Consider the following 57671-nt stretch of genomic DNA (forward strand, 5'->3'; position numbering starts at 1 on the left):
TGCTCAGAAATACTGAGCGGCCTGAATCCATACGCTCGGCGCTCGGGTCGGCGAATCGCTTGCTTTGCCGAGCGGCAATGCGGCCGTCAGCGAGACCTGCCGGTTCGTGCCGAGCCAGGTCGCGCCGACACCCGCCGCCTGCATGTGTTGTGTATTCCGCTCGCTCGTCCACGGACGCCGGTTGATCTGCACACCGCCCGCATCGACGAACATGCTGACCTGCCATCCCGGCGCGGCGAGATAACGCAGTTCCGCGCTGGCCTGCCAGCCCTGATCGCCGCTGCCTGCGCCAAGCGCATACGCGCGTACGCCGTACGGGCCGCCAAGGCTGAATTTCTCGGACGAGTCGAGATTGCGCGACGCAAGCTGTGCGCTGATCTGCGCATACAGCTGAAACCGGCCGCCCAATGCCTGAATCCGCTGCGCGTTCAGGTTGAGTTTCTTGAAGGTGCCGATCGTCTTCGTTATCGGATTCGATTCGAACGCGTCGCTGCTGCGCAACCGTCCCACACCGAACATCACCGAGAAGCCGTTGCGGCCGCCCCCCATCCAGCCGTCCTGGCTGTTGCCGCTGAGCCCGAAGGTCCACATGCCGACGTTCTTGTCGTTGCGGAGCGAGAAAGTGCCGTATTCGTCGCTCAGGTTCTTGTTTTCGTATTGAACCTGCGCGGTGAGATTGAGATCGCGCGCGCGCACGATCGGCTGCGCGACGTACACGGTCTGCACGCTGGCGCGCCCACTCGTGTCGAGATCGGAAAAACTTCCGGCGAGCCGGTAACGCAGCGACGAATACGCGACGCCGACTCGCGTCGACGCAGGCCCGACCGGCACCTGATAGGCGGCGCGGTAATAGCGTTGCCGTTCGTTGCTGACGAGCCCGCGCAGGCTCAGGCGATCGCCGAGCCGCAGCGGCGCATTGACGTCGACGCTGCCGCCGACGCGGTAGCGCCCTGTCGACTCGTCGCCGAAGTTGTCGAATTCGAGCGCCCCCGACGCCGGCGCCCCGCGTTCGGTCTCGACAACGAGATCGGTGGTGCCGGGCGCTTCGCCGGGCCGCAGCGTGCCGCGCGCGCCGACGCCCGCCAGATCGTCGAGCAACAGCAGGCTGCGCTCGAGACTGGAGCCGTGGACGACGTCGCCCGAACGCAGCGCGGCGAGCGGCTGCCGCAGCGCGGTGTCAAACACGCGGGAATGGTTCTGGAGCTCGATGCGGCCGTAGCGCCCTTCGGAGACTTCGACGCGCACGACACCGTCTTCGATGTCCTGCTTGGGCAGAAAGGCGCGCGCCAGCACGTAGCCGCGCTCGCGATAGTAGGCGGTGATCCGCTCGGCCGCGCGCTGCAGGTCGGCGAACCCCAGCGTGTCGCCGGCCACATCGGCAACGAGCGCCTGCAGCGTTTCGCTGTCGAACACGGTGTTGCCGCCGATCTCGAACGCGCGCACGAGGATGCGCGGCCCGGTATCGGGTTGCGACTGCACGGCGCTGTCGGACGGGACGATCTCGAGATCGGGCGTGGCCTCCGGCGGCAGGTTCGGACGTGACGTTTCGACGTCGCGCATCGACGTCCCGGCGTTCGGCACCTGTGCGTGTGCCTGCCCTGACAGGCTCGCGGCGCCCGCCCCCCACAACAGCGACAGGCACAGCGCAAGGCCGCCCCCTCTGACTGCGCGTCGAACGCCGCCGGCATCGACGGCGACGACCGGCGAGTCCGCCGTGCGAGGATCGGCGACGAGGAAACTGCCGATGTCGCCACGGTAACGGACGACGATTCTTGCTTGAGCTTGATCTACCCACATACGCCACTGCATCCGAAGTCGAACCGCCGGACATGCTCCGGCGATCAATTGGTTGGGCGGATGCTACAGACAGACATTCCGGATGTATGTAGATCAGGTACGAAATTTACGCGGCAACTCTCGTTCAAATGGCGTTGCGTACTAAGTCACACCGATAAAAAAAATAGTAATCCTATAGATCTGTCCTGTTCGATATTGATATCGTCCGTAGATGGCTCGCACATTTCCGACGGAAGTCGGCTACTCACCGCCCGTCGACGCGGCACGCGATCCGACGGTGTCGACCGTCAGTTTCACGCGCGCCGATGCGCGACGGCGACCACCGCGATCGCCGCAAACCCCGCCGCGCCTGCCAGCAGCGCCGCGGCCGCGACCCACAGTGCAGGCGTGAACGAGCCATAACGCGCGACCAGCGGCGCCGCCACGAGCGGCCCCGCGATCTGCCCGACGCCGTATGACGCGGTCGCATACCCCATCAGCCCCGCCGCGCGCTCGCCGTGGAGACGCCGAGCCTCGCGCATCGCGAACAGCGTGATGGCGGTGAACGGCAGGCCGAGCAGCACGCTGCCGAGCGAGAAGCCCGCCGCATTGGGCCAGACGATCCCGGCCGCGATGCCGAGCGCCTGCGTCGCGCAACCGCCCGCAAGCAGCAGCCGGTTGTCGCAGTGCCCGGGCAGCCGCGCGGCCGACAGCGCGCCGACGATCAGCGCCGCGCCGAACATCGGCCAGAACAGGTCGGGCCACGGCGAACCGGCAGGCAACGCAGCGCGTGCAATCACGGGCAGGAACGTCGCCGTGATGATGTAGCCGAAGCCCGGCATCCCGTACAGCACGACGAGCCACGCGGCGTCCGCGCGATGGCCGCACGCAGCGGCCGGCGCATGCGGCGCGGTGCCGGCCGACGGCGCGCCCGCCGTCGGCGTCACGACGAACGTGCGCCAGATCACGACCGACAGCACGGCCGACAGCGCCGCGAAGCCCAGCCAGCCAGGCGCCGCGCGATGGCCGGCGAGCGCGCTGCCGATCAGCCCCGTCAGCACGATGCCGACGCCGGGCCCCGTATAGATCACCCCGCTCCATTCCGGCGCATGAAGTTCCGCAAGCCGACGCAACCCCCATTGCGACACGAACACGAACGTCCACGCACTGACGACGCCGGCGGCGAAGCGCACCGCGAGCCACAGGGGCAGCAGATGGCCGACGCCCATCGCTGCGGTGAGCAGCACGGTCGCCGCGAGTCCGAAGCGGACCATCCGAGCGGGCGCGATGCGCAGCGCGGCGCAACTGACCGCACCGGCGAAGTAGCCCGCGTAGTTCGCCGACGCGAGCCAGCTGCCGGCCCTCAGGCCGATCGAGCCGTCGGCGAGCATCAGCGGCAGCAGCGGCGTGAACGCGAAGCGGCCGACGCCGAGCGCGACCGCGAGCCCGATCATGCAGGCGAGCGCGGCCGCACGGGCGCGACGGTCTGTCTCGTATGAAGGAAGCGCGTGGGCAGCGGACGGCGAATCGGAACGGGACATGGCGGCAGCGCGTGCCGGCGCGCGACGCGCGGGCCGGAACGGAACGGAATCGGGATGCCTTTATCGTAGCTTGACCAACCGTTCTCTAAAAATGAATAATTGAGAATCCATTCATCGCTCGGAGAGAATCATGGATCTGGCGGCGCTGGCGATTTTCCGGGCCGTCGTGCGCGAGAACGGCGTGACGCGCGCGGCGGCGAAGCTCAATCGCGTGCAGTCGAACGTCACGACGCGCATCAAGCAGCTCGAGGAGGAACTCGGCGCCGCGCTGTTCGTGCGCGACGGCCGCCGGCTCGTGCTGACGCCGGCCGGGCACACGTTGCTGCCGTATGCGGAGCGCCTGCTCGCGCTCGCCGACGAGGCGCGCGACGCGGTGCGCGAGGACACGCCGCGCGGGCGGCTGCGGCTCGGCACGATGGAGAGCACGGCCGCGAGCCGCCTGCCGACCGTGCTCGCCCGCTACCACCATGCATGGCCCGACGTGTCGCTCGAACTCGTGACGGGCACGACGGGCTGGCTGATCGAGAAAGTGCGCGAATTCGAGATCGACGCCGCGTTGTTCGCCCGCCCGCCCGCGCCGGACGTGTTGCCCGATACGTTCGAGTCGGTGCCCGTGTTTCGCGAGGACCTGCTGCTGCTGACGCCGCGCGGCCATCCGCCGGTACGCACGCCGCGCGACGTGATCCTGCCGACGCTGATCGCGTTCGAGCGCGGCTGCACGTACCGCAAGTACGTCGAGCAATGGTATGCGGCACACGGGATGAAGCCGGCGCGCGTGCTCGAACTCGGCTCGTACCATGCGATCGTCGCGTGCGTCGCGGCCGGTGCGGGCGTCGCGGTCGCGCCGCGCTCGGTGCTCGATCTGCAGCCCGAGACCGACCACATCACCGCGCATGCGATTCCCGAATTCGAAGGGATCGACACGCTGCTCGCCTGGCGGCAGGGTTATGCGTCGGCGGCGCTCGGCGCGTTGCGCGATGCGCTTGGCGAGGCGGCCCGACAGCCAGACGAGGCGAAGAAGCCGCGCGTGGCACAGCCGGCCTGACGCGATCCGCCAGCGGATGCGCGCATCGTTCGTTTGCATGGCGGCGAATCAGCCACCCGTACCCGGCGTAAACGCAAAACGACCCGACCGGCAAATGCCGATCGGGTCGCTTCATGCGATTCCGTCAAAAGAACCGCGCGGTGCCGGACAGCGTGCCGCCCTCACGGGCGCCGCGCCGGCCGAGCCGCTCAAAGCCGCTCTTCGACCCAGCCCTTGACGCCCGCGAGCGCCGCCGGCAGGTTCGCCGGCTCGGTGCCGCCGGCCTGCGCCATGTCCGGACGGCCGCCGCCCTTGCCGCCGACCTGCTGCGCGACAAAGTTCACGAGCTCGCCGGCCTTGACCTTCTTGCTCGCATCGGCCGTGACGCCCGCGATCAGGCTGACCTTGCCGCCTTCGACCGCAGCCAGCACGATCGCCGCGCTCTTCAGCTTGTCCTTCAGCTTGTCGACGGTTTCGCGCAGCGTCTTCGCGTCCGCGCCCTCGAGCGTCGCGGCCAGCACATGCACGCCGCCGATTTCGACGGCCTGCTGTGCGAGCTCGTCGCCCTGGCTCGACGCGAGCTTCGACTTCAGCGCGCCCAGTTCCTTCTCGAGCGACTTCACCTGGTCCTGTACCTGCGCGATGCGCTGCGTCAGTTCCGACGGCTGCGCCTTCAGCGCCGCGGCCGCTTCGTTCACGCGCGCGTCGAGGTCCTGCACGTAGCGCAACGCGTTGTCGCCGGTGATCGCCTCGACACGGCGGATGCCTGCCGCGACGCCGCCTTCCACCACGATCTTGAAGAAGCCGATGTCGCCCGTGCGGCTCACGTGTGTGCCGCCGCAAAGCTCGCGCGAGAAGCCGAGGTCGAGCACGCGCACTTCATCGCCGTACTTCTCGCCGAAGAGGGCCATCGCGCCGCCCTTCACTGCTTCATCGTACGGCATCACGCGCACGATGCCCGGCGCGTTCGCGAGGATCTCGTCGTTGACGATCTTCTCGACGCGGCGGATCTCGTCATCGGTCAGCGGCGCGTTGTGCGCGAAGTCGAAACGGGTCTTGTCCGCGTCGACGAGCGAACCCTTCTGCTGCACGTGCGCGCCGAGCACCTCGCGCAGCGCCTTGTGCATCAGGTGGGTCGCCGAGTGGTTGCGCTGGGTGCGCGCGCGGCGGTGCGCATCGATCTCGGCGCGCAGCACGTCGCCCACCTTCAGCGTGCCCTGTTCGAGCGTGCCGTGGTGACCGATCACGTCGGCCTGCACCTTCAGCGTGTCGCCGACCGCGAAGCGCGTGGACGCGTTCGCGAGCACGCCCTGATCGCCGACCTGGCCGCCCGATTCCGCATAGAACGGCGTGTGGTCGAGCACGATCACCGCATCCTGGCCGGTCTTCACTTCGTCGACGGACGAACCGTCGACGTACAGCGCGACGACCTTCGCGTCGTCGAACGCGATTTCCTCGTAGCCGTGGAAGGTCGTCTTCGCGCCCGTGTACTCGAGGCCCTGCGCGGCCTTGAACTTGCCGGCCGCGCGCGCCTGCTCGCGCTGGCGCGCCATCGCGTCGTCGAACGCCGGCTCGTCGACCGTCATGCCGCGCTCGCGGCACACGTCGGCCGTGAGGTCGAGCGGGAAGCCGTAGGTGTCGTGCAGCTTGAACGCGAGCTCGCCGTCGAGCACCTTGCCGCCCTTCGCGTCGACATCGGCGAGCGCAGCCTCGAGGATCGACATCCCGTGCTCGATCGTCTCGAAGAAACGCTCTTCTTCCTGGCGCAGCACGTCGGTCACGCGCTGTTCCGCTTCCTTCAGTTCCGGATACGCGACACCCATCTCCGCGACGAGGTCGGCCACCAGCTTGTGGAAGAACGAGCCCTTGCGGCCGAGCTTGTAGCCGTGGCGGATCGCGCGGCGCACGATCCGGCGCAGCACGTAGCCGCGGCCTTCGTTGCCGGGGATCACGCCGTCGACGATCAGGAACGAGCACGCGCGGATGTGGTCGGCGATCACCTTCAGCGAGTTGTTGCCGAGGTCGCTGATTTCGGTCACGCGCGCGGCGGCCTTGATCAGGTTCTGGAACAGGTCGATCTCGTAGTTGCTGTGCACGTGCTGCAGCACCGCGGCGAGGCGTTCGAGGCCCATGCCGGTATCGACGCACGGCTTCGGCAGGTGCGTCATGTTGCCCTGCGCGTCGCGGTTGAACTGCATGAACACGAGGTTCCAGATCTCGATGTAGCGGTCGCCGTCTTCTTCAGCGGATCCCGGCGGGCCGCCCCACACGTCCGGGCCGTGATCGTAGAAGATTTCCGTGCACGGGCCGCACGGGCCGGTGTCGCCCATCGTCCAGAAGTTGTCCGACGCGTAGCGCGCGCCCTTGTTGTCGCCGATGCGGATGATGCGCTCGACCGCCACGCCGACTTCCTTCGCCCAGATGTCGTACGCCTCGTCGTCTTCCTGGTAGACGGTGACCCACAGCTTTTCCTTCGGCAGCTGGTAGACCGTGGTCAGCAGCTCCCACGCGAACTTGATCGCGTCGTGCTTGAAGTAGTCGCCGAACGAGAAGTTGCCGAGCATCTCGAAGAACGTGTGGTGGCGCGCCGTGTAGCCGACGTTCTCGAGGTCGTTGTGCTTGCCGCCCGCGCGCACGCTGCGCTGCGCGGTCGTCGCGCGCGAATACGGGCGCTGGTCCGTGCCGAGAAAGACGTCCTTGAACTGGACCATGCCCGAATTCGTGAACATCAGCGTGGGGTCGTTACCGGGCACGAGGCTCGACGAGCGGACGATCGTATGGCCCTTCGATTCGAAGAATTTGAGGAATTTCTCTCGGATTTCGGCAGCTTTCATGGCGTGCGGGGATGTCTGGCAAAGACGGCTTCAAACGCCGGCAGCCCTGGCGGGCATACGGCGGCAATTGTCGGAAACGATCGATTATACGGGATAGACCGGCGGCCGCGGCCGGCACGGCCGGTCGGGCCCGGCACGCACCCGGCGGACGCGTTCCTTGCACCGCCGGTCGGCGGGGGACAGAACCTGTTCGCGCGCATAACGGGCCTGTGCTGGCCGCCAGAATGAATCTTTTGGTTGCGCGAACAGGCCCTTGGCTCGGCCGTTCGGCCGGCCCGGCTGGGCCACTCGCGCGAGCGATTCGCCTTAAGATGCACGCAATGCCATTTCGCCTTGCCCGGCAAGGCGAGCCATAAAAGGAGACGAATCGACGATGGGTGCCCTCAGCCATATCCGCGTGCTGGACCTGACCCGCGTGCTCGCGGGCCCGTGGTGCGCGCAGACGCTTGCCGATTTCGGCGCCGACGTGATCAAGGTCGAGCGCCCGGGCGCCGGCGACGACACGCGCCACTGGGGGCCGCCGTACCTGAAGGATGCGAGCGGCGCGGACACCGCCGAGGCCGCCTACTATCTCGCGGCGAACCGCAACAAGCGCTCGGTCACCGTCGACATCGCCACACCCGAGGGCCAGCGGATCGTCCGAGAGCTCGCCGCGCAGAGCGACGTCGTGCTCGAGAACTACAAGGTCGGCCAGCTGAAGAAATACGGGCTCGACTATGAATCGCTGCGCGCGATGAAGCCCGACCTCGTCTACTGCTCGGTGACCGGCTTCGGCCAGACCGGCCCGTACGCGCACCGCGCGGGCTACGACTTCATCATCCAGGGCATCGGCGGCTTCATGAGCATCACCGGTGAGCGCGACGGCCAGCCGGGCGGCGGCCCGCAGAAAGCCGGCGTCGCGATCGCCGATCTCGCGACGGGCCTCTACTCGACGATCGCCGTGCTCGCCGCGCTCGCGCATCGCGAACGCACCGGCGAGGGCCAGTACATCGACATGGCGCTGCTCGACGTGCAGGTCGCGCTGCTCGCGAACATGAACACCAACTTCCTCGCGAGCGGCCAGCCGCCGGTGCGCTGGGGCAACGCGCATCCGAACATCGTCCCGTACCAGACGTTCCAGACGAGCGACGGCTGGATCATCGTCGCGGTCGGCAACGACGGGCAGTTCCGCAAGTTCGTCGAGGCCGGCGGCCGTCCCGAGCTCGCCGACGACGAACGCTTCGCGACGAATCCCGCGCGCGTGCGCCACCGCGAGACGCTGGTGCCGCTCCTCGCCGAGATGGTGAAAACGCGCGGCAAGGATGCGTGGATCGACGCGCTGGAAGCGGCCGGCGTGCCGTGCGGGCCGATCAACGAGCTGGACGAGGTGTTCGACAACGAGCAGGTGGTCGCGCGCGGCATGAAGGTAGAGCTGCCGCATCCGTGCGGCGCGGACGTGAAGCTCGTGCGCAATCCGATCCGGATGAGCGCGACGCCGCCCGAAGCCCGCACGGCACCGCCGCTGCTCGGCGCGCAGACCGACGACGTGCTGCGCGAGCTGCTCGGCTACGACGATGCGCAGATTGCGGCGCTGAAGGCGAAGCAGGCGATCTGACGAGCGGGCAGACTTTCCACCGCCCTTTCCACGCTACGCGCGTTCGCCCGCCATCGCGTCGAGCCACGCGCGCGCGTCGGGCCAGTCGCCGAGCCCGCTGTCCGCGTTGATATGGCCGCGCGGGCCGATGTCGTGGAATTCGCTGCCCCACGCATTCGCGCATGCGCGCGCGAACGCCGGCGTGCCGTACGGATCGTCGTGGCTCGCGACGACGCGGGTCGGAAACGGCAGCCGCTCGCGCGGCACCGGCCCGAAGCCGTGCGCGTCGGCCGGAAACGCGGGCCCGTCCGGATCGGGCAGCGCGACGAGCAGCGCGCCGCGGATCTTCGCGAGCGCGGCCGGACGCGCATAGCGCGTCGCCCACCAGGCGGTCGTCAGCGTGCCGAGGCTATGCGCGGCGATCAGCACCGGCCCGGAAGCGGCCTCGACCGCGCGGTCGAGCGCGAGGCACCAGCCGTTGCGGTATGCACGCTCCCAGTCGGGCATCGCGATGCGTACGAAGCGCGCGTCGCCGCGTTCCCAGCGGCTCTGCCAGTGCAGCGGGCCGGAATTGCCGTAGCCCGGCAGCACGAATACGAAGGGTCGGGTCATGCGGAGGTCCGTCGACGGTCGAGACGTTGTTGTGATGGGTCGACGGAGTGTCGCACATCCGGTCCTCCCTGACATTGCCTGTCGAAACTCAAACCATCGGAAGGATGTGCGAAGGCGGCGGAGTCCGCCGCCGTCGTTCAGCGCACGTTCGCGCCGACGATGCCGCCCGCCGCGGCGCCGGCAACCGTGCCGATCGGGCCGCCGGTGATCAGGTAGCCGAGCGCGCCGCCTGCGGCCGCGCCGATACCGGCATTGCGCTGCGTATGCGTCATCGCGCATGCGCCGAGCTGCGACAGGGCCGCGACGATTACCGCGGTGCGAATGAGAAAGGTGGTCGTCTTCGTCATGATTGTTGAGATCCTCCCGCCGCACGGATCGCGCACGACGGCATTGAAACGAGTGCCCCATCATAGAAAACATCGAACGACCCGGGCAATCCGATTTACGTCGTGTTACAGCAGACACAATGTCGAGATATTGCGTGCGGCGCACCGCGAGCGCGGCCTCTGCTCGCGAGCCGCGCGGGCCGGACCCCGCTCAGGTAGAATTGCAGGATTAAACCGGTGCCGCACGCGCCGACCCAACCTGACTCCATCCGCATGAGCACCGAACGCAACGACGCCCCCGCGGCTTCCAATTTCATCCGCAACATCATCGACGACGACAACCGCACCGGCAAATGGAGCGGCCGCGTCGAAACGCGCTTCCCGCCCGAGCCGAACGGCTACCTGCACATCGGTCACGCGAAGAGCATCTGCCTGAACTTCAGCGTCGCGCGCGACTACGGCGGCGTGTGCCACCTGCGCTTCGACGACACGAACCCGGAAAAGGAAAGCATCGAGTACGTCGACTCGATCGTCGACGCGGTGCGCTGGCTCGGCTTCGACTGGCGCAAGGACGCGGTCGACCATCAATACTTCGCGAGCGACTACTACGACAAGCTCTACGAATTCGCCGAACTGCTGATCAAGCGCGGCAAGGCGTACGTCGACAGCCAGAGCGCCGAGGAAATGCGCGCGAGCCGCGGCTCGCTGACCGAAGGCGGCAAGCCGTCACCGTATCGCGACCGCACGCCGGAAGAGAACCTCGACCTGTTCCGCCGGATGAAGGCCGGCGAGTTCAAGGAAGGCGAGCACGTGCTGCGCGCGAAGATCGACATGGCTTCGCCGAACATGAACATGCGCGACCCGGTGATCTACCGGATCCGTTTCGCGCACCACTACCGCACCGGCGACGCGTGGTGCGTGTATCCGATGTACGACTACACGCACTGCATCTCGGATGCGCTAGAAGGCATCACGCATTCGCTGTGCACGCTCGAGTTCGAGGATCACCGGCCGCTGTACGACTGGGTGCTGAACGAACTGGCCGACGCGGGCGAGTTCACGCGCCCGCTGCCGCAACAGATCGAATTCTCGCGGCTGAACCTCACGTACGCGATCACCAGCAAGCGCAAGCTGCTGCAGCTCGTCACCGAAGGCCACGTCGACGGCTGGGACGACCCGCGGATGCCGACGATCGTCGGCGTGCGCCGTCGCGGCTTCACGCCGGAAAGCATCCAGCTGTTCTGCGAGCGGATCGGCGTGACGAAGGTCGATTCGTGGATCGACATGAGCGTGTTCGAAGGCGCGCTGCGCGACGACCTCGACGACAAGGCGGCGCGCACGGTCGGCGTGCTCGACCCGCTGAAGCTCGTGATCGACAACTACCCGGAAGACCTGGAAGAAGCATGCACGGCACCCGTGCACCCGCACCATCCGGAGCGCGGCGTGCGCACGTTCCCGATCTCGCGCGAGCTGTGGATCGAGCGCGAGGACTTCGTCGAGAACCCGCCGAAGGGCTATTTCCGCCTGTTCCCGGGCAACAAGGTGCGCCTGCGCTACGGCTACGTGATCGAGTGCACGGGCTTCGACAAGGATGCGGACGGCAACGTGACGGCCGTCCACTGCAACTACTTCCCGGACAGCAAGTCGGGCACCGAAGGCGCGAACAACTACAAGGTGAAGGGCAACATCCACTGGGTCAGCGCGAAGCACGCGCAAGCGGCTGAAGTGCGGATCTACGATCGCCTGTTCAAGGAGCCGCATCCGGACGCGGGCGGCGCGAACTTCCTCGACGCGCTGAACCCCGATTCGAAGAAGATCGTCCACGCGTACGTCGAGCCGGGCGCCGGCGACGTCGCACCGGAAACCCGCCTCCAGTTCGAACGGCACGGCTACTTCGTCGCGGACCGCGTCGATTCGAAGCCGGGCAAGCCCGTGTTCAACCGGATCGTCGGGCTGCGCGACAGCTGGGGCAAACCGGCCTGACCGTGCGTCCGGCCCGCGCTGCGCGGCATCGAGCCGCGCGCGCGACGCGCAATAAAAAAACCGGCTTTCGAGCCGGTTTTTTTATTGCCTGGTCAATGCCTGCCGGCCGCGTCGATCACGCGCGCGGCAAGCGCCGATGCAGGTCTGCGAGCAGCAGCGTCGTGCGGAACAGCCGTGCGAGACTGCGGCTCGCGTACGCGTCGACGTCACCGGGCGCGGTCCAGCGGTACGCATCCATCTCGGGGATCAGCGAACCGTCCCTGCGGCTCGGAAACAGCGACGTGCACACGCAGCGCGCGGGGTCCACTTCGTCGTCGGCGACACGCACCGCGAACAGGTGCAGATCCTTGTCGTGCCGGTATGCGAAGCGGCCGAGATCGACGAGCCGCGCGGGCGCGAGCGTGACGCCGGTTTCCTCGAGCAGTTCGCGCAGCGCCGCCTGCTGGGGCGATTCGCCCGGCTCGCCCTGCCCCTTCGGGATATCCCAGTGCGTCGTGTCCGTCGCATGCGCGAGGAACACGCGTCCGGCCCCGTCCAGGATCACGACGCCGCACGATACCGTGCGCGGCGCGCTGCGCGGTCTCATCGGCGCCCGGCCTCCGGCGTTCAGCGCTTCTGCAGTTGCCACTTGCCCGCGGCGGTCTTGCAGTAGACGGGCTTGAGCGTCATCGTCTGGCCCTTCGCCGCGATCTCGGCCGTGATCTCGCGGCAGGTCTTGCCGTCCTGCTCCGACGTCGAGGGCGTGAGCTTCGCGTCGAGCTGCGTGCGGCCGCCGCTGTTCTGCCACGTCGTGGTCTCGCCGTCCTTGCCTTCGTCGCGCACTTGCGCGGCGGCCTTCGACAGCGACGCAGTGTCGGCCTTGCTGAAATAGCTGATCGGCGTGTCGTTCAGGAAGCTCAGGTTGTTCTGCGCGTGCGCGGGCAGCGCGGCGGCAACGCACGCTGCGCCGGCCAGCGCACGTGCGATGAAGGAAAGGGATGCACGCATCGACATGTTGTTCTCCTTGGCTGATCGATCGAATGGCGCGGCGCGAACCGTATTGCACCGATAGTCGCGCCGCGCCCGTCAGCGAGCGAGCATAGCATGCGTGCGCCGCCCGCTGCCCCGATCAGCGGGCCGCTTGCGTCGACGTGGGCTGATATCCGTCAGTCAGCGTGTTCAGGAACGCGATCACGTCCTTGATCTCCGCTTCGTTCAGCGCCGGCGCATCCCCCGGCTTGCGGTCGAACGGCGGTTCGTTGTTGATGTTGGTCCAGTAGCGCTTCGGCAGGTCGTCGAATTTCTGCACCTTGCCATGCACGACCGGATAGAACTTCTCCGGATGGATGTCGCGTTCGACATAGAACCGCATCACGTCCTCGAGCGAGTGGTACACGCCGTTGTGGAAGAACGTCTTGCGCGTCGCGACGTTGCGCAGCGACGGCGTGCGGAACAGCCCGCAGAATTCGTCGCGCCCCTTGAGGTCGGTGCGCTCGGGGCCGCACGCGCCGAGATCGTGGAAGCGCGGGTCGCGGTTGACGGGCAGCGCGCGGTTGCGCGGCACGCCGATCGCGATCAGCCCGAAGTCGCTGAACTGCGGCGGACCGCCTTCGAGCGTGCGCTGGCTCAGGTGGCAGCTCGCGCAGTTGCCCTTCGCTTCGTCGTTGAACAGCTTCAGCCCGCGCAGTTCGGCCGGCGTGAGCTGCGCCTTGCCGGCCAGATACGCGTCGTACTTGCTCGTGTACGGATCGAACAGCGCCGGCTGCTGCTGGAACGCGTCGAGCGCGCGCAGCACCGCGTCGAAGGTCGCCTGGTCGTTCGCGAGCACCTTCTCGCCGAACGCGATGCGGAACGCGTCCGCATACGGCGCGGCGCGGACCGCTTTCGCGACCAGCGCCGGCGAGCTGCTCATCTCGAACGGCGACGTGAGCGGAATGCGCGCCTGCGCGTCGCGCGTGTCGACGCGGCCGTCCCATGTCAGCCCGCCCGTCGGACCTGCATCGACGCTTTCGTCGCCCTCGTCCGGCGAATCGTGGAAGTGCTCGCTGAACGCCGGGATGCCGCGCAGGTACTTCAGCGACGGCACCGCGCGGAACCCCGGGCGATGCATGTCGTTGCCGCCGAGCTGCACCGACAGCGCGTTCGGCGGCCCGAACGCATGCTCGGGGCTGTGGCACGACGCGCACGCGAGCTTGCCGGACCCCGACAGCGACGGATCGAAGAACAGCTGCTTGCCGAGCGCCGTCATCTGCTTCACGCCCTCGAACACCTGCGCGCGCGTCTGCGGCTGGCCGGGCGGCGCAACCGCCGGCGCGGCCTGGGCAGCCTGGGCGGCCGGCACGATCTGCGCAGGCGCGCCGGGCCGCGCGTCATCGCAGCCGGCAAGCGCCGCGAGGCCGGCGGCCAGCGCCAGCGTCGTCGCGGCATGGATCAACGATCGCGCGAACGCGAAGGAGGTCGGTTTGCAGTGCATCGTCGTTCTTCTTGTAGCGGTGGGAAATCGGCCGGAGCTTATGTCAATTCCATTACGGTTGCGTGACGATAGACCGACAGTCAATTGAAAGGGCGCCTACATTTCGCTGTCAAATCGTTTCCAGATAATGCGCGCAGCCTGTCGGCGCACCTCGCTCGCAGTCCGAACCTTTCGCGCCGGCACCTCCACCAACTGGTTCCCACACGCGACAACGAAGAGAGAGAACAACGCATGAAGAAGCACGCCTGGATTCGCTATACGCCGATCGCCCTCGCGGCCGCGCTCAGCCTGACTGCCTGCGGCGGCGACGACGTCACGCAACAGGGCCTGTCGGCCGTCAAGAACGTCGTCGTGATCTATGCGGAAAACCGCAGTTTCGACAACCTGTACGGCAATTTCCCGGGCGCGAACGGCCTGCAGAACATGACGGCGGCGAACTCGGTCCAGAAGGATCGCGACGGCTCGACGATGGCGACGCTGCCGAAGGTCTGGGGCGGCCTCACCGCAACCGGCATCACGCCGGCCGTGACCGAAGCGATGACGGCAAACCTGCCGAACACGCCGTTCGCGATCGACGATCCGAAAGGCTTCAACCAGTCGATGAGCATCGCGACGCGCGACATCGTGCACCGCTTCTACCAGGACCAGATGCAGATCAACGGCGGCAAGAACGACATGTACGCCGCGTGGACCGATGCGGGCGGCCTGACGATGGGCCACTACACGCCGGATCCGTCGAAGCTGCCGCTGTGGAAGATCGCGCAGCAGTACGTGCTCGCCGACAACTTCTTCATGGGCGCGTTCGGCGGCTCGTTCCTGAACCACCAGTACCTGATCTGCGCATGCGCGCCGTTCTACGCGAACGCCAACACGAGCCCGGCTGCAGGCAAGATCGCAGTCCTGAACGCCGACGGCAAGTCGCTGGCGGTCGCCGCGAACTCGCCGGCATCCGCGCTGAGCGGCCCGCCGAAGTTCGTCAACGACGGCGCGCTCACGCCGGACTTCTACGCGGTCAATACGATGCAGCCGCCGTACCAGCCGAGCGGCAACAAGGCCGCCACGGGCGGCAACGCGCTGCTCGCCGACCCGGCCAACGCATCGACGATGCCGCCGCAGACGGCGACCAACATCGGCGACCTGCTGACCAATGCGAACGTATCGTGGGCGTGGTACGGCGGCGCGTGGGGCCAGGCGCTGCAGGCCAGCCAGAGCGGCACGTCGAACGTGATCTACGGCGCCGACCTGTCGACGCCGAACTTCCAGCCGCACCACCAGCCGTTCAACTACTTCGCGAACCAGGCGCCGGGCTCCGCGAGCCGCGCGCAGCACCTGCTCGACGGCGGCGCGAACGGCGCCGCGTTCATCCAGGCGATCGACGCCGGCACGCTGCCGGCGGTGACGTTCTACAAGCCGCAGGGCAACCTGAACGAGCACCCGGGCTACACGGACGTCACGTCGGGCGACCAGCACATCGCCGACATCATCGCGCACCTGCAGGCGAGCCCGCAGTGGAAGAACATGGTCGTGGTCGTCACGTACGACGAGAACGGCGGCTTCTGGGATCACGCCGCGCCGCCGACCGGCGACCGCTGGGGTCCGGGCACGCGCATCCCGGCGCTGATCGTGTCGCCGTTCGCGAAGAAGGGCTTCGTCGACCACACGCAGTACGACACGGGCTCGATCCTGCGCTTCATCACGCGCCGCTACTCGCTGCCGCGCCTCGCCGGCCTCCAGCAGCGCGACGACGCGCTGAAGGCGAACGGCGCGCAGCCGATGGGCGACCTGACCAACGCGCTCCAGCTGTCGCCGAACCTGTAACGGGACGGACGGCCGGCGCAACGCCGGCCGGGCCGGTCCTGCCGGTCTCATGCGACCAGGGCGGCCTCGGCCGCCCTTTTTCATTTCGCGCCACTTTCGTGCGATCCGTGGCACACCGCCTGCATGTGCCGCCCGCGCCGCCTGCGCAAACTGCGCGGATGGCGGCCGAACCACGCGTCGCGCCGGACGCCCCTACCCTCGCAGGCCCATCAGCTTCGCGAGCACCGGCCAGCGGTCGAGCGACTCGACATACGCGCGGCGCGCCTGCTCGTCGACGTAGCGCTCGGGATCGAGCGCCGGCAGATGACGTGCGAGGCCGATCACGTCGTTCGGCTGCGACAGGCGCGCGTCGTCGCCGCCGGGAAGGTTCACTTTTGGTCGATCCATACGCCGTCCGGAGTCTTGACCGCATAGCCCGCGGCCGTCTGCATCGTCACGGTGCCCTCGTTCTCGCCGACCATCCGCGTGCGCGGCAGGTCCGCCGCGTACTGCGCGAGCGTCACGCCCGGCTTGAACGGGCTGTTCGACACGAGGTTCGAGATCAGCTGCGACAGCGCGAGGAAGCTCGACGGCTGGTCGATCACCGTTGTCGTGCCGTGGTTGCCCTGGAAGCCGACGAGCCGCACGCCGACCGGCACGTGCACGATGCGCGGCGTCGGGATCTCGCGCAGCCCGGCCACCTGGTTCTTGTCGCCGCGCAGCGCCGCGCCGTGCTCCGGCACGAACACGATCACCGCGCGCCGGCCCGACGACGCGATCAGGTCCGCGAGCCGGTCGAAATCGTTCATCAGCTTCGTCGCGCGCTGCGGATACGAGTCGATGCTCGTCAGCGAACTGCCGACCACGCGGTTGCCGTCGTGCATGCTGATCGTGTTGTAGTACAGCGCGACGGGCCCCGGAATCGACCCGCGCTGCGCATACCAGTTCGCGAGCGTCGCGTAGTCATCCTTGATTTCCGAGCCGTCGAACGCGTGCATCGCAATCGGCGCGGCCGCGTTCGACACCAGCGGCGCATCGGGCACGCCCATGTTGTCGTGCACGATCTGCAGGAAGTTGTCGAAGTGGCCGTCGTGGTTCAGTAGCGACTGCGCGGTGTAGCCCGCGGCCGCGAGCTGCGAGAACAGGTAGCACTGCTGCGGCGCCGGCTTGTACAGGTCCGCGTGCGCTTCCTGGCCGCAGCTCGCGCGCAGCACGCGCAGCGCCGCCGGGCCGCTGTAGCTCGCCGCCGAGCTGAAATTCGTGAACAGGTAGTCGAAGTGGCTGAGCATCGGATGGTTGCGCACGTTCGCGGCGTCGAGGTCGTCCCACGCGAGCGAACACACGTGCAGCACGATGACGTCGAACTGCGTCGCCGGATCGCTGCCGAGATGGCCGAACGCGACCTGCCGCTGCGATTCCTGGGCGCGGAACGCGGCGAGCGCGGCATTGTGATCCTCCGGCCGGTCGGTGCGCGCCGCGCCCGCGAGCTGCGCCTGGGCCTGCGCGTTCGCGCCGGCGCGCGCGATCATCCCGGTGCCCGCCTGCCAGAGCGGCATCACGACGAGCGCGGCCAGCACGAACGTCGCGACGCGCAGCCAGCGGTTCACGACGAAGTACACGATCAGCGCGCCGGCGACGATCAGCAGCAGCGCCGGCGGCAACAGGCGCGGCAGGATTTCCATCCAGTAGTCGAAGCGGAACGTGCTCATCTCGCGCAGCGCCTCGGCGAGCCGCGCGAGCGGCGGCGCGTGCATCTCGTGCGCGAGAAGCGGCACGGCGATCGCAAACGCCGCGATCTGCCGGACGATCCGCCACGTGCGGCGCCGGATCGGCGCGCTGGCCGCGAGCGCCACCGCGAACCCGAGGTTCGCGAGCCACAGCGGCTCCAGATGGCCGGTCGCGAACATCGCGAACTTCAGGATGAAATACAGATTCCAGAACGTCATCGAAACTACTCCGTCATGAGCGGCGGCCTCGGCCTCCCGCCCGCCTAGCTTCCTGCCTCGGTTTCCTGCCTCGGTTTCCTGCCTCAGTCGCGCGCACGGTCGAGCGCGAGCATCGCCTGCACGCTGCGCGACGCGCCCTTCACCAGGCGCACGTAACCGTCGACACCTACCTGCAACACTTCCTTCAGCCCCCGGAGCGGCGTGTCCGTTCGCTCGCCTTCGTGCCAGTCGAGCCACGCGTCCGCGCGGCCGAACGTGCACTGCACGAGCTGCCGCTCCTGCTCGAGCGTCAGCGCATCGAAGCTCACGCCGATGTGCGTCGGCGTCACGCGACACACGCGCACCGGGAACGGGAACGGCCGGTCGCCACGCGTCACGCACACGGTCAGCGTGTCGCCGGCCGCGACCTTCAGCCCCGGCACGGCCTCGAGCCCGAGACCGCCCGCCGAATAGTCGCTCGTGAAGCACGCGGCCGTCGTGCCGTCGGCGAGCAGCAGCATCGCCGGCACGCGCATCGCGATCCGGTGCGTGACGCGCACCTGCTTCGCCTCGCGGGCGACCGCGAGCGCAGCGCCAAGCATCGCGAGGTTGTAGACCGTCCAGCCCATCGTGATCAGGATCGTCGACGCCTCGTCGCCCTGGTCCACGATCAGCCGCCAGATGCCGGCCACGATTGCGAGCACGTTCACCGCGAACAGCACGAGATACGGCTTCGACGTCGACCAGTCGACATAGCCTTCCTCGATCTTGCCGCCCTTGTCGGTCACGTTGAACTTGCCGTGCTTCGGGCTGAAGAACGCGACCGTCGTCGGCAGCGCGATGTACCACGCGAGCACCGATTCGTAGACTTCCGCCCAGAACGAATGGCGGAAGCGCCCCTGCATCCGCGAGTTCGCGATGTTCGCGAGCACGAGATACGGCACGACGTAGCTCGCGAGCGCCACCGACGCCGCGTTGATGAAGTACAGGTGGAAGAACAGGTACGCGAGCGGGATCGTCAGGAAGATCAGCCGCGGAATGCCGTAGAAGAAATGCAGCATCGCGTTGCCGTAGCAGATCCGCTGCACGAAGCCGAGCCCGCGCCCGAGGAACGGGTTGTCGATCCGGAAGATCTGCGCCATCCCGCGCGCCCAGCGCGTGCGCTGCTTCACGTGGCCCGCGAGGCTCTCGGTCGCGAGGCCCGCCGCCTGCACGGTCGGCAGGTACGCGGACGTGTAGCCGCGGCGATGCAGCTTGAGCGCCGTATGCGCGTCCTCGGTCACCGTCTCGACCGCGACGCCGCCGACCTCCTCGAGCGCGCTGCGCTTCAGCACCGCGCACGAGCCGCAGAAGAACGTCGCGTTCCACAGGTCGTTGCCCGACTGCACGAGCCCGTAGAACAGGTTGCCCTCGTTCGGGATCTCGCGGAACGTGCCGAGGTTGCGCTCGAACGGGTCGGGCGAGAAGAAATGATGCGGCGTCTGCACGAGCGCGCATTTCGGGTCGCGCAGGAACACGCCCATCGTCGTCTGCAGGAACGAGCGGGTCGGCACGTGATCGCAATCGAAGATCGCGATGTACTCGCCGTGCGTCTTCGGCAGCGCGCGGTTGATGTTGCCGGCCTTCGCGTGGCGGTTGTCGTCGCGCGTCAGGTACTCGATGCCGGCCTCGCGCGCGAACGCCTCGAACTCGGGCCGCTTGCCGTCGTCGAGCAGGTACACGCGCAGCTTCGCGCTCGGCCAGTCGATGCTCTGCGCGGCGAACACGGTCGGCTTCACGACCGACAGCGGCTCGTTATAGGTCGGGATGTACACGTCGACCGTCGGCCACGTGTCGGGATCGTCGGGCAACGGCACGACCGGCCGGTCGAGCGGCCACGCGGTCTGCACGAAGCCGAGCAGCAGGATCAGCCATGTGTACGCCTCCGCTGCGTACAGCAGGTAGCCCGCGAACGCCTCGACCGGGCTGCGGAAGTCGAGCGTCTGCGTCGTGCGCCACCACACGTAGCGCACGGTCGCGAGCAGCGCGAGCGAGCCGAGCGCGAGCGTCGGCAGGTGGCCCGGCAACCGGCGCAGCGCGAGCGCGAGCACCGCGACGGCCGCGAAGAACGCGAACTGCGCGCCGGGCATCAGCGGCGACAGTCCGGCCATGGCCCACAGCAGCGCGCCGGCCGCGAGCAGCAGCGGCGCGAGCCAGCGGTGCCGGCCGACCCGGTTCGCGCGAGCGTCGACCCAGCCGCCCCAGCGGTCCCACGGCAGCCGCGCGAGCGCCGCGCTGCAGCGGCGCCCGATCGCGTGCACGAACACGTAAGCGGGCACCACCGTCTTGTCGAACCACGCGAGCGGGTCGCGCGCGGGCCGGTCGTCGGCCTGACTCGGCGCGCGCACGAACGCGCGCCACAGCCACTCGCGCGGGCTGAGCGGCTGCAGCACACCCCACTCGGCCGCGAGCCGCAGGAACAGCGCGCGCGCATGACGGCGGATGGAGTCGGGCCGGCCGGGCGGCGGCACGTGGAAGAACAGCCGGACGACCCAGTCGAGCAGCGTGCGCTCCGCGGGCAGCCCGAGCCCGCGCGCGAGCCAGCCGGTCGCGCGGCGGCCCGCTGCGCGCAGCGCGGCGGTGAATCCCGCAGCGAGCCCGCCGGGCCTCATCGCCGCCCTCCCGCGCGCCCCGCCACCGCCGCATCGAGCCATGCGTCGACCCAGTTCGCGACGCCGTGCAGGTCATGCGACACCTGCGAGTACGGCGCATCGTCGAAGATCCAGCTGCCGCGCGCGAGCGATTCGGGCACCGCGGCATCGATGTGAATCCGCTGGTCGAGGATCACCGCCGGGCCCGCGACCTCCCGCAGCATCGCGAGCGCGTCGCGCTGCAGGTCGCGGGCCGGGTTCAGCCGATTGACGACGATCTGCAGCGCGCCGCCGCCGGCACGCAATGCGCCGAGCCGCGCGCTGACGGTCGCGCAGGCGGCCGGCTCGGGCGGCGTGACGACGAGCGTCAGGTCCGCGCAGCGGATCGCGTGCTCCGCATGCAGCGACGGGTAGCGGGCCGTGTCGATCAGCGCGACGCCGCCGGCGGGCAGCGCGATCTCGCCGAGCGCGCGCGGCAGCCAGCCGGGGTCGGCCGCGAGCCGCGCTTCGCAGGCGGCGGCCTGCGCCGCATCGACGTGCCCGTACGGGACGAACAGCACGCCGTCGGCATTGCGCCACGTCTGCGCGTGCCACGGCTCGGGGCCGCCCAGCAGCGTCTGCGCGAGACCGGACGCCGGCACCGTGTCGAGGCCGAGCGACGCGCCCAGCAGGTTCTGCGGATCGAATTCGACGGCCACGGCCGGCCGCCCGCGGCGCGCGAGCAGCACGGCGAGCGCGGCGGCCAGCGTCGTGCGGCCCGCGCCACCTGTCGTCGACGTGATGGCGATCGTCTTCATCGCGCATCCTCGCGGCCGGCGTCCACGGCATCCGCAACGCCCGGCAACAGCCGCCCGCGCAACGCGACCGGCACGATCTCGCACGGCACCGCGTCGTGGCGGTCGATCCGCCGCGGCGCATGGAAGCTGCGGCCGAGGCCCAGGTGCTGCGCGACGACCCAGACCGGCACCGCGATCGCGATGCCGACGAAGAATCCGATGACGATGTCGACGATCATGAGGCCTCCGGCTTGCGCAGCGGCATCGCGCTACGGGTGGCGCCGCGCGTACGCGGCGCGGCGGACGGGTCGGGCACGCCGCGTGCGTGCGCGACGTCCGGTGGTGCCTTCGGCGCAGGATCGGCCGCCGTGGTTGCCGTGGCCACTGCAGCCGCCGTTCCCGGCGGCATTCCCGCTTCGCTCGCCGGCTGCGCGGGTGCGGCGCCGGCCTGCAGCGTTTCCGCCGTTTCCGCCTGCATCGCCGGCGCATCGGCCGCCGGATGCATCGCGGCGAACAGGTCGCTGTAGTCGGCGATCGGCGCGCGCCGGTTTTCCGTCTTCAGAACGTTCAGCTCCGCGTCGATGCTGCCGTGCGCGAGCAGCACAATCCGGTCGGACACCGTCTCGACCGGCACGTCGAAGATCCGCTTGAGCGCCTCGTCCGCATCGGCCGGCTCGCACGCGAACAGGAACACGTACAGGTGCTCCGCGTCGGCCGTCACGACGTCGCCCGCGCGGCGCGGCTGGCAGTGGCGCAGCGCATCGACGTGCGCGACGCCCGGCAGCAGCGCCATCTTCACGAGCGTGTGCGGCAGCGCGAGCACCGCGCCGCGATCGAGCACCGCGCGGATCCGCAGGCAGAACGCGCCGACCGGCAGGTAGCCGAGCACCGTGTCGCCGAGCGCGGCGGCGAGCGCCGCCCGGTAGTCGGCCGCAACCGGCCGCGCATGCAGCTGCCCATGCAGCGAACGCACGGCGGCCTGCATCCGCGAGAACGGCAGGTCGCGCCCGACGACGCTGTTCGCGCCGAGGCTCAGCACCAGCATCTCGAACTGATGGCGCAGCACCTCGCCGCGCTCGACGATCGCGATCTTCAGCGCGCCGCCGCATTGCCGCCGCAGCGTGTGCACGTCCGCGCACAGCGCCTCGAGTTGCGTACGCGTGCGGAACGCGAGCACGGCGGTCGCGGCCTGCGACTTCGCGCACGCGGCGACGACCGCCGCGTTATCGTCGACGACCTCCCAGTCGGGCGGCACCCACTGCTCGCGCTCGACCACCGCGCGGCTGACGACCACCCGGTCTTCGTCGCTCGCGAGCTTCATCTGGCGCGGCGCGACGACCGCGTCGGCGTCGAAGATCGCCGACAGGCGGCCGCTCGGCGCGAAGCGCAGCGGCCGCACCTCGCCCGCGGCGAGCGTGTCGCCCGCGCGCCAGAAGTCGACGACCCACAGCAGCTCGCCGTGCGTGCGCTGCAGCTGCGCGACGCCCGCACACACGCTGTGAAAGCCGCTGCGCCGCGTGCGGCGCGTGTCGCGCACGAGCGGCGGATCGTCGTTCTGCACGTCGTCGGCGCCCGCATGCGCGTCGTCCGGATCCATCAGCAGCACGACCGCGATCCGGTGCATCCGGCACCAGTCGGCGAACGCGCGCCCTTCTTCCGCGAGCGCGACGGAGTCGTCCCAGCTGAACCAGCGCTCCGCGCCTTCGACGAAATACAGCGAGCGCGCGCGAAAGCCGAAGCGCTTCATCGCGCGAAACCCGCCCATCAGGCGCGCGAACGGGCCCGGCTCGGCATGCGGCGCCGCATCCGGCTGCGCGCCGGCGGCGGGGCCGGCCGGCGGCATCGCGAGCACGTTCAGGTTGCGCGGCCAGCCGGGCGCGATCGCGGCGCCGGCGAAACCGCGCTCGCCGAGCTGCGCGGCGACGCTCGCGGGCTCGCGTGCGAGCACGACCGTCACGTCGCGCGTGCGCGCCTGGCGCGCGCTCTCCCACACGAGCGCGTCGCACGCGGTCGTGCGCGCGGCCGCGTAGACCGCATACAGGCCGCCCGGCTCGAGCTGCGTCCATTCGTCGGGCAGCCCGTCGATCGCGAGCCGGCTCAGCGTCGACACGCTGCCGTCGGCCGGGCCGATGCGCAGCAGCGCGCGCAGGCGGCCGACCATGCCGGCGGCGCCGAACGCGGGACGAGTGGCTTCGAAGTCGGTGTTCACGCTAGTGCTTCCCTTGTCACGCCTAGTAATCCGAATACAACCGCACCGGCGTCGGCGTGACGAGGCCGGTCCGTGGCGCACGCGCGTCGAATGCGTAGCGCAGGTACACCAGCGCCGAGCTCGGCGCGTAGTCGTGCGAACGGTCGATCTTCAATTGCGCGCCGACGCTCAGGTGCGGATTCACGCGGTATTCGACGGCGCCGTTCACACCGTACGAAAACGACACGCCGCGCGTCGAGCTGCCCGGGTAGACGAAACCGGCGGCCTCCTGTGCGGCCCGCTGGTCCGTGAACGTCGGGAAATACAGCGAATCCTTTTCATAGCTGTTCGAGATGCCGCCCGTGACGGTCAGGTCCCACGACAGTGCGTCACGTCGCCCCGCCCATTCGATCGGCACGCCCAGCGACAGGTAACGCTGCGGGCTGTAGTAGCCGCCCTGTCCGTACGTGTAGTAGCGCAGGTTCTGCGCGTAGTGCCACGCGTTGCCGACGAGCCCCGTGCTGACCTTCATCGTCGCGCGCTCGTACACCGGCACCGTGAAGCCCGTGCGCAGCGTAACTTCCTCGTTGCGTTCGACGTTGCGGCCGCTCAGTACGCCCCCGCCGAGTTCCGCGAACAGGTTCGCGCGGCCCACGTCGACCGATGCACGCAGGTCGACGCCGTCGCGACGCACGCCGCCCCAGACCGCGCCGGTCCACGGATCGCGCAGCCCCGCGTACGACAGTTCGCTGCTCGTCTCCGGGCGGCGCGACGCGTTCAGCGAGAAGCTCGCGGGCCCCGCGTCGAACCGGTAGCGCACGCCGCCGACGAGGTAATGCACGGGAAAGCCGAGCGGCGACGTGCCGAGATCGATGCGCCACGCGTCGGAGCGGTAGCCGGCGCCGAGCGCGACACCCGTGGCCGACTGGTGCAGCGAGTTCGGCGGATTCGCGATCAGCGCATCGACCGCCGCCACATTCGTCCCGAACGCGTTGGGGTGCGTGCTCAGCCAGTTGAGCACCGGGTAGGTTCCGAACGTCTTGAGCGCATAAGAATTCGGATCGCTCGTGTCGAGCGTACCGGCGTCGAGATGCACGGTATCGATCTGCAGGAACGCATGCCCGTCGTAGCGGACCGGCATCTGCATGTAGATCGGCACCTGCTGCGCGCGATACGCGGACACGCCGTCGTCGCCCGACTTGTAGGCGGGCAGCCAGCCGATTTCGATCTCGGGGTCGCGCCGCTGCTCGAGATCGGCGAACGCGGCCTGTGCAGGCGTGCGTCCGTCGCGGCGCGGGGTCACGCCGGTCGCGCGCTCCTGCGACAGCGACAGGCGGTACAGCGACGCCGCGTCGTCGTAGCGGCCCTGTGCCTCGGCGACGCGCCCCGCCGCGACCGTCACGTCCGGCCGCGTCGGCCAGGCCACCTGCAGCCTGTCGGTGACCTGCGCGGCATCGTCGGCGCGGCGCAGCGCGGTCAGGCGGCGCACCGCCGACAGCTGCGTGTCGACATCGTCGGCCGGCGTGCGCGCGAGCACGGCCTGCACGCGCGCCAGCGCACCCGCACGGTCGCCGCTGTCCTCGTCGACCCGCGCGAGCGCGAGCTGCGCTTCCGCGTCGTCCGGCGTGCGCACGACGACCGGCGCGAGCGCGTCGCGCGCCGCGCCGTAATGACCCTGCGCGCGTTCGAGATCGGCCACTTCGAGCGCGTAGCGCTTGTCGGCCTTGGCCGCTGGGCTCGCGTCGTCGAGCAGCCGGCGCGCGCGCGGGTAATCCTGCTGCGCGATCGCATCGTCGGCGTTGCGCAGGATCCGGCGCAGCGACTGGTCGTCGAGCCGCGCGGTCTGCGCGGCCGTCAGCGGCGGCCCGCGGCGGATCGCGTCGAGCCACGCGGCGAGTTCATCGTCGCGCCCCGCGCTGCCGAGCAGGTCGCCATAGCGCAGCCGCACGTCGGCATCGGCGTCGCGCGGGTGCGCGGCGATCCAGTCGCGCAACGGCGCGAGGCCGCGCTCCGGCTCGCCCGCGTCGATCCATTGCGCGCCGACCGCGGCGAGCATGTCGGGATCGTCGGGCGCGAATGCCTGCGCGTGCGCGAGCGCCGCCGCGAACGCCGCGCGGTCGCCGCGTCCGAGCGCGCCGCGCGCGTCGGCCAGCGCACGTTCCGCATCGAGCTTGCGGGCGAGCCCGCGCATCCCGTCCGAACGGTGCGCATCGTCGACCGGCGCGAGCGCGGCCTGCGCGCCCGCGATATCGTCGATCGAATTGCGGTACAGCGCGGTCGCATAACGCATCTCCGGCGTGTCGGCCTGCGCGAGCCCGTCGTCCATCACCGTGCGGCCCAGCTGCGGCAGCCCCATGTCGCGGTACAGGCGCGCGAGCGCGAAACGGGTCCACGGCGCATCGGGCGCTGCGCGCACCGCGGCTTCGTAGCGCTGCGCGGCCGGCCCGCGCTCGCCCTTGTCGGCAAGCGCGCGTGCCTGCTGCGCGAGCAGGTCGGCGCGCAGGCCGTCGAGCGCACGCCGGTCGTCGCGGCCAGCCACGCGGCCCTGCAGCGCATCGAGCAGCGGGCCGACCTGGTCCGCGCGGCCGGTGTTCTCGTAGAGCATCATCGTGCCGCGCACCGCGGACAAGCTCGGCGTGCGGGCGGCCAGCAGGCCGCGCAACAGCGGCTCCGCGTGCGGCCAGTCGCGCTGCGCAAGCAGTGCGTCGGCAAGCTGCAGCTTTGCGTCCGGACTGTCCGGCTGCATCGCGAGCGCGGCGCGCGCCGCGCGTTCGGCGTCCTTCGGCCGCCCTGCGGCCGCCGCCGCGCGGCCCTGCGCGAGCGTGCCCCAGAACTGCGCGGTACGGGCAAGGCCGTCCCACTTGCCGCGATTGTCGGGGGCAAGCGCCGCCGCGCGGACGAACAGCGCGCGCGCGTCGTCGTGCCGGCCTTCGCGCAGCCGCAGCAGGCCGAGCCCGCCGACCGCGTCGGCATCGCTCGCGCGGGCGCGGGCCGCCTGCGTCAGCAGCGGATCGGCCGCCGCGAGATCGCCGCGCGCGAGCGCCTGCAGGCCGCGCTGCTGCGCGATGTAGTTCGGGTCGCTTTCGAGCCGGCGCTGCGCATCGCGCTTCCGTACCATCACGGCGATCTTGTCCTGGAACTCGGTATCGTCCGGCACGAGCTCGAGGTACGCATGCATCGCGTCGAAGTAGGCCGGATCCGTGCCGGCCGCCTGCAGCACGCGCCGCCACACGTCCATCGCTGCCGTGTGATCGGCGTCCGTGCGCCGCGCGAGCGCCCACGCGAGCCGGTTCGCTTCCGGACGCGACGCGCTGCGCTGGTTCAGCAGCCGCGCGAGCGCGAGCGCCGCGTCGACATCGTCCGGATCGGCCGCGACTGCGCGGCGCAGCGCCAGCATCGCCGGCTCGCGCCCGCCGGACGCATTCGCGACGATCTGGTAGTACTCGGCGCCGAGCGCACCCGACGGCGCACCGTTCGGAAACAGCGCGACGATCCGCCGGGCCGCCTCGTCCGACTGGCCGCTGCGCGCGAGCAGACGGATCTGCGCCATCTCGTCGCGCCCGCTCGTCGCGACCCGGTATTCGTCGTCCACGCGCCGCGTGTCGGGTGCGCCGGGCGCCTGCGCCTTCAGGCGCACGAGCGCGGCCTGCGCGCCCTTTGCATCGCCGAGGCGCAGCAGCACGCGCACCTGTTCTGCCAGCAGCGCGGAATCGCCGGGCGCGATCAGGAGCCCCTTGCGCAGCGCGTCGCGCGCGAGGTCGTCGCGATGCTTGATCCCCCACATGCGCGCGGTGGCGAGCAGACGCTGCGCGTCGGTCAGGTCGCGCGCGGCGGGCGCGGGTGCGGCCAGCGACGACGCTGCCGGCGAGGTTGCTGTCGATGAAAGCGCGGCGCGCGTGCCGGTGGCCGGCGCGGCCGATTTCTGCGGGGACGCGGGCGCGGACGCCGGCGCCGCCGCACAGACCGACGACGCGAGCCACGCGAGCCCGGCCATGTGCGGCGCGGTGCGCATCAGCGGGCGGCGCATGGCTGCTCCCGCCAGTGCACGCCGAGCGTGCCGTCCGCGGCAAACCGGTAGCGCCCGTCGCGCCAGCCGAGGCCGAACAGCGTCAGCACGCTCGTGTAGTAACCGGGCGGCGACTGGCGCGCGAGCGTCTCGACGCGCGCCGCCTGCGCATCCGCGAGCGCGTGCTGGCCGCGCGCATCGAGGAACGGCACGACTGCCGCCGAAAAGCCGCCGTTGCCGTCGTTCGGCCCGGCGACGCCCGTCGTCGTGTCGACCTTCTCCGGCGGCGCGCCATGCGCGGCGATGTGATCGGCGAATGGCGCAAAACGCGCGAGCAGCGGCGCGGCGAGCGGATCGGCCGGATCGAGCATGCCGGCCCACAGGTACACGCGGATCGCGTTGTACGCGCTCTCCGCGTGCGTCGACGGATCGGGCGCGAAGCCCGCGCCCGCGCGGTACAGCGCCCAGTCGGGCGAGAAGCCCTTCGGCGCGGTGTCGAGCAGCACACGCCCGGTGCTCGCCGCGAGCGCCGCCCAGCGGCGGTCGTCCGGCAGCCGCGCGCCGAGCCCGCGGATCACCTGCGGCGGCGCATAGCTCGGATTGACGCGCCACAGGTCGTTCGCGAGCCGGAAGCCGACCGGCCCCGGCAGCAGCGTGACGCCCAGCCCCGGCACCATGGCCGTCTCGTCGTCGAGCACGCGCTTCGCGAGCAGCGCGCCGCGCGCCGTATAGCTGCGCTCGCGCCACAGGCGGCCGGCCTCGACGAGCGCATACGCGATCCACAGATCGGCGTCGGAAGCGGCGTTCGCATCGAGCACCCGCCACGCGCCGTCCGCCGCGCGGCCCCACAGCCACGCGGGCAGGTGCGCGCTCAGGTCGCCCTGCGCGAGATTGTTCTCGGTCCACGCGAGCATCCTGTCGAACGCGGGCCGGTCGTTCGCGACGAGCGCGAAAAAGAGCCCGTACGCCTGCCCCTCCGACACCGTGCGCACATCGGCCGAGCCGACATCGATCACGCGGCCGTCCGCCGACACGAAGTCGCGCTTGAACGCGTCCCAGCGCGGCCAGGCTGCCACTCCTGCCGCGCAGGCCGCGCCTGCATCGCGTGTGGCCTGCGCGGTCGGCTTGCTGCCAGCCGCGAGCGCCGCCGACGCCGACAGCGTCAGCGCGAGCGTCATGGCGGCGCGGCGCGCCGGCCCGCCCGCCCGGCGCCTAGCCCTTGCGTGCGCCATCCGTCACATCCCCCGTCGCCGCGCGGCAATCCTTTGCAGCACGCTGAACGCGCCGAGCGCGAGCAGCAGCCCGGCGACGACGCCGACCACGCCAAGCACGACCGGATGCCGCGCCGCGTGCGTCCAGACCAGCGCGTACCACGGCACGAAACCGACCACGTAGGGTTCGCCGACACGCATGCTGTCGACCGTGCCCGGCCGCACCAGCGCGAGGTCGCCCTGCAGCTGCGACACGAGGCCGGCGTTCTCGAACACGTCGAGGAGATCGTTCAGGTGCGGCGCGTCGGTCGCCGTCATCGCAACGACGCTGCGGCCGCGGCTGCCGGGCAGCTCGAAGCCGAGCAGCGCCGCGAGCGAGCCGGCCTGCTCGATGTGCGCGCCGCCTTCGGCCATCCCGACGCCGTTGCGCCAGCGCTCCTTCACCGTGAACGCGACGCGCGTGCCGCCCGCGCCGCCCGCCTCGCCGAGCGACAGCGGCAGCGCCGCGCGCCAGCGCTCGAGCAGCGGAAACGACGGCGCGCCGTCGATCACGAGCAAGTCCTTGTCGGTGAGCGCGGCGACGTCGCCGGAGCGCGCGACCTGCACGCGCAACGCGGGGAAGCCGGTCCATCCGCCCATGTGGCCGAGCATCGTCAGGTACGCCTCGAGCTCCTGCGGCGACGGCTTGTCCGCGACCACGACCGCCGTCTGCGACAGGTCAGCGAAGCGCGTGAACGGGAAGCCGCTGTTCGCGAAGTACGCGAGGTTCGGCAACTGCGCGTAATGGACGAAGTGCGAGAAGTCGATCGTCGAATCGGGGTCGATCGCCGCGCGCTGCGGTTCCGTCGCGGTGCTCGAGCAGAGCCCCGTCTTCTGCGAATCCAGCGTGAAGCGGAACTGCAGCTGGTTGCCGCTGCCGACGCGGAACGCGGGGATGTCGACGTCGCTCGTCACGCGGCCTTCGGGCACCGACAGCAGCGGCAGCTGCATGCGGCCGCGCGCGTCCTCGGCGTGGGCCGGGCCGAGCCGGTACGACTTCACGAGCTGGTCGTTGATCTCGACCGCGAGCGTCGAATTGTCCTGCACGGTCGGCGCCGTGTAGCGATAACGCAGCGTGATCGGCACGCCCGCGCCGTTCCACGAATGCAGGTCGGCCGGCACGCGCAGGTTCAGGCGGATCGCGTCCGGCGACGTGCCGCGCACTTCGAGCTCGCGCGGATCCGCGACCAGTTCGCGGAACGGGATCGGACGGTCGACCGGCAGCCAGCGTGGCGCGTCGTACGGCTTGCGTGGCGCGCCGAGGTCGACGTGCGCGACCGTCGCCGACGGCCCGGACAGCGCCGCGCGGCCGAGCACCAGCGTCGCGACCGCATCGTCGACTTCCGCCGCGGTGCGGCCGGTGACGACGAGCAGCTTCCTGTCGGGCGCTGCCGGGTTGTCCGCGACCGCGAGCAGCGGGCCGTTGACGGACGGCAGCGCAAGGCCCGGCGGCAGCGTCGCGGCCGTGCCGACCAGCACCGCGTTGTCGTTCGACGGCAGCGTCGACGACACGGGGAAGCGTGCGTGGCGGTAGTCGGCGAGCGCGCCGAACCACGACGCGAGCACGCCCGCGCTGCGCAGCGTCGCGGTGTCGGGCGCCGCCGGCAGCACGAACGGCAGCCGCACGCGCCCGTTGTCGCGACGATCGAAGAACGGCGCGGGCAGCAGCGCCAGATCGTTCGGCAGGCGCACGGGCGTCTCGTCGAGGATCAGCTCGCTCGTCGGGCTCACGTCGGCCCACATCGCCGAGTTCGTCGGATCCTCGCAGTGGTCGAGCGTGTAGTGCGCGATCAGGCGCAGCCCGATCTGGTTGAAGTCGGAGAAGTAGCGCGGATCGATCGGGATGTCCTGCGTGACCATGCGGCCCGCGCGGGGCTCGTCGAACGGCACGGTCGCGACCACCTCGCCGTTGACCGAGACCTTCAGGTGCGACATCGGGAACACGAGCGACGGCGAGTACGCATAGGTCAGCCGCAGCCGCGCGCCCGTGACCACGCGGTCGAGCCGCACGCCGGCGTTGATCGTGCGCGCGTCGTCGGCGCCGCGCAGGCGCAGCGGCTCGAACGCGCCGAGCGTCGCGAACGGCATGCGCACGGTGGCCGCGTGGCCGGTCGCGGACAGCGCGCCGGGCGCCGCCACGGGCGACGCCGCAACCGCGGCCACAGACGCTGCGTCCGGCGCCGAGACCGGCACCGGCGCGGCGGCGGACGCCGCCGGCGTGGCGGCCGGCAGGCACGCGGCATAGAACGCGCCGGCCGCCGCCGTGATCGAGACGAGAAACGAGACGGCCGGCTTCATGCGCAGCACCGTTCCGTCGGCTTGCCGACGATGTCGAAGGCGACGCGCGCGGCGCTGCCGGTCAGGCGAATGCACATCCCCAATGCTTCCCCTTGGTGCGGATTTTGATGGCCTTGATCGAAACGGCGTGACGGGTCACGACGGCGCCCCCGCGCCGCTCGCGCGCCTGCGTGGCAACGGCACGCGCGCGAATCCGATGACTCGTCACACTATCTCAAAAATAGATGAAAACGTACCCCAATTCGAAACAACGAGGCAAAAAAGCCTCAACCCCGGTCAGAAATGCCACGACATGCTTGCGGGAGGTACGAATTGCGCCGTTGCCACTGAAATCGCCGGTCGGCACAATGCCGGACGGCATCCTGCCGGCGCGGAGAACACGGGCACCGGCCCGACAGACAGACCGTCGGCGGCGGCCCGTTGCAGGCCGCCAAGCGCGCGCGTCCGCTTGGGCGGCGCGTATGCTACCGCATTCCGGTGCCGTTCTTCGCACTTTGGTTACGGAAGAATTGACTTGAATCAACCCGTCGCCATCGCCACCCCGTCCCCGGACACGTTGCTGCGCATCATTGCCGCGCAGACGGAGATCGCGAAGCTCGGGCTCGACCTCGGCAGCTTGATGGCCTACGTCGCCGAGCAGGTGCCGCGCCTGACGGGCGCGGCCGGGACGGCGGTGCATCCTTCCCCGATAGATTCCTAGAACCCCGACATCGCGATCGCGGCCCCGACGACGAGCCACTGCGCGACCGCGATCAGCATCGCGGTCCGGCACAGCCCGATCGCGCCGCGCACCCGTGCATCGAGCGGGCGTCCCGCCTTCGTGTCGTCGATCCAGCCGAGGTCGGCGAGCGCGCGGTCGAGCGCGGCCAGCGCATCGCCTGCGCTGTCCGGCGCCACCGCCGCGCGCGCGAGCGCCGCGAACAGCCGCCGGTCGATCGCGATCCGCACCGCATACCACAGCGCGCCGATGCCCGACGCCGTGCTGACGGTCGCGAGCAGCACGCGCGCGAGCGGCGCCGCCGCCCATCCCGCGGCAACCCACCCGCCGGCGAACGCCGCGGCAAAGGCCGCCGCAATCGCCCAGGCGCCGGCGTCGAGCGCACCGCGGGCCGCGGCCATCCGGAACGGAGCGGACGGGTCGCGCATCACGCGGCCTCCGCCGCCGTCCGGCGGTCGATCCAGTCCTGCAGCACCGCGACACCCTCCTCCGACCACACCGCGCGCGGCCGGACCGCCCGCACCGCCGCGAGCGCGTCGCGCGCATCATGCAGGCCGCGCCGCATCGCAAGCCACGCGGCCGCGCACAGCACGCTGCGGCCGTAGCCGAGCGCGCAGCAGACGAGCACGTCGCGGCCCTCGCCGTGCAGCCGCTCGAGCGCCGCGACCGCGTGCTGCAACTGCCGCGCGGTCGGTACGACGAGGTCGAGCTGCGGCACCGCCGCATACGCGAGCGCTACGTCGGCTACGTCGGCCGCTGCCCAGCGCGGCATTTCGGCGGTCAGGTCGACGAGGCCGGTAAAGCCATGCCGCCGCAGCTCGCGCGTGGTCGGCGTGCGGCCGATCGACACGCGCTCGTCGATCCGCGCGGGCGCCGGGTGGCGGAACGTCCAAGCCCGCGAGTTGACGAATGCGCCGGCGATCGTCGGCGCGAGCAGCCACTGCATGAACGGCGGGAACCGGCCGTCGGCGCCCTTCAGGAACGCGCCGGGCGCGCCGCGCCCGTAGATCCACGCGACGCACGCGAGCGCCAGCGCGGCCCAACCCGCCGCGAGCGCCCAGCCGGCCGCGCGCGGCACGCACGCGAGCGCGACCAGTGCGACGACACCCGCGCCGAGCGCATAGCGGCGTGCCAGCGCGCGGCTTGCCGCGGACGGCGCCGCCTCCGCGCCCGGCAGCCGGCCGGCGGCGTCGCGCAACGGGAACAGGAACAACGCGAGACAGCCGACCGCCGCGCCGGTCGGCACGTCGATCACGTGATGCTGGTAGGTCGTCAGCACCGACACGCCGATCGCCGCGAACCACAGATGCAGCACGGCGCGCGCGAGCTGGCCGCGCAGATGCCTCGCATAGACGGCCCACAGCACGACGAGCAGCCCGATATGCAGCGACGGCGCCTGGTTGAACGGCTTGTCGAACCCCATCAGCAGCGTGAACAGCGCGCCGGCCATGCCGCCTGCGTCGGGCCGCTCGAAGCCGAAGCGCAGCGGCCACGCGATGAAGCACGCGACCGAGATCAGCTGCACGGTCAACAGACGCTTCACGTGATCGAGCAGGTCGGCGCGGCGCGTCCAGAAGAAGAACGACAGCGCGTACAGCAGGTCGATCGACCAGTACGGCACGATTGTCCACGGCACGAACGGAATCGCGTGCTCCCAGCCGAACGCGAAGGTCGGCACCGACGGCCGCCGCGCGGCGAGCCAGTTCGCGAAGCCGTAGGTCGAGAAGAACACCGCGCCCATCACGGCGAGCCAGCCGACGCGCAGCGCGAACGACGCGGCGCGCGTGCCGGCCGCCGCCTGCGCGGCCAGGCCGCGCGCGTCGCTGCCGAGCTCGCTCATGACGCGTCGGCCTTCGGATCGACCTGCTGATCAACCCGCTGCGCGAGGCTGACCGTGAAGATGCCCATTTCGTCGATCCGCTGGTCGAGCTTGCGGAACCCCGCGCGCGTGACGAGTTCGTCCATCTCGGCTTGCGAGCGGCGCCGCATCACCCAGGTCGCGTCGCCGCGGTGGTTGTTCAGCGCGCGTGCGATGAACTCGATCTGCGGGTGCCACGGCTGCCCCGTGTAGACGAGATAGCCGCCCGGCGGCACCGCCTGCGCGAGCCCGCGCAGCGAGCGCTCGATCAGCGCGTTCTCGCCGAACAGTTCGTAGAGGCCCGACACGATCGCGAGCGTCGGCTGCGGCTCGAGCGTCGCGAGCGACGCCTCGTCGAACGCGTCGCCGCGCTCGAAGCGCGCGATCGGCTCGAGGCCGCGCTGCGCGATCAGCACGCGCCCCGCTTCGACGTTCGGCGGGCTGTAGTCGCGCAGCGTGATGTCGTCGGGCGCGGCGCCGTCGCGTTCGGCCGCCGACGCGATCGCGTCGAGCACGTAGCGGCCGTGCCCGGCCGCGATGTCGACGATCCGCACCGGCGTGCTCGCGCCGCGCAGCCGCGCGATCGCCGCGCCGATCAGTTCCTGCAGGTGCACCTTGCGCTGGCGGATGCCGATCCAGCCCGGCGAGTCGAGATAGGTGCGGTCGATCAGGCGGCCGACGCCGAAGCGCCCCTGCGCGTGATTGCGGTACACGTAATCGAGCGTCGAGCCTGAATCGAAGCCGAGCTTCAGCCCGAGCGCGATCCCGTCGGACAATGCGCCGCCCGCCTTCAGCCCCGCCCGCGTGATCGCCCAGTACACGCGCGCGAGCGGATTCGCGGGCGGCCGCTGGAGCGCCGCGTACTCGTCATGGAACGCGCCGCGCCGGTCGGCGTCCGCGAGCGACACGCGCGGGCTGCGCGCATCGAATTCGCGCAGCACGAACGCGCGCAGCGGCGCGAGCGCCTGCGCGCGGTCGCGCTCGCCGAGCGTGTCGTGATAGAAGCCCGGCAGCACGATGCGCTCCTTGCGCGCCGCGCCGAGCCGTTCGTAGAAGCGGTCCTGCGGGCCGCGATGGACGACCCAGTCGGCGCCGGAGATCAGCAGCTGCGTCGGCACGGTGATCGCCGCCGCGTCGGCGACGATCCGCTTCGCGGTGTCGTGCAGGTCGAGCAGCATGTTGACCGCGATCGGCCGCGTGATCAGCGGATCGGCCGCGTAGCTGGCGATGCGCTCGGGGTCGTGCGTGAGGAATTTCGGCTTCACGTAGCTGTTCACGTAGAACAGCCCGCGCAGCTTGTGCATCAGCCGCAGGCCGGGCCGCGCGAACGGCACGTACAGCTTGATGTGGAACGCCGGCGACGCGACGACGAGGCAGCGGATCGGCGGCGCATAGTCGTGCGCCCAGGCCGCCGCGAGCACCGCACCGACGCTCTGGCCGACGACGGCCATGTCCTCGATCGCGATCCCGTGCGTGTCGCGGACGTGTTCGACGAAGGTCTGCAGGTCGCGCACCGACGCGGCCGCGCTCGGGCTGTAGCCGCGCGCGCCGGGCGAGCGGCCGTGGCCGCGCGCGTCCCACGCGAAGAACGCGAATTCGGGCAGGTCGAGCTCGTCGACGAGGTGCGCGACGCGCGCCGAGTGCTCGTGGCCGCGATGCAGCAGCACGATTGCGCCGCGGCAACGTGCGCCGGTGGCGGGCCAGTGGCGGTAGAACAGCGTCTCGCCGTCGTGGGTGATGAAGTCCGCCTCGCGGACGGTGCGTGCGCTCATGCGTTGCTCTCTCGGTTCGTTATTGTTTCGCTACTGTTTTGTTATCGGCATGCACTCGGGCATGCATTCGGCGCCGCCCTCCGGCGCCATGGGCGTCAGCCGCCCGCTTCGCGGATGCCGGCCTGCACGCGGCGCGCCACGGTCACCATCGACAGCACGATCAGCAGCCGCCACAGCCACGCGGCGACGCTGCCCGCCGGCAGCCCGACGCCGATCCACAGCGCGAACGCGCCGAGCGCGAGCGCCCGGTCGCTCTTGCCGAACGGACCGTCGTAGCGGCGGCTCGCGCCGACGAGCGGGCCGATCAGCCCCGCGCATTCGACGACGACCGCGAGCAGCGCGAACAGCCAGACGTCCGCCTGCGTGAACGCCGGCACCGCGAGAAACGGCAGCACGAGCGCGATGTCCGACACGACGTCGCCGAGCTCGTTCAGGTACGCGCCGAGCGTGCTCTTCTGGCCGTGCTCGCGCGCGAGCATCCCGTCGATCGCGTTGAGCGCCATCCGGGCGAACAGCCACAGCGGAATCAGCAGGAACAGCGCCCGCGCGAACACGCCGAGCCCGGCGAGCGCGCCGACGACGATCGAGCCGCCGGCCGCGAACAGCGTGACCTGGTTCGCGGTGACGCCGCGCTCGGCAAGCGAATTGGCGAACGGGCGCAGGCGGTCCTGGAATTTGGGTTTGAGTGCGTAGAGGCTCATCGTTTTATTCGCACGAAAGGCTGATGCGTTTCCGCGGGCCGTGCCCCGCCGGCGGAACGCAGGATGTCATTGAACGGCCATCATCGTCGCCGAGCGGCATGGACGCGTCAAGCGTACGGCTGAACGCCCGCCTCATGCCTGCCGGGCAGGCGCCGCGCGGCAATCTGGCGTTTTTCCCGGAAACTCGCGATAATCCGCTGGCCCGAATGCATTAAGGAATCTTTTCGAATTGTATTCGCGCGCTCGTGCAATAGCGGCCATTCACACCGGTCATCGCGACGCTCGCCGATTATTCGGCCGATTATCGCGGACCTGCGACAGGCATTCACGAATTTGAAAAAATTTAAACATGGGCCGTCCGACGCGCAGCGTGCCGCGCCGGCATTCCGGGAACCCGTCCGCCGCGCACGCGCGGCGCAGCGGGCATGCGAACAGGAGGCGTGCCGCCGATGAACATCCTGCATGTGTGGCAGCGCGATTTCCTGCTGACGATCGTGCGGCTCGTCGCGGGCGCGTATCCGGTCTGGCACCAGGCGCCGCCGTCCCCGACGCAAAAGATCTATTTCTCGAACCATACGAGCCACGTCGACACGCTCGCGATCCTCGCCGCGCTGCCGCGCAACGTGCGCGCGGTCGTGCGGCCCGTCGCCGCGCGCGACTACTGGGACAGCGGCGACCTGAAGCGCCACATCGCGCAGAACCTGCTGAACGTCGTGCTGATCGACCGACACCGCGAATCCGGCGGCGATCCACTCGATCCCGTGCGCGACGCGCTGAAGGAAGGTCACTCGATCATCATCTTTCCCGAAGGCACGCGCGGCGCGGACGCGCTGCCGCAGCCGTTCAAGAGCGGGCTGTTCCATCTCGCGAGCGAATTCCCGAACGTCGCGCTCGCGCCCGTCTATCTCGAGAACCTGCAGCGCATCATGCCGAAAGGCGCGATCTGGCCGGTGCCCCTGATCTGCAAGGTGCACTTCGGCGCGAACGAGGCGCGCGGCGAGCAGGAAGACAAGGCGTCGTTCCTCGCCCGCATGCGCAACGCGATCGTCGCGCTCGCGCCGCACCGCCCGGCAGGCTGAGCGCGGCGCTTCCCTCCTCATCCGGACATCGACATGCGAACTCTTTTCTGGGAACTGGTCGGCGGCGTCACGGCGCTGCTGGCCGTCGCGACCGTGATCGGCGCGATCCTCGGCGCACGCAGCGGCGGCAATAGCGCAACGATCGTCAACCTGAACCAGCGCATCCGTGCGTGGTGGGCGATGATCGCGGTGATGGTGATCGCGATCGGCCTCGGCAACAACGTCACCTATCTCGTGTTCGCCGTGCTGTCGTACCTGACGCTGCGCGAGTTCATCACGCTCACGCCGACCACCGCGAGCGACCACACGACGCTGTTCATCGCGTTCTTCGTCGCGATTCCGGTGCAATACCTGCTGCTCGGGATCAACTGGTACGGGATGTATTCGATCTTCGTGCCCGTGCACCTGTTCTTCGCGATGTCGCTCGTGTCGGCGCTCACGCAGGACACGCGCGAATTCCTGAGCCGCAACGCGAAGATCAACTGGGCGCTGATGGTGTGCGTGTACGGGTTGAGTCACGCGCCCGCGGTGCTGATCCTCGACATTCCGCACTACGCGGGACAGAACGCGCTGCTGCTGTTCTTCTTCCTCGTCGTCGTGCAGATCAGCGACGTGCTGCAGTACGTGGTCGGCAAGCTGTTCGGACGCCGCAAGATCGCGCCGCAGCTGTCGCCGTCGAAGACGATCGAGGGCTTCATCGGCGGCGGCCTGCTTGCGACGCTGTGCGGCGCGGCGCTGTATCGCGTGACGCCGTTCAGCTTCGGCGCGGCGTTCGGGATCTCGCTCGCGATCGTCATCGCGGGCTTCGTCGGCGGGCTCGTGCTGTCGGCCGTCAAGCGCTCGCTCGGTACGAAGGACTGGGGCTCGATGATCGCGGGCCACGGCGGGATGCTCGATCGCGTCGATTCGATCTGCTTCGCGGCGCCGGTGTTCTTCCACCTCGTCCGCTACCTGTACGTGTGATGCGCGCGCGGCGCGTGCCGCCAGCCGCTTCCGCCATTCACCCGTCACCCGCGCGCCGCCTCCCGAGCGGCGCGCGGCGCTTCAGTACCCTTCCCGCAACGCTTTCGGCACGATGTAGCGTCCGCGCGCGACATCGAATCTGACGACGTAGCGCGCGTCGATGTCCTTGTTCCCGCGCGTGCCGGTTTCGGTGACGATCAACGGGTAGACGTCGTCCGTGCCGGTCGTGTCGGGGACGATCTTGAAATTGCGGACTTCGCAGCGGGCCTTCGCGTTCTCGCATTCGTCCGAGCCCGTGTTGTCGAGCGCGTCGTTGATGCGCGGCGCGGCCAGCACGAGCGCATTGCCGTGCGGCAGCCAGATCGCGCGCATGCTCTGCAGATAGCCTTGCAGCATCACGCCGTCGCCGATGACGAAACCGAACAGATGCGGACCGAGGCGCTCGATGCTGACCCGGCCCGGCTCGCCGCGCTTGCCGGACGCGATGTCCGTCTTCTTCAGCACCGGCTCGAGCCCCTTGCCATCCTGCACGGGCTTCAGCACATACAGGTCGATCGTGCCGGGCGTCGCGTCGGAGTCCATCCCCGGCGTCCCGTTCTGCACGCTCTCGACGGTCTCGCCGCACATGGCAAGCAGGTAGCGCGAGCCGTCCGGCGTGGCGACGCGAAGCGATCCGCACGACTGGTAGATGAAGTCGTCCTGGTCCTGCTGCCAGCCCTTGCGGTCGGCACGCCAGGCGCCGTAGTTGTCGCGGATGAACGCCTGCAGCAGGCGGTCGGTGGGTGCCGCGCCGGACGCAGGCGCGGAGCGGGCCGGCAGCGCGGCGAACAGCCCGCAGGCAGCGATCGCCAGCGCTCGGCTGATGTAGCGGTAGGTCGAGGGCATTTGAATTGAACAGGTGGGCGGTTGTCGTCGTGTCGTCGTGTCGTCGTGTCGTCGTGTCGTCGTGTCGTCGTGTCGTTGCTTCGTTGCTTCGTTGCTTCGTTGCTTCGTTGCTTCGTTGCTTCGTTGCTTCGTTCCGTCATTGCGTCGCCAGCGGCATCACGCAGCCGGCGCAACGCGCTCCGGGCTGAACGCGGCGAGCCCCGGCCATGCGGCCTGCCCCCATGCGCCATCGCGCGGCGCGAGCCAGCGCTGCAGCGCGTCGTCGTCGAACGCCTTGCCGAACGGGTCGGCGCGGAACCCGGCCACCCATTGCCGGCGGCCGGCGATGAACGCCCGGCCGAAGTCGTCCCAGCTATCGAAGCAGTCCTGCGCACGTTGCGCGTTCAGCAGCAGCACGCGCCATGCGCTGTCCTGATCGGCCCACCCCATCAGCATCGCGACGCGCGCGAAGAACGCCATCCGCGCGCACGCGAACGCGAGCGCCGCGCGCGGATCGTCGGTCGGCTGCAGCGCATGCAGGTCCGCGCGGAACCATTGCGGTTCGAGCACGCGCGCAAGATGCGCGCGCGCGTCGTCGTCGGTGGCGTCGGTGCGCAGCTCCATCTGATGCAGCGTCTGCGCACGCAGGAACTTGCGCCTGTCGTCGCCGAGGTGGTTCGTGTCCGCGAAGCTGAAACCCGAGAACGCCGTCGCGTCGACGTACGGATGCGCAAGCAGCAGCGCCCAGTGCTTGCGCGCGGACAATGCGGGGCGGCCCGCGCGGCGGCGGCGGATATAGCGGACGATGCGCCAAAGCACGAAGAGCGCAACGATGAGCTTGAATGTCATGGCAACGCGTCCATCACTCGCCGGCTGCGCCGACATGCGACGCGTCGCATCCCGGCCACCGCACGTCTTCGGTTGCGAACGCGGCAGGCGCGGTATCCGAAGCCGCGGGCCCGGCGTTCGGCGCAGCCGGTGCCAGCACCGCGCGCACCGCATAACGCACGGACGCGGAGCGCGGCGACCGCGCGGACAGCAGTTCGGGCTGCCGGGCGGCGACGAGCCATTCGACGGTCGGCGTCGGCGCGGCGAGCCGGCCGAACAGTTGCGGATAGCGGCCGACGAGCCGCGCCTGCGATGCCGCGTCCGTCACGTCCTCGATCCGCTGCCAGCCCGACGGCGTATGGACGACGCCGATCGCGACGCAGTCGGGCGGCGTATGGTCGCTCGTGCAGAGCACATTCAGGCAGGCGAGCACGTCGTCGATATAGCGTTCGATCGGCGGCCGGTTCTGCTTGCCCTTGACCTGATCGACGTCGAGCCCGCCGTCCGCGCGCACGGCGACGCTGACCGTGATGTGCGGCTGACCGTTCGGATCCCGAAAGCTCAGCAGGCGCAGCTTGCGCGCCTCGATCGCTTGCGCGTACCGCTCGCCGTAGCCGCCCGTCAGTGCGCGCCGGTCGGCGAACTGACCGAGGCAATGCCGCATCACGTAGCTTTCGAACGCCATCTCGTCGCGCAGCAGCGCGCTGTCCGGCAGGAATTCGACGAAGCGGCCGTTGGCCGTGTCGAGCCACTCGCGCAGCGCGTCCGGCTGGCTCTCGCGCCAGCCGCGCGCGATGCGCGCCTCCATCTCCGCGTGCTCCCGCTCCCACTGCGCGAGCGCCTGCGGACAGTTGATCCGGTCGAGCTTGCCGTCGAGCCCGGTCCCCTTGCGCGACTCGAGGAATTCGACGAGCTTCGCCTCGAGCGCGAGCAACGGCGGACCGGCCGGGTCGACCCAGACGACCGGCGCGAGATCGTCCCCGGCCGCGGCGCCCCCCGCCTTCGCGGCAGGACCGAAGCGCTTGACGACCCACGCCGGCGGCGTGGCCTGGCCGAGCGCGCGACGCGCATCGTCGAGCGATGCGATCCGACGCGCCGGCTCGAAGTTCGCGACGACGTGACGGTAGAAGTGATTGAGCAGCCACGCGCGCACCGCGTCGTCATCGCCGCGCGCGTCGCTGCGCGCCGCGATCGCGGCTTTCAGCGCGTCGGCGTTCAGCGCGTTGCGCGGCGCGTAGCCGGAACGGCGAGCGGCGGCCGTCATTGCCAGAACTTCCACCAGCGCTTTTGCGGCGCGGCGGCCGCTTGCGGGTCCGGCTCCGGTTGATGTTCGGGGAACGAATGAATCCGGTCGCCGATCTCGTCGATGTCGAGGTCGATCGGCGTTTCCGCATGCATGTTCGACACGATCGCGCGCTCGTAGTATTCCTTGGTATCGGCCGCGCGGTGCAGCGCGTAGGCTGCGTCGCCGGCCCGGACCAGCACGTCGGGATCGGTCGACGCGTCGAACTGCGGCCGTGCGGCGTCGTACAGCGCCGCCGCCTGATCCGGATTGGACTTCGCCATGTAGGTCGCGAACACGAGGCGCGCGACGAGCGCTTCGCCGGGCAGGCTCCCGTCGTTCTGGTCGTTCTCGCGTTGCCAGCCGACGAGGCGCTCGAGCCAGATCGGCATTTCGTTGTGGCGCTCGAGCCGGTTCAGCGCGCGCACCACGTCGCGCACGTACCAGTTCGGTTCGTGCCGGCTGTAGCCGTACTCGGCCGCGTAATGCCAAAGCTGCTCCGCGGCGTCAAGCATTTCCGCGTCCTTGCGCTGGCACGCGAGCACGTAGCGGACGCCGTCGTAATGCTCGGCAAACGGGCTCGCCCCGATGCCGTTGCGGTGCAGCTCGAGCGCCTCGTCGTAGCGCTCCTCGCCGCGATAGAGGATCGCGAGGTTGTTGCAGAGCATCGAGTACAGATGCGCGCACGCATCGTACGGGTGTCCTTTTCCGGTCGCGAAGAAGCGTTCCATGCACGCACGGCCCTGCTCGTACACGGCGATCTGCAGCCGCTCGAAATCGGCGCGCACCGGCTCCTGTTCCGCCGCCGGCAGGCCTTCGATCGCTTCCTCGACCGCGTCGTCGATCCCGCATGCGAACGCATAGCTCCAGAGCCCGCTCGGCAGCGACGGCGGCGGCAGCTTCATCGCGGCGGCAACGCCGAGCGCGCGTATCCGCGTGACGGTCAGCATGTTCGCGGTGCGGTTGTCGCTCATCTCGCCTTCCTGCGAGGCCGCGAGCAGCCGCGCCGCCTGGGTCGTCGCATCGATGCGGCCGGCTTCTCCGTCGTAGACGGCGGCGAGCCGCGCGATCCACGGATGGCCCGGCGCGCGCCGTTCCGCGACCGCGCGCGCGGCATCGCGCACCGCATGCCGCAACGCGTCGCCGTCGAGCTTGCCGATCGCGGCGAAGATCTCGGCATGCGCCGGCGATCGCGCGGCGACGTCCTCGCGCCGCGCGGCGCCGAACGCGACGAGCCGCTCGAACGTCGGCTCGAAGCCGCCCGCGCGCATCATGCACAGCGGCCACCAGACCGACGTGTCGGCCGGCTCGGCGAGACGCGCTTGAATGATGCGCGCGACGCTGTCGAGGGTCGTGCTTTCGACCTGGTACACGTGGAAGAACGCACGACGCCCCGCTTCGTCTGTGCGGCCCGCGTCGAGCAGCCACGGCAGCTCGTATTCGATGAAATCGTCTCCGCCGTCGGATTCGAGGCTGTGCCGTGCGAGCTCGCACTGCGCGAGCGCGCCGTCGAGATCGCCCTGCGCATGACTTGCACGCGCGGCGAGCCGTGCGAGCCGCACTTCGACCTCGCGGCGCGGCGGCAGCGCCCAGCCGGCGACGCGCGACGACACGGCGTCGCGCACCGTATCGAGCTGCTGCGGCGCGATCTCGATGATGGCGTCTCCGACCCGCAGCCAGTCATACACGTCGATGTCCTGGCCGGCGGCAGGCGACGCGATCGCGGCCACGGCGGCTTGCGCCGCGATGCGTGCGTCGTCGGTCCGGCCGAGACGCTCGAGCGCCCACGCGCGGCGGCATTGGCGGTCCGCTTCGTCCCACGCGCGAAACGCGCCGCGCGCCGGCGCCGCGCTATTCAGCGCATGCCGCAGTTCGATCGTGTCGAGCGCGTGCACCGCGCCGTCGCGTTCCAGCGCGTCGAAGATGCGCAGCCGCCGGTAGCGTTCCGCATCGAGCGCCGGCGACGTGCGCACGACGCCGTGCATCTCGCCGATCGCGTGCGCGACGGCCTCGCCCTCGCCGAGGTGATGGGCAATCTGCAGCCGGTACAGCGCAAGCTGCATCCGGATATCGGGCTGTGCATCGTACGGCGCCGCATCGTGCACGCTCGCGCCGTCGACATCGATCACGGCGCGCGCGGCGGCCGGATCGCCGGCATGCATCCAGAGCGTGTGCAGGCGCGCGATCGCGTCGAGCGAATGCGCGCGCAATGGCTGAGCGCGCAGCCGGGTCGGCAGGTCGCTCGCGCGGCTCGAATCGCTTTCCTCGAGATCGGCTTCGAGCCGATCCATCAGGCTGTCAAGTTGGGGGCCCGTCAGGGGGGATGTCGTTGCTGTTGTTGTTTTGGCGCTGGGAGTCATCGACTTCTCCATCTCGGAATCGCGATAGCTTATCAGGATGGAGTGACAGATCAACCGCGCGCAGCGGCGGCCGGCGCGGCCGGATGGGCCGCGCAATGATTCGTATGCTGGAGCGATCGCGCGGGCCGGCGGATCGGCCATCGCGGCACGTTCGACCCGCGAACAGGCGCAAACGCAAGACGCAACATCGCACCCGGCGCGCGCCGTCACGCGCCGGGCGGACCGGCAGTTGTCACGACGTCGGCGGAATCGGCTCGAAACTCGGCGCGCTGCGCCTTCAGAGGCCCGTCATCCGCAGCGCCGCTGCGTTCAAGGAAACGCCGGAATCGTCGGATCGTGTCCTTCGACGTCCGCTTCCGGATGGTGCTTCTTGATCAGCGCCTCGATTTCGTCGACGCGATCGGTCTTCACGTCCACCATCATCAGCAGCTCGCCCTTCTCGACCGCCGCTTCGAAGCGCTTGAGCCGCGTATTCGGCACGTTGACGCCGATCATCGTCGCGGTCCACGCGCCGAATCCGGCGCTGATCAGCGTGATCAGTACGACGGCGCCCGCCGCGATCTTGAGTCCCTCGGGATGGAACACGAGCGCGAGGAGCCCGACCACCATCCCCGTGAACCAGCCGACCGCGGTGCCACGCGCCAGCGCCGGCAGCAGGTCGCTGCGCTGCGCGAGCGTCGCTTGCGGCAGGTTTTCGGTCTGGATGCCCGGCGCCGCGAGCACGTGGACATGCCGCCATTCGACTCGTCTGAGCAATAATTCGTTGATGATGTGCGTCGCGCTCTTCGCATTGGGCAACAGCACGTAGATTCGCCGCATTTCCCGCCCCTCCTTCCGGCGTTCAAGGGCATCCGCGACGAAGGCGCCGCGGCGCGCCGCACCGCACGATACCTGTGCGGCTGCTCGCCGATCATTTCATATTAGTCGCTATACCGGCGAACAGGCGGCCATCATGCACCTCCTGCATCGGTGACGGCGAGCCTCGCCAGCCCGACCGGTCGGCGGTAGGATCTCGATCTTCGATTCCGCCCGCCCCGCCAATACGCATACCCGACACGGAAACCCGCATGAACCTCACGTTGCAGGACGTCGCATGGCACCGCTCGATCGGCCGGCTCGTCGAGTCGCTCGACCAGCCAGGCTTCTGGCTCGCGCTGATCCGGCAAATCGAGGAGTACGTACCGGTCGACAGCTGGGTCGTGCTGGTGTTCAGCGACGGCCGCCCGCAAGTGTTCGCCGAATGCCCGTACGAAGGCGGCGGACCCGACCCGCTCTTTCGCGACTACGTGCAGGGGCTGTACCTGCTGGACCCGTTCTACATCGCGAACCGCGAGGCGCCGCAAAGCGGGCTGTTCCGGCTGTCCGACGTCGCCCCCGAATGCTTCCGCGACTCCGACTACTACACGCTGTACTTCACGCACAACGTCGTCGAAGACGAAGTCCAGTACAACGTCCGGCTCGACGACACGCGCACGCTGTGCATGTCGCTCGGCAGCAAGCGGCGCTTCAGCCCCGAGCAGGTCGCGCTGCTCGACCTGATGCGGCCGTGGGTGTCCGCGCTGATGCGCCAGCGCCTCGCATTCGAACGGGCGCCGGCCGAGCACGCGCCGGCGCGCGCGTCCGGCGCCCGGGGCGGGTTCGAACAGGCGATGGAACGGCTCGGCACGCCGCTCACCGCGCGCGAGCTCGACGTCGTGCGGCTGATCCTCAGCGGCCGCTCCAACAAGGAAGTGGCCGGCAAGCTCGCGATCTCCGCCGAAACGGTCAAGGTCCATCGCCGGAACATCTACGGAAAACTGAACGTCAACTCGCAGTCGGAACTGTTTTCGCTGTTCATGAAGGCGCAGATCGACGGGTGAGCACGTGCGCGCGGCGCAATCCGCTGCGACTGCCGTGACGTGCCGACCGGCGGCCAATCAATACCCCCAACGGGTTAACGCATCGGCGGGATGGGAATTTCCATGGTTCGGCGCATACTGGCCCCGTCCTGCAATCCGTTCCCGGCGCCCGTTCCGGCCGGCTCACCCACCCGAATCCCGCCAATGAAACTGAAAGTCGACATCAACCAGCTCGCGGGTCGCGACGGCGACACGCGCTACAACCTCGAGCGCACGCTCGACACCATCGCCACCTGCGCGCCCGGCACCGACATCGTGATGTTTCCCGAGGCGCAGCTCACCGGCTTCCTCGATCCCGGCAACCTCGCGGCCGTGGCCGAGCCGCTCGACGGCCCGAGCGTCAGCGCAGTCGTGGCCGCCGCGCGGGCGCGCGACGTCGCGGCAGTCGTCGGACTGATCGAGAACGACGGCGGCCGGTACTACAACACGACGGTGTTCGTCACCCCGGACGGCATCGCGCTCCGCTATCGCAAGACCCACCTGTGGGTCAGCGAGCGTGGCGTCGTGCTGCCCGGCGACCGCTACGCGACCGTCGCCTGGCGCGGCGTGCGCATCGGCCTGCTGATCTGCTACGACAGCGAATTCCCGGAAAGCGGGCGCGCGCTCGCCGAACTCGGCGCCGAGCTGATTCTCGTGACCGACGGCAACATGGAACCGTACCGCCACGTCCACCGCACGTCCGTCACCGCGCGCGCGATGGAGAACCAGGTGTTCGCGGTCGTCGCCAACCGCGTCGGCGACAGCGTGCACGACGTCGTGTTCGCCGGCGGCAGCCTCGCTGCCGATCCGTTCGGACACCTGCTGTTCGAAGCCGCCAACATCGAATCGCGCCATACGGTCGAACTCGATTTCGCTCAGATCGCCGCATCGCGCGCCGTCTACGACTACCGCGCGGATCAGCGCCTGCGCATGACGGGCGAACGCATCGAGCATCCGGACGGACGCCGCGAGCTGCTGATTCCGTGACCTGCGGCGGCGCGGCGATGCGTCGGTCGACGCGGCCGATCGATCGGCCGCTTACGCCGGCGCCGGCACATCGATCGCGAGCAAGGCCGAGCTGACCGACTTGCCGTGCGCATCGAGCGCGAGCGAACGCGTGACGCCGCCGCCGAGCGCCGCGCCGAGCACGAAGTTGAACGCGGCCAGCTTCGGCAGCTCGTGACGCACGACGTCGCCGTGCACGATGTCGGCAAGCCACGCCTTGACCGCGTCGGCGGTCAGGTGCGTGCGCAGATGATCGTAGTGACGCGGATCGTGGCAGATCACCGACACGTTCAGCGTGTTGCCCTTGTCGCCGGTGCGCGAATGCGCAAGTTCCCGCAGCTTCATGTCAAGCCTCCACGAACGAGAACGACGGCGTGACGGCCGTGCGCGGCAACAGCACCGACTGCACCGCGATCACTTCGCGCGTCGCCTTGACGACCCCGCCGCCGCCCGCCGGGCCGTTGGTATAGAGCGTCTCGACCTCGTTGCCGATCCGCAGCGCTTCGTCGGCGGTCGCCGCGCGCCCGGCCACCCGCACGCGCACTTCGGCCGGCTCGCCGGGCTCGGCCACCGCGGTGCCGCCGTACAGCGAATCCACACCGATCAGGTCGAAGCGCAACTCGCTCGCAGCCACGCCGGTCAACGCGAGGCGCTCGCGGACGATGTCGAGCGCGACGCGCGCCCGCGCGAGCGCGCCCGGGCCGCCATACGAAATCTGCCCTTCGCCGATGAAGCCATCCGCATACGCGACCGACACCTTCAGCGTGTCCGGCCGCGCGGCGCCGCGCCCGCCCGTCACGCGCACGCGGTCCGGCGCCTCCTCCGTCACGTCGACGCCGCTGAAATCCGCGACGACGTCCGGCTGCAGATAGCTGGCCGGATCATGAATCTCGTAGAGCAGCTGTTCCTTGCAGGTCGCCGCGCTCACGCGGCCGCCCGCGTGCGGCACCTTCGTGATCACGACCTCCCCGTCCGCGGCGACCTCACCGATCGGGAAGCCGAGCCGCGCGAGATTCGGCACGTCCTTGTAGCCGGGATCGGCGAAATAGCCGCCTGTCACCTGCCCCGCGCATTCGAGCAAATGGCCGACGACGGTCGCCTGCCCGAGCGTGTGCCAGTCGTCCATGCGCCAGCCGAATTCATGAATGAGCGGCGCGGCGAACAGCGACGGGTCCGCGACGCGCCCCGTCAGCACGATGTCCGCGCCGGCCGCGAGCGCGTCGACGATCGGCTCGGCGCCGAGGTACGCGTTCGCCGACACGATGCGGTCGCGATACGCGGCAACGTCGTCACCGGTTTCCACGAAACGGAACTGCCCTTGCAGCACGACGTCGAGCACGTCGTCGCCGCCGACCGCCGCGATCTTCAACCCGCCGAAACCGAGCGACTGCGCGATCTGCGCGGTCCTGCGCGCGGCCGCATGCGGATTCGCGGCGCCCATGTTCGACACGATGCGCACGCGCCTGGGTACGGCAACGGGCAGCACGGCCCGCATTCGCGCGTCGAGCAGCGGATCGTAGCCGAGCGCCGGATCCTTGCGCTTCGCGTGCTGCGCGATCGCGATCGTGCGTTCCGCGAGGCATTCGAACACCAGGTAGTCGAGCTGGCCGTATTCGGCGAGTTCGACGGCCGGTTCGATCCGGTCGCCCGAGTAGCCTGCGCCCGCGCCGATGCGCACGCGCTTTCCGTGTTGCATTGCCGTCATCACTGCACCGTCATCGGGTAACACTCACAACGAGAAGATTCCCAGCACGACGCACGCGACCGTCATGACGATCGACGCGCCGAACAGCAGCGGGAACGTGAATTTCTGGTGCTCGGCGAGCTCGATCCCGCACAGGCCGACGACGAGGAACGTCGCGGGCGTCAGCGGACTGACGGGAAACCCCGTCGTCATCTGGCCGAGCAGCGCCGCCTGCCCGACGTGCACGGCCGGCACGCCGAGCTGGCCGGCCACCTCGGCGATCACCGGCAGCACGCCGAAGTAGAACGAATCGGGATCGAACACCATGCTGAGCGGCATCGACAGCAGCCCGAGCGCGACCGGGATGTGGCCGGCCATCGACGGCGGCACGAAGCCGACCGCGGCCTGCGCCATCGCCTTCAGCATCCCGCTGCCCTGCATGATCCCGGTGAACACGCCGGCCGCGAGCAGGATGCCCGCCATCATCAGCGCGGCGCGTGCATGCGCGTCGATGCGCTTCCTCTGCATGTCCACGTCCGGATAGTTGACCATCAGCGCGATGCACAGCCCGACCATGAACATGATCGCCGGCGGGATCTTCTCGCCCATCACGACCATCGTGCCGAGCACGACGAGCGTCAGCACGAGGTTGAACCAGAAGTTGCGCGGCCGGCGCAGCGCCTGCTCTTCCGGCGTCAGCTCGCGCGCCGGCAGCGGGATCGACGCGTCGTGCCGCGCAATGCCGAGGCGCTTCTCCTCGCGGCGGCCGAGCCAGTATGCGGCGCCGAACACGAACACGAGGCCGATCGCCTGCACCGGAATCAGCGGATTGAACAGCGCCGACACCGGCAGGTGCAACGACGCCGACGCGCGGATCATCGGCCCCGTCCACGGCAGGAAATTGATGCCGGCCGCCATCGACACGGCCGCGGCCAGCACGCGCCGGTCCATCTTCAGTCGGTCGTAGAGCGGCAGCACCGCCGGAATCGTCACAAGGAAGCACACGGCGCCCGAGCCGTCGAGATGGATCAGCAGTGCGAGCAGCGTCGTGCCCACCACGATGCGCGTCGGCCGCGTGCCGACCGCGCGCAGGATGCGGTCGATGATCGGATCGAGCGTGCCGGCGTCGGTGATCGTGCCGAAATAGAGGATCGCGAACACGAACATGCCGACGACCGGCGCGAGGCTTTTCAGCCCGTCGACGACGAACTTGCTGGTCTGCAGCCCGAAGCCGCCGATCAGCGATGCCGCGATCGGCACGACGATCAGCGCGACGAGCGGCGACATCCGCTTCGACAGGATCGCGCCGAGCAGGACGGCGATCGTGACGAGCCCGAGTAGTGGCAGCATCCTTGTCTCCAACCATTGTCTTTTGTTGGAGACGAGCGTAAGGTCGGCGCAGCGATAGCACAATTGAAATGATTTGATCGCAGCAATTACAAGCCGTTATGGATCTGAATCTTCGCGATATTCGCGCGTTCGTCACGGTCGCGCACGCCGGCAACTTCACGCGCGCCGCCGCGCGCCTCCATTTGTCGCAGCCGGCGCTGACCGTGCAGATCCGGCGGCTGGAGGAGATCGTCGGCGCGCGGCTGTTCGACCGCAACAGCCGCAGCGTCGCGCTGACACAGACGGGCCGTGAGCTGCTGCCGCTGCTGCAGCGTTCGCTCGACGACATGGAGCGCGTGCTGCGCGACGCGCGCGCGCTCGGCGAAGGATCGAGCGGCACCGTGCGGCTCGCGTGCCTGCCGACGTTCGCGTCGAGCGCGCTGCCGGACCTGATCCAGGCATTCAGGCGGGAAGTGCCGCTTGCCGGCTTCCAGATTCGCGACGGCGTCGCGAGTCTCGTCACGTCGCTCGTGCGCAACGAGGAAGCGGATCTCGGCCTGACGGGCGGCGACGCGTTCGATGCGTCGCTCGAGGTGCTGTATGCGGGCTCGGACCGGCTGGTCGCCGTCTGCCCGAAGGATCACGCGCTGGCGCGCAAGCGCCGCGTCACGGCCGCCGACGTCGCGCGCGAGCCGCTCGTGCTGACCGCGCAAGGCACCAGCGTGCGCAGCGTCGTCGATGCGGCCCTCGACGCGGCCGGCTGCGAGCCGGACATCGCGTGCGAGCCGACCTACATGACGACGGCCGTCGCGATGGTGCGCGGCGGGCTCGGCGTGACGATCCTGCCCGCGACGGCGCGCGAAGTGCTGACCGAACCGGCGCTCGTCGCGAAACCGATCGACGATCCCGCGTTCGTGCGCCCGATCGCGCTGATCCGCAAACGCGGACGTACGCTGCCGCGTGTCGCGGAAGCGTTCGTGGAGTTGATGTTGCGGGAATTGAAGTGAGCGCGGTCAGCTCCGCGCAGGCATGCGGGACCACGGCGGAACCGACGCGATGGCAGATGGGCGCGGCGCGCGGAGAACCCGGCGTTACGCGACCGGGACTGCGTTGCCGCGCCCGGTCTGTCACGCTGCGGGCGGCTTCACGGCATCGACCGACAGCGGCTCGCCGATCGCATAGAAGTTACCGCCCGCGATGTAATGCAGGCTGCGCAATGCCGGATCGGCCGCTTCGAAATGCCAGTGGCCGTCGTTGAACACGCGCGTGTCGGACCACGCGCCGACGACCTCGCCGATGAACAGGTCGTACGTCTGCTGGTTGTGCTGCTCCGGAATCAACCGGCACGCGAGCCAGCCCGAGCAGCCGGCGACGAACGGCAGGTCATGGCCTTCGATGCCGAACAGCGTCACGCCGGCTTCGCGCAGCTTGTCCGGCCGGTCGGCGAGGCTGTGGCTGCCGACCGCATGCGTGAGCGTCAACTGCGCGGCGGTCGGGATCTGGATCACGAACGTGCCGCTGCGCTCGACGAGTTCGCGGGTCTTCGCGCTCTTGTCGAGCACGACCGTCAGCTTCGGCGGCGTGAAGTCGAGCGCACAGGCCCACGCGGCGGCCATCACGTTGTCAGTGCCGCCATGACGCGCCGACACGAGCACGGTCGGGCCGTGGTTGAGGAGACGGTAGGCTTTCTTCAGCTCCACCGGAGCGATGTGACTGTCCATACGGGTTCCCTGGAAAACGGCATACACGGACGGGTGCCGTGTGACGCGGTGCTGGCCGTGCGGCATGCGCGCCGCCGCTGCGCTGCGCATGCGACACAGCGCTTGCGCGCGCCCCGGTGCAGCCCGGCCGAACGCCGCATTCTCGCATTCAATTTCAAACGGCGCTGACAGGCCAGTCCGTATAACCCTTCGCACCGCCGCCGTAGTATGCGTCGCGCGGCGCTACTGCCAACGGCACCCCGCGCCGCAGCGTGCCGTTCCGAAGGCTTTTCCTGCCCCTTTTTGAAACGGCACCGGCGCAGCGGCACCCTCCCGCTCCGTTACTTCGCGAACAGCTGGCCGATGTCCTTGAACGCCTTGAACTCGAGCGCGTTGCCGCACGGGTCGAAGAAAAACATCGTCGCCTGCTCGCCGACCTGCCCCTGGAAGCGGACGTACGGCTCGATCACGAACGTCACGCCGAACGACTTCAGGCGCTCGGCGAGCGCCTCCCAGCGCGCCCAGTCGAGCACGATCCCGAAGTGAGGCACCGGCACGTCGTGACCGTCGACCGGGTTGCAGTGCACGCTTTCCTGCGACGCGGTCTTCGGGTGCTCGTGAATCACGAGCTGGTGGCCATAAAAGTCGAAGTCGACCCACTGCGTGCCGGAACGCCCCTCTTCGAGTCCGAAGATCCGGCCGTAGAAATCACGCGCGGCCGGCAGGTCGTAGACGGGAATCGCAAGATGAAACGGGGAAAGGCTCATGGTGTCTCCAGGAAATACAAGATGGGTCGATCCGCCGCACACCGTGCGCGGCGGGCGTCGTTTGGCACGCGCGGCCAGAAAGTGACGCCATGGTAGGCACCGAGAGTCGAAAATAAAATCAATATATAATTTTGCAATTCACAAATTTTATTGATGAATGATCCGTGAACTGAAAACCCTCGTCGCGGTGGCCCGGGAGGGTACGTTCGCCGCCGCCGGCAACCGCGTCGGCCTCACGCAGGCCGCCGTCAGTGCGCAGATGCAGCGTCTCGAGACCGAACTCGGCTTTGCACTGTTCGATCGCGAAGGACGGTCGTCGCGGCTCAACGAAATGGGACATCAGGTGCTTGCCCAGGCACAGGAGCTGATCCGTCTCTACGAGAACCTGAGTTCGACGGCGCCCGGCTCGCCTGCCGCGGTCCGCGTGACCGTCGGCGCGATCGCGTCGGTACAACGCGCGCTGCTGCCCGCCGCGCTCGCCGAATTCCACCGGCAGCATCCCGCGTGCCGCACGCGCGTGATTCCCGGCTTGTCGATGGAGCTCGTCAACCTCGTCGATGCGGGCGAAATCGACATGGCCGCGATCATTCGTCCGCCGTTTGCGCTGCAGAGCGACCTGCACTGGACGATGCTCTCGCAGGAGCCGTTCCGGCTGATCGTGCCGCGCGGCGTAAAGGGAAAGGACTGGACGGCGTTGCTATCGAACCAGCCGTTCATCCGCTACGACCGCGCATCGTTCGGCGGCCGGCAGGTGGACCGGTTTCTGCGGCGCATGCATGTCGCCGTGCGGGAAGTGTGCGAGCTCGACGAGCTCGAGGCGATCGTGAAGCTGGTCGAGAACGGAGTCGGCGTCGCGATCGTGCCGCAGACGGCCGCGTATCGCCGCTGGCCCGCGGGCGTACGCGCAATTGATCTCGGACATCACACGTTCCACCGCGACATCGGGCTCGTGCATCGCGCGGCACGCACCCTTGCAGAGCCGGTGAGGCTGCTCGCACAACTGATCGAAGATGTCGCGCGGCGGGATTCGTGAAGTCAGCGCCGCCCCGCCGCCCAGTCGACCGCCGCGTCGAACAGCGCGAGCCCGGCCGGCGACAGGTTCACGAACGTGTCGTTGTCGAGGAAGAACATCACGCGCCGCGCCGGCGCGAGCGATTCGTAGTCCATCGTCGCGCCCTTCTCGTACGCGAAGATCGCGGCCTTGTCCGGCTGTCCGTACACGGTCGCGATGATGCTTGCGCCGAGCCCCGGCTTGCCCCAGCTCATCGGCGCCTGCTTGCCGTAAACGTTCGTCGTACCGGCCGGCAGCCCGGCCGCGATCGGATGCGGCGCATTGACGAGCCACACGTAGCGTTCCTTGCCGGTTTCGCCGAAATCGACATCGTGGCGCTTGCCCGTCATCGCGAGATCGTCGAGCAGGTCGTTTTCCCAGGTCACGAGCGGCTTGTCGAGCGTGCGCCAGCCCGCTGAAACGTTTTTCGCCGACACCGTCGACGAGATCACGACCATGTCCGCATCGCGCGCGGCGTCGGGTGTCGCGGCCTGATCGATGAAACGCACCGCATAGCCGCGTGTTTCGAGATGTGCGCCGACGCGTTCGTCGACCTTCAGGTTCGGCCCGCCGAGCTGCACGAGCATCGCGACGCGCGTGACGTCGGGCTGCGTTTCGGCCGCGGCGGCCGGTACAAGTCCAGTAACGCAAGTGAGGCCGGCGACGCCGACGCAAAGCGCGATTGCCGAACCCGCAATAGCACGCATTGCCCCCCTGCGCGTGCGGGACTGCACGCGTTCGTTTTCACGCTTCGTATTCCTGTTCATTTCAATGATCTCCATGGCCGTATGCCGAATCGCACGGCCGTTGCATGAATCGGGCATCAGAACTGCAGCGTCGTCAGCAGCGACACCTGCCGCGCATCGCCGACCGCGACGAAGTAGCGGTTCGCGCTCGACGGGTAGTAGGTTCGGTTGAAGAGATTCTTCACGTTGAGCTGGAACGACACCTTCTGCTTGCCGATCCGCGTGTCGTACGTCGCGAACGCATCGGCGAGCACGTACGACGGCAGCGTGAAGCTGTTCGCCGAATCGCCGGGCCGCGCGCCGACGTAGCGCGCGGCCGCACCGATGCGCAAATCGTCGCCGCCCGCGAGCGTGCCGACGTCGTAGACGGCCGCAAGCGACGCGGTATGGCGTGCGACGTTCCACAGCTGGTTGCCCGCGTAGAGCGGATCCTCGGTCGTCTTCGCGTCGATGTACGCATAGCTCGCGATCACGTTCCAGCGTTCGCCGAGCTTGCCGGACAGGTCGAGCTCGATGCCGCGCGAACGCGCCTTGCCGGAAGTCCGCCAGTCGGTAAGCTTCGTCGTGTCGTTGAACTGCGACACGAGCACGTTCTTCTTGTCGATGTTGAACAGCGCGAGCGTGCCCGACAGGCCGCCCGGCAGGTCGAGCTTGCCGCCCATTTCCCACGCGGTCGACTCTTCCGGCGGCGTCGCGCCGTCGATCACGTAGCCGCCCGTCATCGGCGCGATCGACGACGACGGTTTCAGCGACTGCGAGTAGCTGCCGTACAACGAGAACGCGTCGTTCCACTTGTAGACGACGCTCGCGCGCGGCAGCCATTTCGAGCCGCTCAGATCCGTGTTCGCCTTGAACGGCCGGCCGCGGCCCGCGACCTGGTTGTACGTGATGAAGCGCATCCCGCCCGACACGATCCACTTGTCGGTCACGTGGATACTGTCCTGGAAGAACACCGACGCGTCGTGCAGCGTATCGGTCTGGTCGCTGTCGCTCGCGGACACGGTGCTCGACGGCGGCAGCAATCCGTACACGGGATCCACATAGCTGAACGGCGTCTTCACGGCCTGGCGCAGCATGTCCTTGCGGTAGATGCGGCGGTATTCGCTGTCGACGCCGAACTGCACGTCGTGCCGCATTCCCGCGAGCGTCAGCTTGCCGTTCACGTAGGCAATGCCGTAGCTGTCGGTGCTGAGCGCGCCGTGCGTCGCATCGTTGCTGCGCGTCAGCGTGCCGGTCACGGGGTCGACGGCCGTGATGCGGATCTGGTTCGCGTCGTAGGTCTCGCGGTTGTAGCTGTAGCCGAAATGCGCGCTCCAGTCCGCGTTGAGCTGGTGATCGACCGACAGTTGCGCGAGATGCGACTCGCCGTCCATGTTGTTGAACGGCTCGTCGAGTCGGCGCCGCGCGGGAATGTCGAGCGGCGCGCTGGTGCGCGGATCGAGCGCGGTACCGCGATCGAACGGCGAATGGAACTTCCGGTCTTCGTAGGACAGCACGACCTGCGTATCGCGCCCGTACCACGCGAGCGACGGCGCGACGAAGGTCTGCCGGTATTCGCCGAAGTTGCGCCAGTATTGCTGGTTCGACTGGTCGACGATCAGCCGGTACGCGAGCCGCGTATCGCCGACGGGCCCGGTCGTGTCGAGCGTCGCGTTGCCGCCGTTCTTGCCATGGCCGTAGGTCGCGCCGCCGACCGACAGCGCGTTGTAGCGCGCGAGGAGCGGCTGCTTGCTGACGACGTTGACGACGCCGCCCGGATCCATCAGCCCGTACAGCAGCGACGTCGGCCCCTTCAGCACTTCGACGCTGTCGACCGCCGCGTTGAACGAGCGGCCCTGCACGATCGGCATCCCGTTGTGCATGACCGAGCCGTCGCGGTTGCCGCCGAAGCCGCGCTTCATGATCGTGTCCTGCGTGCCGGCAAGCGTGTTGCCCTGGGTGATGCCGCTCACGTTCGCGAGCGCGTCGTCGAGATTGACCGGCCGCTGGTCGCGCAGCACCTGCGCGGGCACGACGGCGACGGCCTGCGCGGTGTCGAGCAGCGGGATGTCCGAGCGCAGCACGCCGGCCTGCTGCGGCTGCCGGTAGCTCTCTGCGCGCACTGCGTTGCTGCGCACCGCGATCGTCGGCAGCTCGGCGCCGGCCTCGCCTGCCTGCGCGGCCGTCTTGCCGGTCGCTTTACCGGTATGCAGCAGCGTATAGCCGCCGCTCGGCTGGCGGACCGCGACGAGTCCCGTGCCCGCGAGCAGGCGATCGAGCGCGCCGTCGACATCGAAGCGGCCGTGCACGCCGCCGCTCGTGAGGCCGGCCGTCAAATCGGCGGGAAACGCGAGCAGGATGCCCGCGTCGCGCCCGAAGCGGTTCAGCGCCTGTTCGAGCGAACCGGCCGGAATGTCGTATTGCCGGCGCGACGCGCGCTGCTCGGCCGCGGGCGACGCGTCGGTGTCGGCCAGCGCGGGCAACGGCAGCAACGCCGACAGCAGGACGGCACCGGCCAGCCGGCGGGCGAGACCGCGTGGCGCCGAGACGGCGGACATGGCCGCGCGCGGGCACGGCGGCAGGGAGCGGACCGGGGCCGGTCGGCATCGGCGGATAGGACGGGTGGAAGCCATGATCGAGGTGTCGTTAGGCGATGGGTCAGTACTGCTTTCATGACCCTTGTCACGCGAACGTCGAAAACAGCTCACGCTGACGAAGAATTTTTCCGGAGAGCTCAGAAACGGGCGCGCACCACCGTCGCCCAGTAGCGGGTGACGTACGTGACGTCGATCGGCAACGTCGTCTTCAGCGTGTCGAGCATGCGGTCGGCGTCGTCGAGCGGGAACGTGCCGGACACCCGCAGGTCAGCCACCGATGCGTCGCAACGCAGGCTGCCGCGGCGATAGCGGCCGAGTTCGGCGACGAGGTCGGCGAGCCGCATCCCCGACGCGACGATCATCCCGTCGGTCCACGCAGCTGCGTATGCGTCGAGCGGCGCGCTCGCGCCGATCGTGTCGCGCGTGAAATCCGCGCCCTCGCCCGCCGCGATCACGCGCGTGCCCGCCGATGCGTGATACGGCTGCACGCGCACCGCGCCGGCAAACACGTCGACGCGGGTCGCGCCGTCGCGCTGCCGCACCGAGAAACGCGTGCCGAGCGGACGGAGTTCGCCGTCGTCGGTCGCGACGACGAGCTCGCGCGCGACCGCGCGTCCGTCGTGGCCACTCGTCACCATGATCGTGCCGCGCAGCAGGCGCACGCGCCGTTGCGTCGCGTCGAAGCGCACGTCGATCGCGGTGTCGGTGTCGAGCACGACGACCGTGCGGTCAGCGAGCGTCACCGTGCGCCGTTCGCCGACCGCGGTGCGCACGTCCGCCTGCCAGAGCGCCCAGCGTCGCGCCGGATCGGCCATCCACGCCGCGCCACCCGCGAACAGCAACACCGCGAGCGCCTTGACGGCCGCGCGGCGGCGGCCCGAACGCGGCGGCAGCAGCGCCGCGCGCGCGGCCTGGGTGTCGAGGCCCGCCGCGAGCCGGTTCAGCCTGCCGTGCACGGCTTCGATGTGGCGCCACGCGGCATCGTGGCTCGCATCGGCCGCGCGCCAGCGCGCGAGCTCGGCCGCGAACGCGGCGTCCGCGTGGCCGGCCTGAAGGTCGACCCACCATTCGACCGCGCGCTGCGCGACCTGCGGCGGAATCGCCGGCTGTCCCGATGCGGCCATCGGTCAGGCCGCCATCGCGAAGAAGCACTGCGTACCGGCCTTGACGAGATGACGCTTGACCGTCGCGAGCGACACGCCGAGTTCGGCCGCGATCTCGGCCTGCGTCAGCCCGTCGAGCTGCGACAGCAGGAACGCACGCTTGGCCGCGACCGGCAGGCCGTCGAGCAGCCTGTCGATCTCGAGCAGCGTCTCGAGCACGACCGCCCGCTCTTCCGGTGACGGCGCGCATTCCTCCGGACGCAGCGCGAGCGCGTCGAGATACGCGCGCTCGAGTTGCTCGCGACGCCAGTGGTTGTACAGCACGCGCTGCGCGACCGTCGTCAGGAACGCGCGCGGCTCGGCGGCGCCGATCGGCTCGTCGCGCGCGAGCAGCCGCATGAACGTGTCGTGTGCGAG

46 protein-coding genes (1 of these 46 running past the window's edge) are annotated in these 57671 nt (G+C 69.6%); 11 read left to right on the plus strand and 35 right to left on the minus strand.

Annotated elements, in window-relative coordinates; genetic code table 11:
- Positions 1-3: 3 nt before the first annotated feature.
- Positions 4-1797: a ShlB/FhaC/HecB family hemolysin secretion/activation protein gene (locus ACV229_RS35130; RefSeq protein WP_448087670.1), complete on the minus strand. Its 1794-nt coding sequence runs from the start codon at positions 1795-1797 to the stop codon at positions 4-6.
- Positions 1798-2090: 293 nt separating this feature from the next.
- Positions 2091-3317, minus strand: coding sequence for a YbfB/YjiJ family MFS transporter (locus ACV229_RS35135; RefSeq protein ID WP_448087671.1), 1227 nt, complete (start codon positions 3315-3317; stop codon positions 2091-2093).
- Between the two features lie 130 nt (positions 3318-3447).
- Here ACV229_RS35135 and ACV229_RS35140 point away from each other — a divergent pair, with 130 nt between their 5' ends.
- Positions 3448-4362: a LysR substrate-binding domain-containing protein gene (locus ACV229_RS35140; protein WP_448087672.1), complete on the plus strand. Its 915-nt coding sequence runs from the start codon at positions 3448-3450 to the stop codon at positions 4360-4362.
- Positions 4363-4550: 188 nt separating this feature from the next.
- Here ACV229_RS35140 and alaS read toward each other — a convergent pair whose 3' ends face one another.
- On the minus strand, positions 4551-7175 hold the full coding sequence (alaS, locus tag ACV229_RS35145) for an alanine--tRNA ligase (RefSeq protein ID WP_448087673.1): 2625 nt from the start codon (positions 7173-7175) through the stop codon (positions 4551-4553).
- Positions 7176-7548: 373 nt separating this feature from the next.
- Here alaS and ACV229_RS35150 point away from each other — a divergent pair, with 373 nt between their 5' ends.
- Positions 7549-8769 (plus strand): CaiB/BaiF CoA transferase family protein, encoded by a 1221-nt coding sequence (locus ACV229_RS35150; RefSeq protein WP_448087674.1) that lies wholly within the window; start codon positions 7549-7551, stop codon positions 8767-8769.
- A 33-nt stretch (positions 8770-8802) separates the two neighbouring features.
- Here the strand turns inward: ACV229_RS35150 and ACV229_RS35155 are convergent, their stop codons facing one another.
- Entirely contained in the window at positions 8803-9360 is a 558-nt protein-coding gene (locus ACV229_RS35155) for an RBBP9/YdeN family alpha/beta hydrolase (protein ID WP_448087675.1), read from the minus strand.
- Between the two features lie 137 nt (positions 9361-9497).
- Positions 9498-9707 carry an ornithine acetyltransferase gene (locus ACV229_RS35160; protein WP_448087676.1) on the minus strand — a complete coding sequence of 70 codons (210 nt, stop codon included), beginning with the start codon at positions 9705-9707 and terminating at the stop codon, positions 9498-9500.
- A gap of 252 nt (positions 9708-9959) precedes the next feature.
- On the opposite strand from ACV229_RS35160, the gene ACV229_RS35165 reads away from it, so the two are divergent.
- Positions 9960-11669 carry a glutamine--tRNA ligase/YqeY domain fusion protein gene (locus ACV229_RS35165; RefSeq protein ID WP_448087677.1) on the plus strand — a complete coding sequence of 570 codons (1710 nt, stop codon included), beginning with the start codon at positions 9960-9962 and terminating at the stop codon, positions 11667-11669.
- Between the two features lie 115 nt (positions 11670-11784).
- Here the strand turns inward: ACV229_RS35165 and ACV229_RS35170 are convergent, their stop codons facing one another.
- The 3 genes from ACV229_RS35170 to ACV229_RS35180 form a co-directional block, all read right to left on the minus strand.
- Positions 11785-12255, minus strand: coding sequence for an NUDIX hydrolase (locus ACV229_RS35170; protein ID WP_448087678.1), 471 nt, complete (start codon positions 12253-12255; stop codon positions 11785-11787).
- A 20-nt stretch (positions 12256-12275) separates the two neighbouring features.
- Positions 12276-12662 (minus strand): hypothetical protein, encoded by a 387-nt coding sequence (locus ACV229_RS35175; protein WP_448087679.1) that lies wholly within the window; start codon positions 12660-12662, stop codon positions 12276-12278.
- Between the two features lie 115 nt (positions 12663-12777).
- Positions 12778-14121, minus strand: a complete 1344-nt coding sequence (locus ACV229_RS35180; protein WP_448087680.1) for a cytochrome-c peroxidase — start codon at positions 14119-14121, stop codon at positions 12778-12780.
- 231 nt (positions 14122-14352) lie between these two features.
- Here ACV229_RS35180 and ACV229_RS35185 point away from each other — a divergent pair, with 231 nt between their 5' ends.
- Positions 14353-15939 carry an acid phosphatase gene (locus tag ACV229_RS35185; RefSeq protein ID WP_448087681.1) on the plus strand — a complete coding sequence of 529 codons (1587 nt, stop codon included), beginning with the start codon at positions 14353-14355 and terminating at the stop codon, positions 15937-15939.
- A 192-nt stretch (positions 15940-16131) separates the two neighbouring features.
- Here the strand turns inward: ACV229_RS35185 and ACV229_RS35190 are convergent, their stop codons facing one another.
- The 9 genes from ACV229_RS35190 to bcsB all read right to left on the minus strand — a co-directional run bounded on the left by ACV229_RS35190 (position 16132) and on the right by bcsB (position 30991).
- Complete coding sequence (locus tag ACV229_RS35190; protein ID WP_448087682.1) at positions 16132-16326, minus strand: hypothetical protein; 195 nt, start codon at positions 16324-16326, stop codon at positions 16132-16134.
- Positions 16308-17864: a cellulose biosynthesis protein BcsG gene (bcsG, locus tag ACV229_RS35195; RefSeq protein ID WP_448087683.1), complete on the minus strand. Its 1557-nt coding sequence runs from the start codon at positions 17862-17864 to the stop codon at positions 16308-16310. Before bcsG ends, ACV229_RS35190 begins: the two co-directional genes overlap by 19 nt.
- A gap of 83 nt (positions 17865-17947) precedes the next feature.
- The gene (gene bcsA / locus ACV229_RS35200; RefSeq protein ID WP_448087684.1) at positions 17948-20494 is read right to left on the minus strand and encodes a UDP-forming cellulose synthase catalytic subunit; all 2547 of its coding nucleotides are present in this window, start codon (positions 20492-20494) and stop codon (positions 17948-17950) included.
- The gene (gene bcsQ, locus ACV229_RS35205; RefSeq protein WP_448087685.1) at positions 20491-21270 is read right to left on the minus strand and encodes a cellulose biosynthesis protein BcsQ; all 780 of its coding nucleotides are present in this window, start codon (positions 21268-21270) and stop codon (positions 20491-20493) included. Before bcsQ ends, bcsA begins: the two co-directional genes overlap by 4 nt.
- On the minus strand, positions 21267-21488 hold the full coding sequence (locus ACV229_RS35210; RefSeq protein ID WP_448087686.1) for a hypothetical protein: 222 nt from the start codon (positions 21486-21488) through the stop codon (positions 21267-21269). The genes bcsQ and ACV229_RS35210 overlap by 4 nt, the downstream gene beginning before the upstream one ends.
- Positions 21485-23458 carry a cellulose biosynthesis protein BcsE gene (gene bcsE, locus ACV229_RS35215; RefSeq protein ID WP_448087687.1) on the minus strand — a complete coding sequence of 658 codons (1974 nt, stop codon included), beginning with the start codon at positions 23456-23458 and terminating at the stop codon, positions 21485-21487. Before bcsE ends, ACV229_RS35210 begins: the two co-directional genes overlap by 4 nt.
- Before the next feature lie 22 nt (positions 23459-23480).
- Entirely contained in the window at positions 23481-27464 is a 3984-nt protein-coding gene (locus tag ACV229_RS35220) for a cellulose synthase subunit BcsC-related outer membrane protein (RefSeq protein WP_448087688.1), read from the minus strand.
- Entirely contained in the window at positions 27449-28675 is a 1227-nt protein-coding gene (bcsZ, locus tag ACV229_RS35225; protein ID WP_448087689.1) for a cellulose synthase complex periplasmic endoglucanase BcsZ, read from the minus strand. The genes ACV229_RS35220 and bcsZ overlap by 16 nt, the downstream gene beginning before the upstream one ends.
- A gap of 3 nt (positions 28676-28678) precedes the next feature.
- On the minus strand, positions 28679-30991 hold the full coding sequence (bcsB, locus tag ACV229_RS35230) for a cellulose biosynthesis cyclic di-GMP-binding regulatory protein BcsB (RefSeq protein WP_448087690.1): 2313 nt from the start codon (positions 30989-30991) through the stop codon (positions 28679-28681).
- Between the two features lie 514 nt (positions 30992-31505).
- Here bcsB and ACV229_RS35235 point away from each other — a divergent pair.
- A complete protein-coding gene (locus ACV229_RS35235) occupies positions 31506-31691 on the plus strand; it encodes a hypothetical protein (protein ID WP_448087691.1) in 186 nt (61 codons plus the stop codon).
- Here ACV229_RS35235 and ACV229_RS35240 read toward each other — a convergent pair.
- The 4 genes from ACV229_RS35240 to ACV229_RS35255 all read right to left on the minus strand — a co-directional run bounded on the left by ACV229_RS35240 (position 31688) and on the right by ACV229_RS35255 (position 36040).
- Complete coding sequence (locus ACV229_RS35240; protein WP_448087692.1) at positions 31688-32137, minus strand: hypothetical protein; 450 nt, start codon at positions 32135-32137, stop codon at positions 31688-31690. The genes ACV229_RS35235 and ACV229_RS35240 overlap by 4 nt on opposite strands.
- The gene (locus tag ACV229_RS35245; protein ID WP_448087693.1) at positions 32137-33549 is read right to left on the minus strand and encodes a phosphatase PAP2/dual specificity phosphatase family protein; all 1413 of its coding nucleotides are present in this window, start codon (positions 33547-33549) and stop codon (positions 32137-32139) included. The genes ACV229_RS35240 and ACV229_RS35245 overlap by 1 nt, the downstream gene beginning before the upstream one ends.
- Positions 33546-35339, minus strand: coding sequence for a bifunctional alpha/beta hydrolase/class I SAM-dependent methyltransferase (locus ACV229_RS35250; RefSeq protein WP_448087694.1), 1794 nt, complete (start codon positions 35337-35339; stop codon positions 33546-33548). Before ACV229_RS35250 ends, ACV229_RS35245 begins: the two co-directional genes overlap by 4 nt.
- Before the next feature lie 95 nt (positions 35340-35434).
- A complete protein-coding gene (locus ACV229_RS35255; protein WP_448087695.1) occupies positions 35435-36040 on the minus strand; it encodes a CDP-alcohol phosphatidyltransferase family protein in 606 nt (201 codons plus the stop codon).
- A gap of 449 nt (positions 36041-36489) precedes the next feature.
- Here ACV229_RS35255 and ACV229_RS35260 point away from each other — a divergent pair, with 449 nt between their 5' ends.
- Both ACV229_RS35260 and ACV229_RS35265 read left to right on the plus strand, forming a co-directional pair.
- Positions 36490-37119 (plus strand): lysophospholipid acyltransferase family protein, encoded by a 630-nt coding sequence (locus tag ACV229_RS35260; RefSeq protein ID WP_448087696.1) that lies wholly within the window; start codon positions 36490-36492, stop codon positions 37117-37119.
- A 33-nt stretch (positions 37120-37152) separates the two neighbouring features.
- A complete protein-coding gene (locus ACV229_RS35265) occupies positions 37153-38082 on the plus strand; it encodes a phosphatidate cytidylyltransferase (RefSeq protein ID WP_448087697.1) in 930 nt (309 codons plus the stop codon).
- An 81-nt stretch (positions 38083-38163) separates the two neighbouring features.
- On the opposite strand, the gene ACV229_RS35270 is transcribed toward ACV229_RS35265, so the two are convergent.
- From ACV229_RS35270 to ACV229_RS35290, 5 genes are all read right to left on the minus strand, one after another.
- Positions 38164-38967 carry a topoisomerase IV gene (locus ACV229_RS35270; RefSeq protein WP_448087698.1) on the minus strand — a complete coding sequence of 268 codons (804 nt, stop codon included), beginning with the start codon at positions 38965-38967 and terminating at the stop codon, positions 38164-38166.
- Between the two features lie 156 nt (positions 38968-39123).
- Entirely contained in the window at positions 39124-39795 is a 672-nt protein-coding gene (locus ACV229_RS35275; protein ID WP_448087699.1) for a DUF1266 domain-containing protein, read from the minus strand.
- 13 nt (positions 39796-39808) lie between these two features.
- Positions 39809-41038 carry a hypothetical protein gene (locus ACV229_RS35280; protein ID WP_448087700.1) on the minus strand — a complete coding sequence of 410 codons (1230 nt, stop codon included), beginning with the start codon at positions 41036-41038 and terminating at the stop codon, positions 39809-39811.
- Entirely contained in the window at positions 41035-43347 is a 2313-nt protein-coding gene (locus ACV229_RS35285) for a hypothetical protein (RefSeq protein ID WP_448087701.1), read from the minus strand. Before ACV229_RS35285 ends, ACV229_RS35280 begins: the two co-directional genes overlap by 4 nt.
- A gap of 378 nt (positions 43348-43725) precedes the next feature.
- Positions 43726-44235, minus strand: a complete 510-nt coding sequence (locus ACV229_RS35290; protein ID WP_448087702.1) for a DUF1269 domain-containing protein — start codon at positions 44233-44235, stop codon at positions 43726-43728.
- Positions 44236-44483: 248 nt separating this feature from the next.
- Between ACV229_RS35290 and ACV229_RS35295 the strand changes: the two genes are divergently transcribed.
- A complete protein-coding gene (locus ACV229_RS35295; RefSeq protein WP_448087703.1) occupies positions 44484-45275 on the plus strand; it encodes a response regulator transcription factor in 792 nt (263 codons plus the stop codon).
- A 183-nt stretch (positions 45276-45458) separates the two neighbouring features.
- Entirely contained in the window at positions 45459-46280 is an 822-nt protein-coding gene (locus ACV229_RS35300) for a nitrilase-related carbon-nitrogen hydrolase (RefSeq protein ID WP_448087704.1), read from the plus strand.
- A 51-nt stretch (positions 46281-46331) separates the two neighbouring features.
- Here the strand turns inward: ACV229_RS35300 and ACV229_RS35305 are convergent, their stop codons facing one another.
- From ACV229_RS35305 to ACV229_RS35315, 3 genes are read right to left on the minus strand one after another with little or no spacing between them, the layout of a single operon-like run.
- Positions 46332-46643, minus strand: coding sequence for an AtuA-related protein (locus ACV229_RS35305; RefSeq protein ID WP_448087705.1), 312 nt, complete (start codon positions 46641-46643; stop codon positions 46332-46334).
- A 1-nt stretch (position 46644) separates the two neighbouring features.
- Entirely contained in the window at positions 46645-48003 is a 1359-nt protein-coding gene (locus ACV229_RS35310; protein ID WP_448087706.1) for an acyclic terpene utilization AtuA family protein, read from the minus strand.
- Between the two features lie 24 nt (positions 48004-48027).
- Entirely contained in the window at positions 48028-49332 is a 1305-nt protein-coding gene (locus ACV229_RS35315; RefSeq protein WP_448087707.1) for a CitMHS family transporter, read from the minus strand.
- A gap of 98 nt (positions 49333-49430) precedes the next feature.
- On the opposite strand from ACV229_RS35315, the gene ACV229_RS35320 reads away from it, so the two are divergent.
- Positions 49431-50318, plus strand: a complete 888-nt coding sequence (locus tag ACV229_RS35320) for a LysR family transcriptional regulator (protein ID WP_448087708.1) — start codon at positions 49431-49433, stop codon at positions 50316-50318.
- 120 nt (positions 50319-50438) lie between these two features.
- Here the strand turns inward: ACV229_RS35320 and ACV229_RS35325 are convergent, their stop codons facing one another.
- Both ACV229_RS35325 and ACV229_RS35330 read right to left on the minus strand, forming a co-directional pair.
- Positions 50439-51032: a flavin reductase family protein gene (locus ACV229_RS35325; RefSeq protein WP_448087709.1), complete on the minus strand. Its 594-nt coding sequence runs from the start codon at positions 51030-51032 to the stop codon at positions 50439-50441.
- A gap of 320 nt (positions 51033-51352) precedes the next feature.
- Positions 51353-51778: a VOC family protein gene (locus ACV229_RS35330; protein ID WP_448087710.1), complete on the minus strand. Its 426-nt coding sequence runs from the start codon at positions 51776-51778 to the stop codon at positions 51353-51355.
- A gap of 157 nt (positions 51779-51935) precedes the next feature.
- Between ACV229_RS35330 and ACV229_RS35335 the strand changes: the two genes are divergently transcribed.
- On the plus strand, positions 51936-52811 hold the full coding sequence (locus ACV229_RS35335) for a LysR substrate-binding domain-containing protein (protein ID WP_448087711.1): 876 nt from the start codon (positions 51936-51938) through the stop codon (positions 52809-52811).
- Between the two features lie 2 nt (positions 52812-52813).
- Here the strand turns inward: ACV229_RS35335 and ACV229_RS35340 are convergent, their stop codons facing one another.
- From ACV229_RS35340 to ACV229_RS35355, 4 genes are all read right to left on the minus strand, one after another.
- Positions 52814-53596 carry a hypothetical protein gene (locus tag ACV229_RS35340; protein WP_448087712.1) on the minus strand — a complete coding sequence of 261 codons (783 nt, stop codon included), beginning with the start codon at positions 53594-53596 and terminating at the stop codon, positions 52814-52816.
- A 56-nt stretch (positions 53597-53652) separates the two neighbouring features.
- The gene (locus ACV229_RS35345; RefSeq protein ID WP_448087713.1) at positions 53653-56187 is read right to left on the minus strand and encodes a TonB-dependent siderophore receptor; all 2535 of its coding nucleotides are present in this window, start codon (positions 56185-56187) and stop codon (positions 53653-53655) included.
- Positions 56188-56288: 101 nt separating this feature from the next.
- Positions 56289-57275: a FecR domain-containing protein gene (locus ACV229_RS35350; protein WP_448087714.1), complete on the minus strand. Its 987-nt coding sequence runs from the start codon at positions 57273-57275 to the stop codon at positions 56289-56291.
- A 3-nt stretch (positions 57276-57278) separates the two neighbouring features.
- Positions 57279-57671: the 3' portion of a sigma-70 family RNA polymerase sigma factor gene (locus tag ACV229_RS35355; protein ID WP_448087715.1), read on the minus strand. 117 nt of this gene lie beyond the right edge of the window; only the last 393 of its 510 coding nucleotides appear in the window; the start codon falls outside the window, past its right edge; it ends in the stop codon at positions 57279-57281.

Source organism: Burkholderia sp. MR1-5-21, assembly GCF_053427715.1.

Coding starts and splice junctions, on each gene's coding strand:
- ACV229_RS35265 (WP_448087697.1), top strand. CDS start 37,153: ATGCGAACTCTTTTCTGGGAACTGGTCGGCGGCGTCACGGCGCTGCTG.
- alaS (WP_448087673.1), bottom strand. CDS start 7,175: ATGAAAGCTGCCGAAATCCGAGAGAAATTCCTCAAATTCTTCGAATCG.
- ACV229_RS35295 (WP_448087703.1), top strand. CDS start 44,484: ATGAACCTCACGTTGCAGGACGTCGCATGGCACCGCTCGATCGGCCGG.
- bcsG (WP_448087683.1), bottom strand. CDS start 17,864: ATGACGTTCTGGAATCTGTATTTCATCCTGAAGTTCGCGATGTTCGCG.
- ACV229_RS35275 (WP_448087699.1), bottom strand. CDS start 39,795: ATGACATTCAAGCTCATCGTTGCGCTCTTCGTGCTTTGGCGCATCGTC.
- ACV229_RS35340 (WP_448087712.1), bottom strand. CDS start 53,596: ATGAACAGGAATACGAAGCGTGAAAACGAACGCGTGCAGTCCCGCACG.
- ACV229_RS35280 (WP_448087700.1), bottom strand. CDS start 41,038: ATGACGGCCGCCGCTCGCCGTTCCGGCTACGCGCCGCGCAACGCGCTG.
- ACV229_RS35135 (WP_448087671.1), bottom strand. CDS start 3,317: ATGTCCCGTTCCGATTCGCCGTCCGCTGCCCACGCGCTTCCTTCATAC.
- ACV229_RS35255 (WP_448087695.1), bottom strand. CDS start 36,040: ATGAGCCTCTACGCACTCAAACCCAAATTCCAGGACCGCCTGCGCCCG.
- ACV229_RS35160 (WP_448087676.1), bottom strand. CDS start 9,707: ATGACGAAGACGACCACCTTTCTCATTCGCACCGCGGTAATCGTCGCG.
- ACV229_RS35335 (WP_448087711.1), top strand. CDS start 51,936: ATGATCCGTGAACTGAAAACCCTCGTCGCGGTGGCCCGGGAGGGTACG.
- ACV229_RS35150 (WP_448087674.1), top strand. CDS start 7,549: ATGGGTGCCCTCAGCCATATCCGCGTGCTGGACCTGACCCGCGTGCTC.
- bcsA (WP_448087684.1), bottom strand. CDS start 20,494: ATGAGGCCCGGCGGGCTCGCTGCGGGATTCACCGCCGCGCTGCGCGCA.
- ACV229_RS35250 (WP_448087694.1), bottom strand. CDS start 35,339: ATGAGCGCACGCACCGTCCGCGAGGCGGACTTCATCACCCACGACGGC.
- ACV229_RS35185 (WP_448087681.1), top strand. CDS start 14,353: ATGAAGAAGCACGCCTGGATTCGCTATACGCCGATCGCCCTCGCGGCC.
- ACV229_RS35325 (WP_448087709.1), bottom strand. CDS start 51,032: ATGGACAGTCACATCGCTCCGGTGGAGCTGAAGAAAGCCTACCGTCTC.
- ACV229_RS35330 (WP_448087710.1), bottom strand. CDS start 51,778: ATGAGCCTTTCCCCGTTTCATCTTGCGATTCCCGTCTACGACCTGCCG.
- ACV229_RS35155 (WP_448087675.1), bottom strand. CDS start 9,360: ATGACCCGACCCTTCGTATTCGTGCTGCCGGGCTACGGCAATTCCGGC.
- ACV229_RS35300 (WP_448087704.1), top strand. CDS start 45,459: ATGAAACTGAAAGTCGACATCAACCAGCTCGCGGGTCGCGACGGCGAC.
- ACV229_RS35290 (WP_448087702.1), bottom strand. CDS start 44,235: ATGCGGCGAATCTACGTGCTGTTGCCCAATGCGAAGAGCGCGACGCAC.
- ACV229_RS35310 (WP_448087706.1), bottom strand. CDS start 48,003: ATGACGGCAATGCAACACGGAAAGCGCGTGCGCATCGGCGCGGGCGCA.
- ACV229_RS35315 (WP_448087707.1), bottom strand. CDS start 49,332: ATGCTGCCACTACTCGGGCTCGTCACGATCGCCGTCCTGCTCGGCGCG.
- ACV229_RS35130 (WP_448087670.1), bottom strand. CDS start 1,797: ATGTGGGTAGATCAAGCTCAAGCAAGAATCGTCGTCCGTTACCGTGGC.
- ACV229_RS35260 (WP_448087696.1), top strand. CDS start 36,490: ATGAACATCCTGCATGTGTGGCAGCGCGATTTCCTGCTGACGATCGTG.
- ACV229_RS35220 (WP_448087688.1), bottom strand. CDS start 27,464: ATGCGCCGCCCGCTGATGCGCACCGCGCCGCACATGGCCGGGCTCGCG.
- ACV229_RS35350 (WP_448087714.1), bottom strand. CDS start 57,275: ATGGCCGCATCGGGACAGCCGGCGATTCCGCCGCAGGTCGCGCAGCGC.
- ACV229_RS35270 (WP_448087698.1), bottom strand. CDS start 38,967: ATGCCCTCGACCTACCGCTACATCAGCCGAGCGCTGGCGATCGCTGCC.
- ACV229_RS35175 (WP_448087679.1), bottom strand. CDS start 12,662: ATGTCGATGCGTGCATCCCTTTCCTTCATCGCACGTGCGCTGGCCGGC.
- ACV229_RS35180 (WP_448087680.1), bottom strand. CDS start 14,121: ATGCACTGCAAACCGACCTCCTTCGCGTTCGCGCGATCGTTGATCCAT.
- ACV229_RS35165 (WP_448087677.1), top strand. CDS start 9,960: ATGAGCACCGAACGCAACGACGCCCCCGCGGCTTCCAATTTCATCCGC.
- ACV229_RS35240 (WP_448087692.1), bottom strand. CDS start 32,137: ATGCGCGACCCGTCCGCTCCGTTCCGGATGGCCGCGGCCCGCGGTGCG.
- ACV229_RS35285 (WP_448087701.1), bottom strand. CDS start 43,347: ATGGATCGGCTCGAAGCCGATCTCGAGGAAAGCGATTCGAGCCGCGCG.
- ACV229_RS35245 (WP_448087693.1), bottom strand. CDS start 33,549: ATGAGCGAGCTCGGCAGCGACGCGCGCGGCCTGGCCGCGCAGGCGGCG.
- ACV229_RS35305 (WP_448087705.1), bottom strand. CDS start 46,643: ATGAAGCTGCGGGAACTTGCGCATTCGCGCACCGGCGACAAGGGCAAC.
- ACV229_RS35320 (WP_448087708.1), top strand. CDS start 49,431: ATGGATCTGAATCTTCGCGATATTCGCGCGTTCGTCACGGTCGCGCAC.
- ACV229_RS35170 (WP_448087678.1), bottom strand. CDS start 12,255: ATGAGACCGCGCAGCGCGCCGCGCACGGTATCGTGCGGCGTCGTGATC.
- bcsQ (WP_448087685.1), bottom strand. CDS start 21,270: ATGAAGACGATCGCCATCACGTCGACGACAGGTGGCGCGGGCCGCACG.
- bcsB (WP_448087690.1), bottom strand. CDS start 30,991: ATGAAGCCGGCCGTCTCGTTTCTCGTCTCGATCACGGCGGCGGCCGGC.
- bcsZ (WP_448087689.1), bottom strand. CDS start 28,675: ATGGCGCACGCAAGGGCTAGGCGCCGGGCGGGCGGGCCGGCGCGCCGC.
- ACV229_RS35190 (WP_448087682.1), bottom strand. CDS start 16,326: ATGGATCGACCAAAAGTGAACCTTCCCGGCGGCGACGACGCGCGCCTG.
- ACV229_RS35140 (WP_448087672.1), top strand. CDS start 3,448: ATGGATCTGGCGGCGCTGGCGATTTTCCGGGCCGTCGTGCGCGAGAAC.
- ACV229_RS35210 (WP_448087686.1), bottom strand. CDS start 21,488: ATGATCGTCGACATCGTCATCGGATTCTTCGTCGGCATCGCGATCGCG.
- ACV229_RS35345 (WP_448087713.1), bottom strand. CDS start 56,187: ATGGCTTCCACCCGTCCTATCCGCCGATGCCGACCGGCCCCGGTCCGC.